Raw genomic sequence first — 56,867 nt, 5'->3', positions numbered from 1 at the left:
AAATAACTCTTACGCCAGCAGTTTCTCGAACTTCTCCGGCGCCAGCAACTCGATGGCGCATGGCCGCTACTATTATGGCGACCACAGCAACGGGGTAGCCTTACGCCTGATTTCGCAGGGGGAAACGTACCTCGCCGATCGAATTATTATGGCGAATGCGCTGGTCTGGTCGCACGGTAACGATATCTATAGCTACGAAAGCGGCGCGCACAGCGACTTTGACAGCCTCCGGGCGGTCATCCGTCCGGCCTGGATTTGGGATACCTGGAACCAGAGCGGGGTGGAGCTGGGCTGGTTTGCGCAGAAAAACAAAACTCAGCAGGGCAAGGACTTGAAAGAGTCGGCGTATAAAACAACGCTCTACCATGCGCTAAAAGTGGGGCCAAGCCTGTTGGGATCGCGTCCGGAAATTCGCTTCTACGGCACCTATATTAACATTCTCGATAATGAGCTGTCGCAATACCGCTTTAACGACAACAGCAAGGATGAGTTTATGCTGGGCGTGCAGGCTGAGGTCTGGTGGTAATCGTCGTCTGACCAGAGTAACGCCCGCCTTGCGCGGGCGTTAGCGTAACGGCGACTTTAGCCGCCCGTCACGCTTTTCTGCCGTCCGGCGACGGCGTTTCTCTGGCGGCAGGCGCTACGCAACCATCAGCCATATCAGTACCAGCGCGGCCAGCGCCAGCAGGATAAGCCACGGCTTTTTGAGCCGCGCCCAGAGCGGGGTGGCCTCCGTTTGCAGCGAGGGGATCGCCAGGGTTTCCTGGGCGCGCGCCACCCGCAGCACGAAAACTTTGTTTAACAGCGTCAGTATCTGGCTGGAGCTCAGCGCCGACTGCGGCGTCACGTGCCAACTGTTGCGGGCAAAATCGGCGATCTTCTGCCACTCCTGCGCTTCAAGCGGCTGCTTCAGCGCGGCCTGCAGCGAGTTGAGCGTTGGGCTGGCCTGGCTGCTTAGCGTTTGCCGCGCCTGAAGCCAGTAGGAGAGCGGGGTAAAATGCGTTGCCGGGATCAGCTCGCCGGTTTTCACGCCGCACAGCTCCAGCATCGATTGCCAGATAAGTTTACCGGGCTCGCCGGTTGCGGCGGCAAGACGGGTCACCAGCTGATTCAGCGTGTTGTGCTCCGCCGGCAGCAGCGGGCGCAGCGTAGGCTGACGCTGCTGGGGCGACGGAATCGACAGCCGGCCGTTTTGCAGCAGCTGCAGCACGTTCTCAAGCTGCTGCTGGGTCAGCGCGTGTAGCGTAGTTTGGCCATAATTCTGGCGAATATAATCGCTCACCGCCTGACGATTGTTGCCCTGGCTCAGCAGCTCGCCGAGCTGCGCCAGAGTCTGACGGTGGTGATGGTTTTGCTGCGCAACGGTCAGGCGCTGGTTCAGGTGACTTTCGGCGGCGGCAAAATGGCATGCCAGCAGCGGCGCATCGCCTTTCAGTCCCAGATCGTGCTTGATTCCGGCCCACACTTCCGCGTTCTGCTGCGATGTTAGCGCCACCAGGCGGGTAATCAGTCGCTCGAGAACGGTGCGTTGTTGGGTGGTCAGCGAAAGCTCCCCGGCGACGGGCGCACCGGAGGGAGCCGTCCCCGGAGGGCGATCGGACATACCTGAAACGGGTTGTGTCATGATTAATCCTTTCCGTATTACTGTACTGAGGCCCGGTGATGATGTTCCTGGCGGCGAGATTATGGCACACTTCCCCGGTTTACTCTCGTTCTCAGACAGGTACTGAACCGTGAAAATCCTCGTTGATGAAAATATGCCCTATGCCCGTGAGCTTTTTAGCCGTTTGGGCGAGGTGAGGGCGGTCCCCGGCCGCCCAATTCCGGCTGAAGCGCTGACCGATGCCGACGCGCTGATGGTCCGCTCCGTCACTAAAGTCAATGAAGCACTGCTTGCCGGTAAGGCTATTCAGTTCGTCGGCACCGCGACCGCGGGCACCGATCATGTCGATCAGGCGTGGCTCCAGCAGGCGGGGATCGGATTTTCCGCCGCGCCGGGCTGCAACGCGATTGCGGTCGTTGAGTATGTTTTCTCGGCGCTGCTGATGCTGGCCGAGCGCGACGGCTTTGCGCTGACCGATCGTACCGTCGGGATCGTCGGGGTGGGCAACGTCGGCGGACGGCTGCAAAAACGTCTTGAAGCGCTGGGGATTAAAACGCTGCTTTGCGATCCGCCGCGCGCGGATCGCGGTGATGAGGGCGATTTCCGCAGCCTCGACGAGCTGGTTCAGCAGGCCGATGTGCTGACGTTCCACACGCCTTTATATAAAGAAGGGCAGTACAAGACGCTGCACCTCGCGGATGAGGCGCTGATTAGCCGCCTGAAGCCGGGAACGGTGTTAATTAACGCCTGCCGTGGTCCGGTGGTGGATAACGGCGCGCTGCTGAAGTGCCTGCAGGCCGGGCAGCCGCTGAGCGTAGTGCTGGACGTCTGGGAGCCGGAGCCGGATCTTAACCTTGAGCTGCTGGATCGCGTGGATATCGGGACCGCGCATATCGCTGGCTATACCCTTGAAGGGAAAGCGCGCGGGACGACCCAGGTGTTTGAAGCCTACAGCGCGTTTATTGGCCATCCGCAGCAGGTTGCGCTGGATACCCTGCTGCCGGCGCCGGAGTTTGGCCGTATCACCCTCCACGGCGCGCTCGATCAGGCAACCCTGAAAAGGCTGGTCCATTTGGTGTATGATGTGCGCCGCGACGATGCGCCGCTGCGAAAAGTGGCCGGTGCTGCGGGTGAATTTGACAAGCTGCGCAAAAATTACCAGGAACGCCGTGAATGGTCTTCGCTGTACGTACAGTGCAGCGATGAGCAGGCGGCGACGCTGTTGCGACAGCTCGGCTTTAATGCCATACATCACCCTGTTCGTTAATATCTTCTTAATGACCCTGTTGGATACTCCTGCAGGGTCGCTTTTTTCTGGAGTAAACCACCATGTCTGAAGGCTGGAATATTGCCATACTGGGCGCAACGGGCGCCGTCGGCGAAGCCCTGCTCGAAACCCTTGCTGAACGTCAGTTCCCGGTGGGTGATATTTACGCCCTGGCGCGTAACGAAAGCGCGGGCGAACATCTGCGCTTCAACGGTAAGTCGGTCATCGTACAGGACGCCGCGGAGTTTGACTGGACCCAGGCCCAACTGGCCTTTTTCGCCGCCGGCGTCGAAGCTACGGCGGCCTACGTTGATGAGGCGACTAACTCAGGCTGTCTGGTTATCGACCTCAGCGGCCTGTTCGCGCTGGAGCCGGATGTCCCGCTGGTCGTGCCGGACGTCAACCCATTCGTGCTGGCTGATTACCGCAATCGTAACGTTATTGCCGTGGCCAACAGCCTGACCAGCCAACTGCTGGCCGCGCTGAAACCGCTGATTGACGAAGGCGGCCTGTCGCGTATTCAGGTCACCAGCCTGCTCTCCGTTTCCGCCCACGGTAAAAAAGCCGTCAGCGCGCTGGCAGGTCAGAGCGCTAAGCTGCTCAACGGCATGCCGATTGATGAAGATGATTACTTTGGCCGTCAGTTGGCGTTCAATATGCTGCCGCTTCTGCCCGATCGTGAAGGCAGCGTGCTGGAAGAGCGCCGTATCGTCGATGAAGTGCGGAAGATCCTGCAGGACGAAGGGCTGATGATCTCCGCAAGCGTGGTCCAGTCGCCGGTATTCTACGGCCATGCGCAGATGGTTAATTTCGAAGCCATGCGTCCGCTGGCCGCAGAAGAGGCGCGCGATGCCTTTGCGCGCGGGGAAGATATCGAGCTGTCCGAAGCGCGTGAGTTCCCGACCCAGGTTGGCGACGCCTCCGGCACCACCCATCTCTCCGTCGGCTGCGTGCGCAACGATTACGGGATGCCGGAGCAGGTTCAGTTCTGGTCCGTTGCCGACAACGTCCGTTTCGGCGGCGCGCTGATGGCGGTCAAAACCGCCGAGAGGCTGGTGCAGGAGTATTTTTACTGATGTCTGAGATGGAGCAGCTGCCGGTCTATAAAATCGCGCTGGGCATCGAGTACGACGGCAGTAAATATTACGGCTGGCAGCGGCAGAACGAAGTACGCAGCGTGCAGGAGAAGCTGGAAAAGGCGCTCTCGCAGGTGGCGAATGAACCGATTAACGTCTTCTGCGCGGGCCGCACCGACGCCGGCGTTCACGGCACCGGCCAGGTGGTGCATTTTGAAACGCGCGCGCTGCGTAAAGACGCGGCCTGGACGCTGGGCGTGAATGCGAATCTGCCTGGTGACATTGCCGTGCGTTGGGTGAAACATGTGCCGGACGCGTTCCACGCGCGCTTCAGCGCAACGGCGCGCCGCTACCGCTACGTTATCTATAACCACCGGCTGCGCCCGGGGGTATTAAGCCAGGGGGTGACCCATTATCACCAGCCCCTGGACGCCGAGCGGATGCAGCGCGCGGCGCAGTGCCTGCTGGGCGAGAATGATTTTACCTCGTTCCGCGCGCTGCAGTGCCAGTCGCGTACGCCCTGGCGCAACATGAAGCACATTAGCGTCACGCGTTACGGCGCATATGTGGTGGTCGATATCAAAGCAAACGCCTTTGTACATCATATGGTAAGGAATATTGTCGGCAGCCTGATGGAAGTAGGGGCCGGTAACCAGCCAGAGAGCTGGATTGCAGAACTTCTGGCGGCAAAAGACAGGAAGCTAGCCGCCGCGACGGCCAAAGCCGAGGGATTGTATCTGGTGTCGGTTGATTATCCGGCCCATTTCGATCTGCCGGTGATGCCGATGGGCCCGCTATTTCTGGCGGACTGACGTATACGCCTCATCCTTCAGGCCGCCGCTTTGCCGGCCGCGCTTGTTTTCCCGGACCCGCTTTTTTGCGCGGTCCGGGAGCCGTCGCTCGGCCGCCTGCTGCGCCGCGAAGGATTTTACGTATTGCTATTAAGGACTAAAACGGTATGGACCTGATCCGCTTTTTAATTGATTTCATCCTGCATATAGATGTACACCTGGCCGAACTGGTTGCCGAGTACGGTATCTGGGTTTATGCCATTCTGTTTTTGATTTTGTTTTGCGAAACGGGTCTGGTGGTGACACCGTTCCTGCCGGGAGATTCGCTGCTGTTTGTTGCCGGGGCGCTGTCAGCGCTGCCGACTAACGATCTGAACGTGCATCTGATGGTGGTGCTGATGGTTATCGCGGCGATTATCGGTGATGCCCTGAACTACACGATCGGCCGGCTGTTCGGTGAAAAGCTCTTCAGTAATCCTGATTCTAAAATCTTCCGCCGCAGCTATCTGGACAAGACCCACGCGTTCTACGAGCGTCACGGCGGCAAAACCATTATCCTCGCTCGCTTCGTGCCGATTGTCAGAACCTTTGCGCCATTTGTGGCGGGAATGGGCCACATGTCCTATCGTCATTTTGCGGCCTATAACGTTGTTGGCGCGCTACTGTGGGTGCTGCTGTTCACCTATGCAGGCTACCTGTTTGGCGATTTACCGATCGTCCAGGAAAACCTGAAGCTGCTGATTGTGGCTATTATTCTCCTGTCCGTGCTGCCGGGGGTGATTGAAATCATTCGCCACAAGCGCGCGGCGGCGAAGCAGTCAAAATAATCACCGTAGCCTAATCATCTTCGGGCGGAGCGCCGTCGCCCGAAGAGTGAAGTGTGAGCGGTACGACCACTTTTTTATCCCATGTGACGGGATGTTATGATTTAATGTGCAACATTCATGGTCTGTAAGGGTCAAAAATGGCATTATGCGCCCCTTACGACAAAACTGGCATCGACCAGGTTCAGGCAGAAAGGTTATCAATGAGCTGGATTGAACGAATTAAAAGCAATATAACTCCCACCCGCAAGGCAAGCATTCCTGAGGGTGTATGGACCAAGTGCGACAGTTGCGGTCAGGTATTGTACCGCGCAGAGCTGGAGCGCAACCTGGAGGTTTGCCCTAAGTGCGATCACCATATGCGTATGTCGGCGCGTAATCGCCTGCATAGCCTGTTGGACGAAGGTTCCCTCGTGGAGCTGGGAAGCGAGCTCGAGCCGAAAGATGTGCTGAAGTTCCGCGATTCGAAAAAATACAAAGACCGCCTGGCGTCGGCTCAAAAAGAGACCGGCGAGAAAGATGCGCTGGTGGTCATGAAGGGCACTCTGTACGACATGCCGGTTGTCGCCGTTGCTTTTGAATTCGCCTTTATGGGCGGTTCGATGGGCTCGGTGGTGGGCGCGCGCTTCGTACGTGCCGTTGAACAGGCGTTGGAAGACAACTGCCCGCTGGTTTGCTTCTCAGCGTCCGGCGGCGCGCGTATGCAGGAAGCGCTGATGTCGCTGATGCAGATGGCGAAAACGTCAGCCGCGCTGGCGAAAATGCAGGAGCGCGGTTTACCGTATATCTCCGTGCTGACCGACCCGACGATGGGCGGCGTATCGGCGAGCTTTGCGATGCTCGGCGATCTCAACATCGCGGAACCGAAAGCGCTGATCGGCTTTGCCGGTCCTCGCGTTATCGAGCAAACCGTGCGCGAAAAGCTGCCGCCAGGATTCCAGCGCAGCGAGTTCCTGATTGAAAAAGGGGCGATCGACATGATCGTACGTCGCCCTGAAATGCGCCTGAAGCTGGCCAGTATTCTGGCGAAGCTGATGAATCTCCCGGCACCGTGCCCGGAGGTTCCTCATGAAGGCGACGCGGTACCACCGGTACCGGATCAGGAACCAGAGGCCTGATGATGCAGAGGGCAGGCCTGACGGTGCTGCCCTTTTTTTATATTCAAATAGCTACGCGACATCATCCTGACCTGACCGCTTCGCGGCACGCTGAAGGATGAGCGTATTTACCGTTAACTCTTGCGGACATCATGGAAAAAGAACCTATTCCTCAGGCCACGTCGCCCCTGGCTACGTGGCTTTCTTATCTGGAGCATCTGCACAGCAAAACTATCGATCTCGGGCTGACGCGGGTGAACGAAGTTGCCGGGCGGATGGCGGTAGTGAAACCCGCACCTTTCGTCTTTACGGTGGCGGGAACCAACGGTAAGGGGACCACCTGCCGTACGCTGGAGTCGGTGCTGATGGCGGCGGGCTATAGGGTCGGCGTCTACAGTTCCCCGCATCTGGTGCGCTATACCGAACGCGTTCGCGTGCAGGGAGAGGAGCTGCCGGAAGCGGCGCATACCGCCTCTTTCGCCGAAATCGAAGACGCGCGCGGTGAAATCTCCCTGAGCTATTTTGAGTTCGGTACGCTCTCCGCGCTGTGGCTGTTTAAGCAGGCGCAGCTGGATGTCGTTATCCTTGAGGTCGGTCTCGGCGGTCGCCTTGATGCGACAAATATCGTTGATGCCGACGTGGCGGTGGTGACCAGCATTGCGCTCGATCATACCGACTGGCTGGGGCCGGATCGCGAAAGCATCGGCCGCGAAAAGGCCGGTATTTTCCGCTCAGGCCGGCCGGCTATCGTCGGTGAACCGGATATGCCCCATACCATCGCCGACGTTGCGGCCGAGAAAGGCGCGGTGCTGCGGCGTCGCGGCGTTGACTGGCGCTATGCGAGCGGCGAGCAGGGGTGGGATTTCAGCGATGAGCAGGGGATGCTGGCGGGACTGCCGCTGCCTCAGGTGCCCATGCCGAATGCGGCGACGGCGCTTGCCGCGCTGCGCGCCAGCGGGCTGACGGTGAGCGAGCAGGCGATTCGCGACGGCATTAGGCAGGCGATGCTGCCCGGGCGTTTCCAGATAATTGGCGAGGCGCCGCGCGTGATCCTCGATGTTGCCCATAATCCGCACGCGGCGGCCTATCTGGCCGGGCGTCTCAAAAGCCTGCCGAAAACGGGGCGCGTGCTGGCGGTTATTGGTATGCTGCATGATAAGGATATTGCCGGTACGCTGGCAAACCTGATGGCTGAAGTTGATTGCTGGTACTGCGCGCCGCTGGAAGGGCCGCGTGGGGCAACGGCGGAGCAGCTACTGGAGCATTTGCGTACAGGGAGAGCCTGCGCAGACGTCACTCAAGCATGGCATGCGGCCATGGCCGATGCCGGACCTGAAGATACGGTGCTGGTGTGTGGCTCATTCCACACGGTAGCGCACGTAATGGAAGAAATAGACGCGGGGAGAATCGGTGGCGAGTAAGTTTCAGAACCGTTTAGTCGGGACGATTGTGCTGGTGGCGCTGGGGGTCATTATCCTTCCAGGGCTGCTTGACGGTCAGAAAAAACACTATCAGGATGAGTTTGCGGCGATCCCGCTGGTGCCAAAGCCGGGCGATCGCGATGAGCCTGATATGCTACCGGCGGCAACGCAGGCCTTGCCTGCCCAGCCTCCGGAAGGGGCGGCAGAAGAGGTGAGGGCCGGAAATGCGGCGGCGCCGTCGCTGGATCCGTCGCGTATCCCGGTAAACAATAACAGCTTCGATGATGTCCAGGAGCCGGTTGTCGCGCCGAAGCCGCAGCCGAAACCTCAGGCCCAGCCGAAGCCGCAACCTCAGCCTCAGCCGCAGCCTAAGCCGGTCGAGAAGCCTCAGCAGCCGCAGCAGCAGCAAACTGCCGCCCAGACGCCGGCGCCGAAGCCAGCTGAAATTCCTGCGCCGACCGGCAGAGCCTACGTGGTGCAGCTGGGCGCGCTGAAGAACGCGGACAAGGTCAACGAAATCGTCGGTAAGCTGCGCTCCTCCGGGTTCAAGGTTTACACGTCGCCTTCAACGCCGGTGCAGGGGAAAATCACCCGCATTCTGGTTGGCCCTGATGCCTCGAAAGATAAGCTGAAAGGCCAGCTTGGCGATCTGAAGCAGCTGTCGGGTCTGAGCGGCGTGGTGATGGGATACACGCCAAACTAGCCTTGCTATTCAGTCTGATAGCGTTGAAGAACGCCGAGGCTTGTGCCGGGAAAGGAGGTATTCTTCCTTGCGCGGTCAGGGTCGGGCAGAACGGTGGGCCGTCGGGCCCGCCACCCCGCTTGCTGTCGGCGAGCGAAGGGGCTGAATCCCTTACCTGACGCGCCCTGCAGAGGCGAAAGGCAGCATGGCGTTGAATGTTTTTTCAGCGCCATTTTTATTTCTGTAGGGCACGGAAATCCCTACGCAAACGTTTTCTTTTTCTGTTAGAATGCGCCCCGAACCGGACGACAGGGCGTAAAATCGTAGGATGTATATGGTCTGGATTGATTACGCCATTATTGCGGTGATTGGTTTTTCCTGTCTGGTAAGCCTGATCCGCGGCTTTGTTCGTGAAGCGTTATCGCTGGTAACCTGGGGATGTGCTTTCTTTGTTGCCAGTCATTACTACACTTACCTGGCTGTCTGGTTCACGGGCTTTGAAGACGAAATGGTCCGCAATGGGATTGCTATCGCGATACTGTTTATCGCAACGCTTATCGTCGGCGCTATCGTTAACTACGTGATTAGCGCACTGGTAGAGAAAACCGGCCTGTCGGGTACCGACAGGGTGTTAGGGATCTGTTTTGGCGCCCTCCGTGGCGTGCTGATTGTCTCGGCGATCCTGTTCTTTCTCGATAGTTTTACCGGTATGGCGAAAAGCGAAGACTGGCAAAAGTCGGAGCTTATCCCGCAGTTCAGTTTCGTTATCAGATGGTTTTTTGACTATCTGCAGAGCTCGTCAAGTTTCTTGCCCAAAGCATAAGCGTTGGGATGTAGCTGAACGAGGAAAAGACGTATGTGCGGTATTGTCGGTATCGCCGGTGTTATGCCGGTCAACCAGTCGATTTATGACGCGTTAACGGTGCTTCAGCATCGTGGCCAGGATGCCGCAGGCATCATCACCATTGATGCAAATAATTGCTTCCGCTTGCGTAAGGCAAACGGGCTGGTGAGCGATATTTTTGAGGCTCGCCACATGCAGCGTATGCAGGGCAACATGGGGATCGGCCACGTCCGTTACCCTACGGCTGGTAGCTCCAGCGCCTCCGAGGCTCAGCCTTTCTACGTTAACTCGCCGTATGGCATTACGTTAGCGCATAACGGTAACCTGACCAACGCGCACGAGCTGCGTAAAAAGCTGTTTGAAGAAAAACGCCGCCACATCAATACCACCTCCGATTCTGAGATTCTGCTCAATATTTTCGCCAGCGAGCTGGATAACTTCCGCCATTATCCGTTGGAAGCCGACAATATCTTTGCGGCAATTGCTGCGACCAATCGGCAGATTCGCGGCGCCTATGCCTGCGTGGCGATGATTATCGGCCACGGTATGGTGGCGTTTCGCGATCCGAACGGTATTCGCCCGCTGGTGCTGGGCAAGCGTGATATTGGCGACGGCCGTACCGAGTACATGGTGGCCTCCGAAAGCGTGGCGCTGGATACGCTGGGCTTTGAGTTCCTGCGCGACGTTGCGCCGGGTGAAGCGGTGTACATCACCGAAAAAGGCCAGCTGTTTACCCGCCAGTGTGCGGAGAACCCGGTCAGCAATCCGTGCCTCTTTGAGTACGTCTATTTTGCCCGTCCGGACTCCTTCATCGATAAAATCTCCGTCTACAGCGCGCGCGTGAATATGGGGACCAAGCTGGGCGAGAAGATTGCCCGCGAGTGGGAAGATCTGGACATTGACGTGGTCATTCCGATTCCGGAAACCTCCTGCGACATCGCGCTGGAAATTGCCCGTATTCTCGACAAGCCTTATCGTCAGGGCTTCGTTAAAAACCGCTACGTCGGCCGTACTTTTATCATGCCGGGCCAGCAGCTGCGCCGTAAATCAGTACGTCGTAAGCTCAACGCTAACCGCGCCGAGTTCCGTGATAAAAACGTCCTGCTGGTCGATGACTCCATCGTTCGCGGCACCACCTCGGAACAGATTATCGAGATGGCGCGCGAAGCGGGTGCGAAGAAGGTCTATCTGGCTTCCGCTGCGCCGGAAATTCGCTTCCCGAACGTCTACGGCATCGATATGCCGACGGCCACCGAGCTGATCGCTCACGGTCGTGAAGTTGACGAAATTCGGCAGATCATCGGCGCTGACGGCCTAATCTTCCAGGATCTGGACGATCTGATCGACGCCGTGCGGGCCGAGAATCCGGATATTCAGCAGTTTGAGTGTTCGGTATTTAATGGCGTGTACGTCACTAAGGACGTCGATCAGCAGTATCTGGATTATCTCGACTCCCTGCGTAACGACGATGCCAAAGCGGTGCAGCGTCAGAACGAAGTGGAAAACTTAGAGATGCATAACGAAGGCTAAACCGCGCCTTTGTTGTCAAAGCCCGCCGTCGTCAGACTGCGGGCTTTTTGTTTTTCGGGCCGCGGTTAGCGGGCCACCGGACTTGCGTCCGGTGCTATAATCCGGCAAAGTCTGCGACTCTAAGCAGAAGGGGCAACCATCGTGAAACGACTTATCATTGGAATTTCTGGCGCCAGCGGTGCCGTTTACGGCGTGCGGCTGCTCCAGATATTGCGTGATGTCGCGGATGTTGAAACCCATCTGATCATGAGCCAGGCGGCGCGGCAGACTTTGGCGCTGGAGACCGACTACTCGCTGCGTGAAGTTCAGGGGCTGGCTGACGTCGTTCACGATGCCCGCGACATCGCCGCCAGCATCTCTTCCGGCTCGTTTAAAACGGCCGGGATGGTGATACTCCCCTGCTCGATGAAAACGCTTTCAGGCATTGTTCATAGCTACACCGATGGTCTGCTGACCCGGGCGGCGGACGTAGTGCTGAAAGAGCGTCGTCCGCTGGTGCTCTGCGTGCGCGAAACGCCGTTCCACCTCGGACACCTGCGTCTGCTGGTCCAGGCGGCGGAAATGGGCGCGGTAATCATGCCCCCGGTGCCGGCCTTCTATCACCGCCCGCAAACCCTGGACGACGTGATCAATCAGACGGTCAATCGCGTTATCGATCAGTTCGATATCACGCTGCCGCAGGACCTGTTTGCCCGCTGGCAGGGGGCCTGAGCGCGCGCTAAAATAGTGCGCTTTATGATTCTTTGCGCCCAGATGGTGCAATTTTGTCGCCCCGATCAAATCCTCAACATTTAATTTGTTTTTTTGCGTTTCGACGCTGCGGTTTCTCCGTTAATACTGGTATCTTCCCTTTCAAGACAATCCTGCAACTTTATATTAACAAATTTAACGCTGTTTCCAGCACGCACTGAGAAAATGGCACAAAAACTGCAGGATACGTCGGCACTACACATAACTAACAACGCACCGCATAACAACATCACGACACTTAAGGGTATTGTATGAAGAAGACGATCCTGGCCCTCTCTTTAATTATGGGAATTAGCAGTGCTTCCAGCGTCTTTGCAGCTCTGCCGCAAAGCATCCGCATCGGTACCGATGCCACCTACGCGCCATTCTCCTCTAAGGATGCCAAAGGTGATTTCGTCGGCTTTGACATCGATTTGGGTAACGAACTCTGTTCGCGTATCAAGGTAAAATGTACCTGGGTAGGGAGTGATTTTGATTCACTGATCCCGTCGCTGAAGGCGAAGAAAATTGACGCCATCATCTCTTCATTATCGATTACCGAAAAACGTCAGCAGGAGATTGCCTTCTCTGACAAGCTGTATGCCGCAGACTCCCGTCTGATTGCGCCGAAAGGCTCCTCTATCCAGCCGACTCTGGAGTCGCTGAAGGGCAAACACGTTGGCGTGCTGCAGGGCTCTACTCAGGAGTCTTACGGTAACGAACGCTGGCGCAGTAAAGGCGTTGACGTGGTGGCCTATCAGAACCAGGACCTGATCTACTCTGACCTCGCCGCCGGCCGCCTTGACGCCGCGCTGCAGGATGAAGTGGCCGCCAGCGAAGGGTTCCTCAAACAGCCTGCCGGCAAAGATTTCGCCTTCGCCGGTCCCTCAGTCAAAGACAAACAGTTCTTCGGTGATGGCACCGGTATTGGGCTGCGCAAGGCGGATGGCGAGCTGAAAGCTGCCTTCGACAAAGCGTTGGGTGAAATGCGTAAAGACGGCACCTACGACAAGATGGCGAAGAAGTACTTCGACTTTAACGTTTACGGTGACTAAGCATGCCGCGGGCCCGGTATACCGGGCCCTTTAGCGTGGCGATAGCTATCGATGCCCCTTATTGGTGCATTCGTCGTATCGGCGTCTCATTTTGGTGCAAAAAATGCATAGTTAAGCGTTTATGATGCGAAAAAATTTGCTCCCCGGCGCAGAATGTTTTGCCATATCGGGGAGAAAAGTGGCACGATAACTGGCTTAAGTACTTCTAATAAACCCATTAGAATGACAGTTTGTTGAGGATAGTTATGAAAAAACTGGCGTTGTCTCTTTCTTTAGCGCTGGCCCTTTCCAGCGTCTCCACGGTATTCGCAGCAATTCCGCAAAAGGTTCGTATCGGTACAGATCCCACTTATGCCCCGTTTGAATCGAAAAATGCGCAGGGTGAGTTGATTGGTTTTGACATCGATCTGGCCAAAGAGCTGTGTAAGCGCATCAATACGCAATGTACCTTCGTTGAAAACCCGCTGGACGCGCTGATCCCCTCTTTAAAAGCGAAGAAAATCGATGCGATTATGTCTTCGCTTTCTATTACTGAAAAACGCCAGCAGGAAATTGCCTTCACCGACAAACTTTATGCCGCCGATTCCCGCCTGGTGGTGAAAAAGGGCAGTGATATCACGCCGGATCTGACTCGTCTGAAGGGCAAGCGTATCGGCGTGCTGCAGGGCACAACTCAGGAAACTTACGGCAACGAGCACTGGGCGCCAAAAGGGATTGAGATTGTCTCCTATCAGGGCCAGGACAATATCTATTCCGACCTGACCGCTGGCCGCATTGACGCTGCGTTCCAGGATGAAGTGGCCGCCAGCGAAGGCTTCCTCAAGCAGCCGGTAGGTAAAGACTATCAGTTCGGCGGCCCGTCCATTAAGGACGAGAAGCTGTTTGGCGTCGGTACCGGCATGGGCCTGCGTAAAGACGACAACGAGCTGCGTGAAGCGCTGAACAAAGCCTTCGCTGAAATGCGCAAAGATGGCACCTACGACAAGCTGGCGAAAAAATATTTCGATTTTAACGTGTACGGCGACTAACCATCACGCGTACGCCACCGCGCGTCTCTTTGCGCGCGGTGGTCGATGATAGACAGGGCAGACAGCATGCTGTACGGGTTTTCACAGGTAATATTGCAGGGCGCTCTTGTCACGCTGGAGCTGGCCCTTAGTTCGGTTGTGCTGGCGGTCCTGATTGGTCTGGCCGGCGCCGGCGCGAAGCTATCGAGCAATCGACCGCTGGCGCTGGTATTTGAAGGCTACACCACCTTAATTCGCGGCGTGCCGGATCTGGTGCTGATGCTGCTGATTTTCTACGGGCTGCAGATCGCGCTGAACACGCTCACCGATGCGCTGGGAATGTCGCAGTTTGATATCGACCCGATGATTGCGGGCATCATCACGCTGGGCTTTATCTACGGCGCGTACTTTACGGAAACCTTCCGCGGCGCTTTCCTCGCGGTACCGAAAGGACATATCGAAGCGGCGACCGCCTTTGGTTTCAGCGGCGGGCAGACGTTTCGGCGTATTCTGTTCCCGGCGATGATGCGCTATGCGCTGCCGGGGATCGGCAACAACTGGCAGGTTATCCTGAAAGCCACGGCGCTGGTTTCGCTGCTGGGGCTGGAGGATGTGGTGAAAGCGACGCAGCTGGCGGGGAAAAGCACCTGGCAGCCGTTCTATTTTGCCATCGTCTGTGGCCTGATTTATCTCGTATTTACAACGATTTCCAATGGTGTGCTGCTGCTGCTTGAACGCCGTTATACCGTGGGCGTGAAGAGGGCTGACCTGTGATTGAGATTATTCAGGAGTACTGGAAATCCCTGCTGTGGACCGACGGCTACCGCTTTACCGGCGTCGCCATCACGCTGTGGCTGTTAATCTCCTCGGTGGTGATGGGCGGCGTACTGGCGATTTTTCTCGCCATCGGGCGCGTCTCCAGCAATAAGTACATTCAGTTTCCGATCTGGCTTTTTACCTATATTTTCCGCGGCACGCCGCTCTACGTGCAGCTGCTGGTGTTTTACTCCGGTATGTATACGCTGGAAATTGTCAAAGGTACCGAGCTGCTGAACGCCTTCTTCCGCAGCGGCCTGAACTGCACGGTGCTGGCGCTGACGCTGAATACCTGTGCCTATACGACGGAGATTTTTGCCGGGGCGATTCGTTCGGTTCCCGCCGGTGAAATTGAGGCGGCGCGGGCGTATGGTTTTTCATCGGCCAAACTGTATCGCTGCATTATTCTCCCCTCCGCGCTGCGCATCGCGCTGCCGGCGTACAGTAATGAAGTGATTCTGATGCTGCACTCCACCGCGCTGGCCTTTACCGCCACGGTGCCGGATCTGCTGAAAATTGCCCGTGATATTAACTCGGCGACCTATCAGCCGTTTACCGCCTTCGGCATTGCCGCGGTGCTGTACTTAATTATCTCGTATGTGCTGATTAGCCTGTTCCGCAAGGCGGAAAAGCGCTGGTTGCAGCATATAAAACCTTCTTCGACGCACTGAGAACGCCATGTCCGACAATAAATTAAACGTTATCGATCTTCATAAACGTTACGGCGAGCATGAGGTACTGAAAGGTGTCTCGATGCGGGCAGAAGCCGGGGACGTTATCAGCATCATCGGCTCATCGGGTTCCGGTAAAAGTACCTTTTTGCGCTGTATTAACTTTCTTGAGAAACCGAGCGAAGGCACGATTGTGGTGAGCGGGCAGAATATTGGCCTGGTGCGCGACAAGGATGGTCAGCTTAAGGTTGCGGATAAAAACCAGCTGCGCCTGCTGCGCACTCGTCTGACGATGGTATTCCAGCATTTCAACCTGTGGAGCCATATGACGGTGCTGGAAAACGTCATGGAAGCGCCCATTCAGGTGCTGGGGCTAAGCAAGCAGGAAGCGCGAGTGCGGGCAGAGAAATACCTGGCGAAAGTCGGCATTGACGAGCGTCAGCAGATCAAATATCCGGTGCATCTCTCCGGCGGTCAGCAGCAGCGCGTTTCCATTGCGCGCGCGCTGGCGATGGAGCCTGAAGTCCTTCTGTTCGACGAACCGACCTCCGCGCTCGACCCCGAGCTGGTGGGAGAAGTGCTGCGCATTATGCAGCAGCTGGCGGAAGAGGGGAAAACGATGGTGGTGGTGACGCACGAAATGGGCTTTGCCCGCCACGTTTCCTCGCACGTTATTTTCCTCCATCAGGGCAAAATTGAAGAGGAAGGCCATCCTGATGAGCTTTTCGGTAATCCGAAAAGCCCGCGTCTGCAGCAGTTTCTCAAGGGGTCGTTAAAGTAAATTTCACGCTCTCCCCGGCGGGGTTAACCCTGCCGGGACAGGATCGGCGCTCCAGGCGATAGATCCAGTCATCGTAGTCAACGCCGTCCAGATGCCAGGCCTTCTCGAGGATCTGGATCCGCCGGAAACCGTGCTTTTCCAGCAGCCGCGAAGAACCTGAATTATCCCCGATGACCCACGCATTAATCGCGTTAACGCCGAGCCGGGCAAATCCATAGCGGCAAACCGCCTCCAGCGCTTCGCTGGCATAGCCATTCCCCTGAGCCTCAGGCAGCAGAGCGTAGCCGACGTCGGCTTCGTGCGGATTTTTACTGCTGATGCGCAGGCCGATGTCGCCAAGAGCCTCGCCGTGGCTATCGCGTAGCACGAATACGCCGGATGCTTCACGCCGCGCATCGAAGACGTTTCGCAGCGCTTTCTCGTCAAGGATCGGCCCCATAAAGCGCATCACCTGAGGGTTACTGCGCAGGCGCAGGAAAAAGGGCCAGTCGGATTCGGTGAACGGGGAGAGCAGCAGGCGCGAGGTGGTTAGCGTAATCATAAGCGGGCCATGACGGAGGATCGTCCGTTAACCTTAACACCAGAAAGTCCCGGATAACACGATCCTGTCCCGATCGTTGCGGCGGTTACCCGGCGGCCGGTGAGGCTGGCTGCAGCTTGTCGAGCCCGCGAAAATAGTGCATCACGGTTTCGCTCTGCTGAGAGGCCCGCAGCTGCAGGGCCAGATTCAGGCTGTCGAGGACTTCCGCGTGTACCACCAGCGGTGAGTCTGCCGCAATTCTTGCTTCCGCGACCAGCCAGCTGACAATGGTTTTCCAGCGCCACAGCGGCGAGTTGCCTTTTACGCGCTGTACGGGGCCGGGGAATTTGCCGGAGCCGCGCGCCCCGTCTTTCAGCAGGGCAACGGCCTGTCGTGAAAGACCGGTGAGTTCGGCGATATCGCTTAGGCCCACCAGCGTGGCATCAACGGACTCGACCCGGGCATTCAGCTTCGATGCGGATTCGATGTTATCGATAGCAGACAGAATCGCCCGTTCGAGCGATTCGCTTTCGCGATCGAACTCCAGATACACCGCCGTTCCGTAAAAACAAACCAGCGCGTCGGCACAGCCGGCGCGATACAGCGCGTCCTCGAGATCTGGCGTGTGGGCGCTAACGCCTGAAAGCGTCAGGGTAAAGTTATAGAGGGTCATAGTTTGCGCTCCTTATGATTAAACCAGGCCGTCGACGTTGAACGACAGCGGTCGACCATCCTGATAATTTGCCTCGCGTGGTTCTCGGGAACGGCAGGAGTAGACCAGACGCTCATCATGTGTTCGCGATGATTGGCCGTACCGCACCTGAGCCGTCCGAAGCAGTGCGCGCTTTTCCCGCCAGCAATAAAAATCCACCCCCGGGCGCGAGCATAGTCGATGGCTGCCCTAATGTGCTTATCCGGATGTTCCTTCATCAATGTGTCCTCTGATACTGAGCGTTATGTTGACGGTTGTCAACAGTGTTGTGTCGAAAAAACAAACACCGGGACGTTATGACAGAGAGCGGGAAAGAACGCTGGAACGAGCTTCACGGCAATAAGTGAGCGGTGGTGGGAGATTGGATTACTGCGAGATAGCTTCCACGGGCGGCAGGCGAGCCCGGGAGAGCATTAAATCTCCCGGGATTAAATTGGGTTAGCCAAGGACGTCTTTTAGCGCTTCTTCTAAATCGTACCAGCGAAAGCCAAAGCCCGCGGCTTCCAGGCGTTTTGGCAACGCGCGCTGGCCGCCGAGCACCAGTACCGATGATTCACCCATAAGCAGGCGTATCGCCGCCGCCGGGACGCGAAAAATGGCCGGGCGATTTAGCGCCTGGCCAAGCGCGTGGGCGAACTGTTCGTTGCGTACCGGATAAGGCGAAACCATGTTAAAGGGGCCGCGCAGGTCGTTATCCAACAGCCACAGAATAGCGTTAACCATATCGTCGATATGGATCCACGCCAGATACTGCCTGCCGCTGCCGATAGGGCCACCAAGGCCGAGCTTAAAGGCAGGGGTCATTTTGGCAAGGATGCCGCCTCTCGATGCCAGCACAACGCCGGTTCGCAGCAGGCAGACGCGGGTGCGGTCGCTTTGCGCTTCACAGGCCAGCTGTTCCCAGCGGGCGCAGAGTTTGTGGGTGAACTCATTGTGCGGCGGCTCTTCTTCGGTGACAACAACCTCCCCCAGGTCGCCATAATAACCTGCCGCAGAGCCGCTAATCAGCACCGCAGGCGGGGTGTCGCTGGCGTTGATGAGCGCCACCAGCTTTTGCGTGATGTCCCAGCGGCTGTGGCACAGGCGCTGCTTTTGCTCCGCCGTCCAGCGCTTGTCGGCGATAGGCTCGCCCGCCAGATTGATAACGGCATCAATGTCGTTGAGGTGCTGGTGATTGTCAAAGCCGCGCCACAGCGTGACGCGGGGATCGAGCCGGGCACGGGCTTTTTCCGGGCTGCGCGTGGATACCGTTACGTTATGCCCCAGCTCAAGCAGCCGGGGGATGAGATGCCGACCAATCAGGCCGGTACCGCCGGTAAGCAGAATCTTCATAGCACCTCCCTAAGAAGCCTACCGCCGCCAGCTCATGGTCATGGATACCGAGTCGGCGTAGCGTAGTGCATAAAGTTTATCGATCTCAACTTCAGCATAAGTGACCCAGTGATGTTCGCATGCGATATCGAGCACATCCTGAGTTAATTTTTCCAGTAAGGAGAAGCGGTTATTCTCTATATGGCTGATGATACGCTTGGTGATGGTGCGGTAATTCAGCGCATCGTTGATATCTTCGCTGTTGCGCGATTGATCCGCCGGGTAGTGAATGGCGACGTTGACCACCACATCCTGGCGGTTAGCAATCTCTTCCTCTTTAATACCAATAAAAGTACGCAAGCGTAGGTTTTTTATACGAATAATGGCGTCTGGCTGAGACATTGCAGGCTTCCTCCGTGTTGTAATTTCCGCAATCATACATGAAAGCAGGTCGTGCGAGCAGGGGGTTAAGATTGCTGAATTTTCAGCAACGCCTCGGCGGTTGCAGGGCGCTGGCGAATACGCTCAAACCAGTTATGTACCGCCGGGAAGTTTGCCAGATCGATACGCTGTCGCTGATGCGCGTTAATCCACGGCCAGCAGGCGATATCGGCAATGCTGTAGCGCTCGCCGCCGAGCCACGGGCTGACCTCCAGACGCCGGTTGAGCACGCTATATAGCCGCTGCGTTTCCACCTGATAGCGCTCAATGGCATAGGGAACCGTCTGCGGCGCTGAATGGTTAAAGTGCTGATTTTGCCCAAGCATCGGCCCCAATCCGCCCACCTGCCAGAACAGCCACTGCAGTGTAACGTGGCGCTCGCGCAGCTCGCCGCTCAGCAGCTTTGCCGATTTCTCGGCGAGATAGAGCAGAATGGCCCCGGATTCGAACAGGCTTAGCGGCGCTCCGCCGTCAACGGGAACGTGGTCGACTATCGCCGGGATTTTATTGTTGGGTGAGAGGCTGAGAAACTGCGGGCGGAACTGTTCGCCCTTGTTGATATCGACCCGAATCAGCCGATAGGCCAGCTCAGCCTCTTCGAGGAACAGAACGATTTTTTGGCCGTTTGGAGTGGGTGCGTAGTAAAGATCGATCATGATGTCTCCCGCCGTCGTGGGTCGCCAGTTTTCGAGTATAGGTGACCTGACGTATTACGGGAGCGCAGGGGGGAAATTCAGCGCGCCGCGGTGGAAGGTGCCCTCATTTCGCGCACCAGGGCGATAAACGCCTGCAGCCCCGGCGGGATATGGCGGCGGCCCGGGTAGTAGAGAGAGAGGCCGCCAAAAGATGGGCACCAGTCGTCCATCACGCTGATAAGCCTGCCGCCGGCAAGATCGTCCTGGATAAACCAGTCAGAAATAAACGCCAGCCCGATCCCCGCCAGCGCCGCGCGGTGAATGGCCTGCATCTCGCTAAGAATAATGCGCGGCGGGACGTTAAGCGCCATTTTTTGCCCATCCCGCTCGAGCTCCCAGCGATAAATTCCGCCGTGAGACATACGCATGCCGATCCCCTGATGATGCATAAGATCGTCCGGACCGAATGGAACGCCATGCCGGGAAAAATAGTCCGGGGTGCCGACGATCAGCATCCGCGCGTTGGGCGTCAGGGCGACGGCAATCATGTCCTGCGGCAGCGACTCCGCCAGGCGGATCCCCGCGTCGTAGCCTTCGGCAACGATATCCACCAGCCGGGATTCGGTGGTGATATCCAGGCGCATGGATGGATAGCGCTTGAGGAAGGTCTCGAAAATATCAAACAGCAGGGCAACGCTTTCGCGCGGCGCGTTGATCCGCAGCATCCCGCTCGGCATTTCAGGCCGGGTGGCGACCTCCTCCGAGGCGCGCTGGATTTCGGCTACGGCGGGCGCTATCCGCTCAACGTAACGCTGTCCGGCTTCGGTCAACGCGACGCTGCGGGTCGTACGATTGAACAGGCGCACGTTCAGGCGGGCCTCCAGTCCGGCAACGGCGTTGCTGACGGCGGTCGCCGACATACCGAGCTCCCGGGCCGCTGCCCGAAAGCTTTGCCGGTGCGCGACGGCGAGGAGGACTTCGAGTTCGGTAATACCGCTACGCTGCATAATTATCCCGATTTTCGTAACAGACTGTGTTGATTATACCCGCTTATCGCGGCAATACGACGACCCTATACTGCCGGGTATCCAACAAGATGGGGAGAGCGTTATGCAGAACATCGAGCAAATTTATATCAACGGCCAGTTTGTCACGCCGCACGGTAGCGAAGAGTTTGCGCTGTTTAATCCGACGACCGAAGCGATGATTGGCCGGGTCCGGCTGGCTGACGAACGGGACGCAGAGCGGGCGATTGCTGCGGCAAAAGCGGCATTTCCGGCGTGGTCGCGGACGACGAAAGAGGAGCGTTTGGCGGTGCTGGAACGCATGTATCTTGCCGTTCAGGCGCGGGAGGCCGACCTGCTGGAAGCGATTGTTACGGAATACGGCGCACCGGCTTCCCGCTCGCAGTGGATGGCGACGTGGCCGGCGCAAACCATCAGGCAGGCGATGGTCACGCTGGAGCGCTTTGAGTTCGTTGAGCAGGCCGGGCGTGCCCGGGTGGTGATGACGCCGGTCGGCGTCGCGGGATTGATTACGCCGTGGAACAGCGATGCCGGTTTTATTTGCAGCAAGCTGGCGACGGCGATGGCTGCGGGCTGTACGGCGGTGATTAAGCCGAGCGAGATGAGCGCCTGGCAGACGCAAATTATTAGCGAAGCGCTGCACGCGGCCGGGATCCCGGCGGGGGTATTTAATATCGTCACCGGGCGCGGTGAGATCGTGGGGGATGTGATTAACCATCACCCCGATATCGCAAAAATTTCGTTTACCGGCTCAACCGCCGTCGGCAAACATATTATCGAAAGCGGGGCGCAAACGCTCAAGCGCGTGACGCTGGAGCTTGGGGGCAAGTCGCCCACCGTGATTCTTGATGATGCGGATATCGAACAGGCGGTTCCGCTGGCGCTGGCGGCCGGGTTTATGAACAGCGGGCAGGCGTGCGTTGCCGGCACGCGTATTTTGGTGCCCGCCCGGCGCCAGGCCGAGTTTGAGCAGGCCATCGTGCAGGCCGTGGAAGCCGACTATACGTCTGGCGACCCGCGCGATCCGCGGATCGTGATTGGCCCGATGGTCAGCCATAAGCAGTGGCAGCGGGTGCAGGATTATATCCGTCTTGGCCAGCGGGAGGGCGCCCGGGTGCTGACGGGAGGCGTTGGCCGGCCGCAGGGCATGGAAAAAGGCTGGTGCGTTAAACCGACCGTGTTCAGCGATGCGCATAATCAGATGCGTATCGCGCGGGAAGAGATTTTTGGCCCGGTACTGGTCATTATCCCTTATCAGGACGAGGCTGAAGCGATTGCGATCGCTAACGACACCGCGTACGGACTGAGCGCGCTGGTACTATGCGGCGATCGCCAGCGCGGGACGGAGGTGGCGCTGGCGATTGAGTCCGGGCGCGTGCTGGTTAATACCCTCGAACATGAGCCGCAGGCGCCGTTTGGCGGGTTCAAGCAATCCGGGGTGGGGCGTGAAATGGGGAGATGGGGAATGCAGGCCTATCTGGAGCCGAAAACGCTGCTCGTTGGCTAGTGCAAAATCCTCATGGTGCGGTAAGTGACATCCCTCAGAAGACAGGATATGTTGCTTTATCGCCCCATTATTAATTGAGGATGCCATGAGCCAGCCGGTCATTACCCTGTGGTCCGATTCCGATTTTTTCTCTCCGTACGTGATGTCAGTCTACGTTTCCCTGCAGGAGAAGAGCCTGCCTTTTACGCTTAAAACCGTCAATCTGGACAGCGGCGAACACCTGCAGGCGGGCTGGAAGGGATACTCCTGCACCCGGCGCGTGCCGCTGCTGGAAGTTGACGATTTTGCCCTCAGCGAATCGTCCGCGATTAGCGAATATCTCGACGAGCGCTTTGCGCCGCCGGAGTGGGAGCGGCTCTATCCCCACGATCTGCAAAAGAGGGCCCGCGCCCGCCAGGTTCAGGCCTGGCTGCGCAGCGATCTGCTGCCCATTCGCGAAGAGCGCTCTACCGACGTTATCTTCGCCGGGCAAAAGAAACCGGCCCTTAGCGCGGCGGGGCGCAGGAGCGCGGAAAAACTATTCGAGACCGCTTCCGAACTGCTGGCCCACGGCGGCACCAATCTGTTCGGCGAATGGTCAATTGCCGATACTGACCTCGCACTGATGCTCAACCGGCTGGTGCTTAACGGCGATGAGGTGCCGGAGCGGCTGGCAGATTACGCCGCCTTCCAGTGGCAGCGGGCGTCCGTTCAGCGCTATGCCGCACTGTCGGCCAAACGAGCCGGCTGATTCGCGTTCGCGGTTCCGCTATCATGGGGCATCGTAATGCGTGGAGATGAAAAAATGCGGCTGATGTTTGCATCGGATATTCATGGCTCTTTGCCCGCCGCCGAGCGCGTGCTGGAACGGTTCGCGCAGAGCGGGGCGCAGTGGTTGATTATTCTGGGTGACGTGCTCAACCACGGGCCGCGTAACGCTCTCCCTGAGGGCTACGCGCCGGCTGAAGTTGCCGGCAAGCTCAATGGCGCTGCGGCGCGCATTATTGCCGTACGCGGCAACTGCGACAGCGAGGTCGATCAGATGCTGCTGGACTTTCCCATCACCGCGCCCTGGCAGCAGGTTCTGACTGAACGGTGTCGGCTGTTTCTGACTCACGGACATCTGTACAGCCCCGAAAAATTGCCGTCGCTCTGCGCTGGCGATGTCCTGGTTTATGGTCATACTCATATTCCGGTAGCCGAGAAGCGCGGCGATATTTTTCTCTTTAACCCCGGTTCCGTGAGCATCCCCAAAGGGGGATTTCCCGCCAGCTATGGCCTCCTTGACGGGGATCGGTTGCAGGTTTTAGCACTCGATGATCATCAGGTTATTGCAGAGGTGGCAATTAACCCGTAATTTACCCCCAACCGTAAAGACGCGCCGCAAGAGCGCTTTAAAAAGTAAGGTTTCCTGATGGCGGAACAGAACGATTTGGCAAGCACAGAATGGGTAGATATCGTTAATGAAAACAATGAGGTAATAGCGCAATCGAGCCGCGAGCAAATGCGCGCGCAGTGTCTGCGCCATCGTGCAACCTACATTGTCGTTCATGATGGGATGGGCAAAATTCTGGTGCAGCGTCGTACCGAGATAAAAGATTTTCAGCCGGGCATGCTGGATGCCACCGCCGGTGGCGTGGTGCAGGCCGACGAGCAGCTGCTGGATTCAGCGCGTCGCGAGGCCGAAGAGGAGCTGGGCATTGCTGGCGTCCCCTTCGCCGACCACGGCCAGTTCTACTACGAAGATAAACACTGCCGCGTCTGGGGAAGCCTGTTTAGCTGCGTGTCGCACGGTCCCTTTGCTTTGCAGGAAGAAGAGGTCAGCGAAGTGTGCTGGCTGACGCCGGAAGAGATCACCGCCCGCTGCGATGAGTTCACCCCGGATTCGTTAAAAGCGCTGGCGCTGTGGATGACCCGCAATGCCAACAACGAGTCGGCAAAACCAGAAAAGCAGGAAAAGCAGGAAGAGGCCGAGTAGCCGCCTAGCAGCTATCCCGCAGGCATAAACTGGAGACGATGGGTTTTCTGCCGCTCCAGTTTCCTTCATTAAGGCGCTCCAGAAGGGCGCGTCCAGCTTCAATACCAATCTTGTGATGCGGTACCGCCATCGTGGTTAGCGGCGGCTGGCAGACCCGGCTGACATCGCTATCGCCGAAGCCGACGACTGCCAAATCGTCGGGGACTTTAATACGTCGACGCTGGCACTCATACAGCGCGCCGCACGCCAGCTCATCAGAAACGCAGACCAGCGCATCCAGCTCCGGCCACGCCAGCAAAAATTCCGGTAGCTGCGAAGCGCCGGTGGAAAAACTGGGAGGAAGCGCGGCGTTAATTACCCGATTCGGCGACATGTGGTGGCGCAACATCGCTTTGTACCACCCCTGCAGATGCTGCTGAAAAATCCACTGCTCCTGGTTGGCGCACAGCAGGCCGATATTCTGATAGCCGCGATGGATGAGCATTTCGGTGAGTTCGAACATGGCGGCAACGTTATCAATGCCGATATTCATGTCAATCGGGTCGGCGCGCATGGCGCCCATCTCCATCACCGGAATCGACGCGTTATTCAGCCAGTGGCGTACGGTGTCGCTATGTTCAACGCTGAGCAGAATGGCGGCCGCAATGTTCGACGCCAGCAGCGTTTCCAGCAGCTTCTCTTCCTGTTCAAGGCGATGCTGCGACTCCGCCAGCATAATCTGATAACCCGCCGGCTGCAGCACCTGCTGAAGCCCGGCAAACATCGCGGAGCAGCCCGCTTCGGCAAGATTTGGCACCACCATGGCTATCGTTCTTGAGGAGGCGGAAGCCAGCGCGCTGGCGGCCAGATTGGGCATATATCCCAGCTCCTGCACCGCGGCTTCGATTTTTTCACGAAGCTTGTCGGAAACCTGCTCCGGCGTGCGCAGCGCACGGGAGACGGTCATCGTGCCCACGCCGGCAAGCTGGGCAACATCGGCGATCGTCACCTTACCGGTACTACGCCGTTTTCGGGTTAGAGACATACACATTCCTGCTGAACAGACGCTTTTCATTAGCATCCATCACTTTACGTTTCAGGGAGTATACGCCTTAAATCCACATTTTTGCTGCGTTTTCATATGATGATTGCGAATTGATAGCGCTATCACAATTTTGAATGTTATCTGTTGGTAGCGCTATCTTTGTGATCGCCGTCGCAGCTAACTGCTGTGCGCTTGAATAAAGTTTGCCCATCTTTTGCTAAAAGACGGGGGAGATAAAATGCTCAGTAAATGGATCTTTGATGCCACTATCACGCTCCGGCAGAGCGTAGAAGAGTGGCCTCAGGCTCTTGAGGTTTGTGCCAGGCCGCTGCTCGAGGCTGGCGTTATTGCGCCCGAGTACGTGACCGCGATTGTGGAACAACATGCGAAGCTGGGACCCTACTATGTGTTGGCGCCAGGGCTGGCAATGCCGCATGCGCGGCCGGAAGAGGGGGCCAGAGGCCTCGGCCTTTCGCTGCTGAAGCTGGAGCAGGGCGTGTCGTTTGGTTCAGAAGAGTTCGACCCGGTCGATATTATTATTATGCTGGCGGCGCCCGACAAGCATAGTCATATCGAGATGATTTCCGCGCTGGCTGAATTATTTTCCAGTGACGAAGATATGGAGCAATTACATCAGGCGAAAACCCTGGAGGAAATTAAAACGATAATCGCGCGATTCTGATCTTATTCATAACCTGATTTATAACCCATTACGCCCGGCGTGATGCGGACCAACTGTACCCAAAAAAGGTGATAACAATGAAAATTATGGCGATTTGCGGTTCTGGCCTGGGCAGTAGTTTTATGGTTGAAATGAATATTAAAAAAGTGCTTAAAAAGCTCGAAATTGAAGCGGAAGTTGAACACTCCGATCTCTCATCGGCAACGCCGGGAGCGGCAGATTTATTCGTGATGGCTAAAGATATCGCCGCCAGCGCCAGCGTGCCGGAAAGCCAGCTGGTGGTGATTACCAACATCATCGACATCAATGAACTCGAAGCGCAGCTGCGCGCGTGGTTCGCCAAACAATAACTATTTGTAGCGAGGCGGATATGTTTATCCTTGAAACGCTGAATTTTGTTGTTGATATTCTGAAAGTGCCCTCGGTGCTGGTGGGGTTAATTGCGCTGATCGGCCTGGTGGCACAAAAAAAATCATTTTCTGACGTCGTCAAAGGAACGATTAAAACCATTCTGGGCTTTATTGTTTTGGGCGGTGGGGCGACGGTATTAGTTGGCTCGCTGAATCCGCTGGGAGGCATGTTTGAACACGCCTTCAATATTCAGGGGATTATTCCAAATAACGAGGCGATTGTTTCTATTGCCCTCGAAAAATACGGCGCGTCAACCGCGCTGATTATGGCCTTTGGGATGGTTGCGAATATCATCGTCGCCCGCTTTACGCGGCTGAAGTATATCTTCCTGACCGGGCATCATACCTTCTATATGGCCTGTATGATCGGCGTGATCCTTACCGTGGCGGGCTTCGAAGGCGTCGGGCTGGTGTTTACCGGCTCGCTGATCTTAGGCCTGGTGATGGCGTTCTTCCCGGCGCTGGCGCAGCGCTATATGAAGCGAATTACCGGAACCGATGATATCGCCTTCGGCCACTTCGGTACCCTCGGCTACGTGCTTTCGGGCTGGATTGGCAGCGTCTGCGGAAAAGGCTCCCGCTCCACCGAAGAGATGAATCTGCCGAAGAACCTCAGCTTCCTGCGCGACAGCTCCATCTCTATCTCCCTGACGATGATGATTATCTACCTGATCATGGCCGTAAGCGCCGGGCGTGAGTATGTAGAAAGCACCTTCAGCGGCGGCCAGAACTATCTGGTCTACGCCATCATCATGGCGATTACCTTCGCCGCCGGGGTGTTCATCATCCTGCAAGGGGTGCGTCTGATCCTCGCGGAAATCGTGCCGGCGTTTACCGGCTTCTCAGAAAAGCTGGTGCCGAACGCGCGTCCTGCGCTGGACTGCCCGGTGGTTTACCCGTATGCGCCCAACGCGGTGCTGATCGGCTTCCTGTTCAGCTTCCTCGGCGGTCTGGTGGGGCTGTTCCTGCTCGGACAAATGAATCTGGTGCTGATTCTACCGGGCGTCGTGCCGCACTTTTTCACCGGCGCGACGGCGGGAGTCTTCGGCAACGCCACCGGCGGTCGTCGGGGCGCAATGATTGGCGCGTTTGCCAACGGCCTGCTGATCACCTTCCTGCCGGTGCTGCTGCTGCCGGTTCTGGGGGCGATCGGTTTTGCCAATACCACCTTCTCTGACGCCGACTTCGGCGCAATCGGCATCGTGCTCGGCAACCTGGCGCGCTACCTGTCGCCGTTTGCGATTACGGGTCTTGTTGTGGCGCTGTTCGCTCTGCTGGTTGCGTACAACGTCTTTGCGAAGAAGAAATCTGCGGGCAATGGCGCGCAGGAGAATACCGGAGCGAAATCATGAATGTGCAAGAAGTGACCCAACTGGCGCGCGACATTCGCGTCGCCACGCTTAAATCGCTGACCAATTTGGGTTTTGGCCACTATGGCGGCAGCATGTCGGTGGTCGAAACGCTGGCGGTGCTGTACGGCGCGGTGATGAAAATCGACCCCGCCGACCCGGACTGGCCGGAGCGCGACTACTTTGTGCTGTCAAAAGGCCATGCCGGTCCGGCGCTCTACAGCACCTTAGCCATCAAGGGCTATTTCCCGATGGAAGAGCTCAGCACGCTGAACCATAACGGCACCCGTCTGCCGAGCCACCCGGACCGCCTGAAAACGCGGGGAGTCGATGCGACCACCGGTTCGCTGGGGCAGGGGATTTCCATCGCCGGCGGCATGGCGCTCTCGCATAAGCTGGCCGGGCGCCCGAATCGGGTATTCTGCATTGTCGGCGACGGCGAGCTCAACGAGGGGCAGTGCTGGGAGGCGTTTCAGTTTATCGCCCACCATCGCCTGAATAACCTGACGGTGTTTGTTGACTGGAACAAGCTGCAGCTTGACGGCACGCTCGACGAAATTATCCGCGCCTTTAACCTGGAGGAGAAGTTCCGCGCCTTTGGTTTTGACGCCATCACCGTGAAGGGGGACGACATTGTCGGGCTGCTGGAGGCGGTACAGCCCGTTCCGGCCGCCGATGCCCGCCCGCGGGTGGTGATCCTCGACAGCATCAAAGGGCAGGGCGTGCCGTATCTCGAGCAGCTCAGCAACTCCCATCACCTGCGCCTGACGGATGAGATGACTGCGGCGCTGAATGAGACGATTCGTCAACTGGAGGCCGCACATGATTAACGTCGCACCCGCAGGACAAAAAGACGCCGTAGAAATGCGCAAAGTATACGCCGGCTTTGTCGCCCGGCAGATTGAGGCCGGGAGCGACATTATCGCCCTCGAGGCCGATCTGATGAGTTCGATGGCAATGGACGGCGTGGCGCGGGATTATCCGCAGCACGTGATCAACTGCGGCATCATGGAGGCCAACGTTATCGGGACCGCCGCCGGCCTGTCGCTGACCGGACGCCAACCGTTTGTTCATACCTTTACCGCGTTTGCCAGCCGCCGCTGCTTCGACCAGCTGTTTATGGCGCTGGATTATCAGCGTAACAACGTCAAGGTGATTGCCTCCGACGCCGGCGTTACCGCCTGCCATAACGGCGGCACCCATATGTCGTTTGAAGATATGGGGATTGTTCGCGGCCTTGCGCACTCGGTGGTGCTGGAGGTCACCGATGCGGTGATGTTCGACGATATCCTGCGCCAGCTGATGAAGCTTCACGGTTTCTACTGGGTGCGTACCATCCGCAAGCAGGCGCCGAGCGTCTACGCCCCGGGCTCAACGTTTACCATCGGCAAGGGCAACGTGCTGCGGGAAGGCGAAGATATTACCCTGATTGCCAACGGCATTATGGTGGCCGAGGCGCTGGAGGCGGCGCGACAGCTCGAACAGGAAGGCGTCAGCGCGGCAGTAATCGATATGTTTACCCTCAAGCCTATCGACCGCATGCTGGTGAAAAATTATGCCGAGAAAACCGGGCGCATCGTGACCTGCGAAAACCACAGTATTCACAACGGGCTGGGCTCAGCCGTCGCCGAGGTGCTGGTGGAAACCTGTCCGGTGCCGATGCGTCGCGTGGGAGTGAAGGAGCGCTATGGTCAGGTCGGTACCCAGGATTTCCTGCAGAAGGAGTATGGCCTAACGGCCCATGATATTGTGTCGGCGGCGAGAGAGCTGCTGTAAATAAAAAAGGCGACCACGTGGTCGCCTTTGTTGTTACCGACCGGCGCAGGCGCCGGCGGTGAGTATTACTGCTGCTGCTGAGACGACTGAATCGCGGTCAGCGCGATGGTGTAGACGATATCGTCTACCAGCGCGCCGCGGGACAGGTCGTTCACCGGCTTACGCATACCCTGCAGCATCGGCCCGATGGAGATCAGGTCGGCAGAACGCTGTACGGCTTTGTAAGTGGTGTTACCGGTGTTCAGATCCGGGAAGATGAACACGGTCGCGCGGCCGGCAACCGGAGAGTTCGGCGCCTTGGATTTTGCCACGTCAGCCATAACGGCGGCATCGTACTGCAGCGGGCCGTCGATCATCAGGTCAGGACGTTTTTCCTGCGCCAGACGCGTTGCTTCACGCACTTTTTCGACGTCGCTACCGGCGCCGGAGGTGCCGGTGGAGTAGGAGAGCATCGCCACGCGCGGTTCAATGCCAAAGGCAATTGCGGAGTCCGCGGACTGAATCGCGATCTCTGCCAGCTGTTCTGCGGTTGGGTCCGGGTTAATCGCGCAGTCGCCGTACACGTAAACCTGTTCCGGCAGCAGCATGAAGAACACGGAGGAGACCAGAGAGCTGCCCGGCGCCGTTTTGATCAGCTGCAGCGGCGGACGGATGGTGTTGGCGGTGGTGTGTACCGCGCCGGACACCAGGCCGTCGACTTCGTCCTGTTCCAGCATCAGGGTGCCGAGAACCACGTTGTCTTCCAGCTGCTCGCGAGCAACCGCTTCGGTCATGCCCTTGCTCTTACGCAGTTCGACCAGGCGAGCCACGTAGCTTTCGCGAACCACTTCCGGATCGACGATTTCGATACCAGAACCCAGCTCTACGCCCTGAGCGGCGGCAACGCGGTTGATCTCATCCGGGTTACCCAGCAGCACGCAGGTTGCGATACCGCGTTCAGCACAGATTGCCGCGGCTTTAACGGTACGCGGCTCGTCGCCTTCCGGCAGAACGACGCGTTTGCCCGCTTTGCGCGCCAGCTCGGTGAGCTGGTAGCGGAAGGCCGGCGGAGAGAGGCGACGGCTGCGTTCGGAGGTCGCAGTCAGGGACTCGATCCAGTCGGCGTTGATGTAGCTTGCCACGTATTCCTGAACTTTCTCGATGCGCTCGTGATCGTCAACCGGAACTTCCAGGTTGAAGCTCTGCAGGCTCAGAGAGGTCTGCCAGGTGTTGGTGTTCACCATGAATACCGGCAGGCCGGTGGCAAACGCGCGTTCGCACAGCTTGCTCACGCGGGCGTCCATTTCGTAGGCGCCGGTCAGCAGCAGCGCGCCGATTTCTACGCCGTTCATCGCCGCCAGGCAGGCTGCAACCAGGACGTCAGGACGATCGGCGGAGGTCACCAGCAGGGAACCTGCGCGGAAGTGTTCCAGCATGTGCGGAATGCTGCGCGCACAGAAGGTAACGGATTTCACGCGGCGGGTGTTAATGTCGCCTTCATTGATGATGGTGGCATTCAGGTGGTGCGCCATATCGATTGCGCGGGTGGCAATCAGATCGAAGCTCCACGGCACCGCGCCGAGGATCGGCAGCGCGCTGCCGTTCTGCAGCTGAGCCGGATCGATCTTGACCACTTTCGCTTTCGATGAGTCATCGAAAATTTCAGACAGGTCAGGACGGGTACGCCCCTGCTCGTCAACCGGCGCGTTCAGCTTGTTGACGATAACACCGGTAATGTTGGTGTTCTTCGTGCCGCCGAAGCTGTTGCGGGTCAGTTCGATACGCTCGTTCAGCTGTTCCTGGGTATCGGTGCCCTGAGACATCACGAAGACGATTTCAGCGTTCAGGGTTTTGGCGATTTCGAAGTTCAGCGACTGGGCAAACTGGTGTTTACGCGTCGGAACCAGGCCTTCTACCAGCACGACTTCAGCATCCTGAGTGCTTGCGTGGTAGTTAGCGATGATCTCTTCCATCAGCACGTCTTTCTGGTTGCTGGACAGCAGCGACTCGACGTGGCTCATCTTCAGCGGCTCTGCGGCCGGAAGGTTGGAATTCGCGCGCACGATAGCGGTCGTCTGGTCAGGCGCATCGCCGCCAGCACGCGGTTGTGCGATAGGTTTAAAGACGCTCAGACGAACGCCTTTACGTTCCATAGCACGGATAACACCGAGGCTGACGCTGGTCAGGCCTACGCTGGTTCCGGTAGGGATTAGCATGATTATACGGGACACGATATATCCTCTTTCGTTACCGCCAGTATCAGGCGGGATACAAAAACAGCACCCCAGCTTCCCGTCATACCTCAAGCTGCATACTTGTTGGCTTTTGCCCTTGCGGGCCGCCGCGACGACGGATTTGTCGCTCACCCCGGTCACGTACTTTTCTTACGCTCCCGGGGATTTGCTGCGTCGCCGCTTTCCTGCAACTCGAATTATTGAGGGTTATCGCTGGTGGTGTGCAATCAGGCGGTCAGACGGTTGGCGTCTTGCGCGATAACCAGCTCTTCGTTGGTCGGGATGACCAGTGCAGGGCGGGTACCTTCTTTGTTGATGAAGCCGGACTTGCCGAAACGGGCTGCCAGGTTGCGTTCATGGTCAACATCGAAGCCCAGTACGCCCAGTTTGCCCAGAGACAGTTCACGCACCATCGCCGCGTTTTCACCGATGCCGCCGGTGAAGATAACCGCGTCCAGACGACCGTCCATCAGCGCGGTGTAGGAGCCGATGTATTTTGCCAGGCGGTGGCAGTAAACGTCCATCGCGCGCTTAGCGTCTGCTTTATCCGCGTAGTTGTCTTCAACATAACGACAGTCGCTGGTGACTTCAGTCAGGCCGAGCAGGCCGGACTCTTTGGTCAGCATTTTGTTGATAGCATCAACGCTCATGCCCAGGGAGTCGTGAAGATGGAAGATGATTGCCGGGTCGATATCGCCTGAGCGGGTACCCATGACCAGGCCTTCCAGCGGAGTCAGACCCATAGAGGTATCAACGCACTGGCCGTTACGGATAGCGGAAACAGAACCACCGTTGCCCAGATGGCAGGTGATGATGTTCAGCTCTTCAACCGGTTTGTTCAGGACTTTTGCTGCTTCCTGAGTCACGTAGAAGTGGCTGGTGCCGTGGGCGCCATAGCGACGGACGCCGTGCTCTTTGTAGAGGCTGTACGGCAGGGCGTAGAGGTAAGACTCTTCCGGCATGGTCTGATGGAACGCGGTGTCGAACACGGCAACGTTCTTGTTTTTCAGGTGCGGGAAGGATTTCAGCGCTTCAGCAATACCGATCAGATGCGCCGGGTTGTGCAGCGGAGCGAAAGAGGCGGAATCTTTGATGCCCTGAATGACGGAATCGTCAATCACCACGGAACTGGTGTATTTCTCACCACCGTGAACGATACGATGGCCAATTGCGGTCAGCTGAGCAGACAGTTCTGGTTTTTGTGCCAGAATAGTGTTAACGATAAAGTTAAGCGCTTCACTGTGAGCGGCGCCAGCGCCTAAATCTGCTTCTTGTTTGCTGCCATCCATTTTCCATTTGATACGAGCTTCAGGAAGATGGAAACATTCGGCTAAACCGGACAGATATTCGTCACCGTTGAGAGCATCAATGATAGCAAATTTCAGTGAGGAACTACCGCAGTTCAGAACCAGTACTAGCTTACTCGACATGGAAGTACCTTTTATGATACGTGGCTAAAAAAACGTCATTGTGTCACAAAGCGTAGCGCAGGATGACATCGACATTTATGATTAACATCATGCCTTGTTCTGTTTCCGGGCACGATGAGATAAGTACATTTGATTTTATGCCATTTTGGATAATTTTCAGACAATGGCAGAATATGCGATAATTTGACTAACCTGGTAAAAGGGTCTATCGCCCTTTCAGGTGGGCACAGGATACCTGATTGCCGCACCCATTGCCAAAATGTTTTGAACGTTGTCATGCACAGTTGGTGTTTTGCACGAATATTTTAAGATTTATATGTAAAGTTGAGGTACAGCCATGTCGACACCCGAGAATCGTCCCGTTAGCTTTTTCAGCTTGTTTCGCCGCGGGCAGCATTACACAAAGACCTGGCCTTTAGATAAACGCCTCGCCCCGGTGTTTATTGAAAACCGCATTATTCGCGCCACCCGCTACGCGATTCGTATCATGCCGCCGGTCGCCGTCTTTACGCTGTGCTGGCAAATTGCCCTCGGCGGCCAGCTGGGTCCCGCGGTCGCCACGGCGCTGTTTGCGTTGAGTCTGCCCATGCAGGGACTGTGGTGGCTGGGTAAACGGTCGGTGACGCCGCTGCCGCCGTCAGTATTGAACTGGTTTTATGAAGTTCGCGGCAAGCTGCAGGAGGCGGGACAGGCGCTGGCGCCGGTTGACGGTAAGCCGGATTACCAGGCTTTAGCTGACACGCTTAAGCGCGCCTTCAAACAACTGGATAAAACTTTCCTTGATGATTTGTAATTCCCTAAGGAAAACGCATATAAAAGAAGGCGCATAATTAATGCGCCTTCTTTTTTCACGCCGTAAAGTGCCACAGGAGTCAAAAAATGGAAATGACCAATGCGCAGCGCCTGATTTTGTCAAATCAGTACAAGATGATGACGATGCTCGACCCGGACAACGCTGAGCGCTATCGCCGTCTGCAGACCATCATCGAGCGTGGCTACGGGCTGCAGATGCGCGAACTGGACCGCGAATTCGGCGAGCTGACCGAGGAAACCTGCCGTACCGTCATCGATATCATGGAAATGTATCATGCGATGCACGTCTCCTGGACTAACCTCAAGGACGGCAGCGAAATCGACGAGCGTCGGGTGACCTTCCTGGGGTTCGACGTGGCCACCGAAGCGCGGCTTCTCGGCTATGTGCGCTTTATCGTCAACGTCGAGGGGCGCTACAGCCACTTTGACGCCGGCACTCACGGCTTCAATTCGCAAACGCCGATGTGGGAAAAATATCAGCGTATGCTGGCCGCCTGGCACTCATGCCCGCGCCAGTACCATTTGAGCAGCAACGAAATTAATCAAATTATCAACGCCTGATGGAGGTTTCCGTGCAGTGTAAAGGTTTTCTGTTCGATCTTGACGGGACGTTAGTCGATTCTTTGCCGGTGGTGGAACGCTCGTGGTGTACGTGGGCGGATCGTTTCGGCATCCCGCATGATGAAGTGCTGAACTTTATCCACGGCAAGCAGGCGATAACCTCTCTACGCCATTTTTTACCCGGGCGTAGCGAAGAGGAGATTCAGGCGGAATTCCGCTACCTCGAAGCGGTAGAGGCGCAGGATACCGACGGCATTACGGCGCTGCCGGGGGCGGTTGCGCTGCTGACTCAGCTGGATAGCGCAGGCATCCCGTGGGCTATCGTCACCTCCGGTTCGGTGCCCGTCGCCCACGCGCGCCATCGCGCGGGGGGCCTGCCCGACGCTAAAATTTTTGTCACGGCGGAGCGGGTTAAGCACGGCAAGCCGGCGCCCGATGCCTATCTGCTTGGGGCCGAGCTGCTGGGGCTGGCGCCGCAGGCGTGTGCGGTGGTTGAGGACGCGCCAGCGGGATTACTTTCCGGGTTAAGCGCCGGATGCCGTACGATTGCCGTTAACGTGCCTGCCGACGCGCCGCGTCTCGATGAAGCAGATTTTGTGCTGACCAGCCTCGAAGAGCTGGAGATTGTCCGCCAGCCAGACGGCAACGTTAGCGTTACGCTTAAAGCATAATCTCATGATTTAGCCCCGCGCTGGCGGGGCTTTTTTGTGCCACAATTTCGACTCCATCTTCAGACAAGGATAAGTTGTGAACGGTGAACTGATTTGGGTGCTGTCTCTTCTTGCCGTTGCGGTCGTGCTGTTTGCCACCGGAAAAGTGCGCATGGATGCTATCGCGCTGCTGGTGATCGTCGCCTTCGTTCTCAGCGATACGCTGACTCTCAGCGAAGCGTTTTCCGGTTTTAGCGATCCGAACGTTATTCTTATCGCCGCGCTGTTTATCATCGGTGACGGCCTCGTGCGCACCGGCGTCGCAAGCAAAGTCGGCAGCTGGCTGGTGAAGGTAGCGGGCAGCAGCGAAACAAAAATGCTGATCTACCTGATGCTGACCGTCGCCGGGCTGGGCGCGTTTATGAGCTCCACCGGAGTGGTGGCTATCTTTATTCCGGTGGTGCTGAGCGTTTCTGCACGCATGAATACCTCCCCGTCGCGCCTGATGATGCCGCTGAGCTTTGCCGGGCTTATCAGCGGGATGATGACCCTGGTGGCAACGCCGCCTAACCTCGTCGTCAACAGCGAGCTGATACGCGAAGGGCTGCAGGGCTTTAGCTTTTTTAGCGTGACGCCCATTGGCCTGGTGGTTTTGCTGCTGGGCGTTTTCTACATGCTGGCGGTTCGCTTTATGCTGAAAGGCGACGAGAGCGAGCTGTCGCGCGACGGGCGTAAGAGAAGCACCTTTCGCGATTTAATCAAAGAGTACCATCTAACCGGCAGGGCGCGTCGCCTGGCGATCCGCCCCGGTTCGCCGATGATTGGCCAGCGCCTCGACGATCTTAAGCTGCGCGAACGCTACTGCGCTAACGTTATCGGCGTGGAGCGCTGGCGTCGTTTTCGCCGGGTGATTGTGAACGTTAACGGGGTATCCGAGTTCCGCGCCCGCGACGTTCTGCTGATTGACATGTCGGCTTCGGACGTCGATTTGCGCCAGTTCTGCGGGGAGCAAATGCTTGAGCCGATGGTGCTGCGCGGGGAGTATTTCTCCGACCAGGCGCTGGATGTCGGCATGGCGGAGGTGACGCTGATCCCCGACTCGGAGCTTATCGGCAAAACGGTACGTGAAATCGCCTTCCGCACCCGCTTTGGTCTCAATATCGTCGGCCTGAAGCGGGACGGTAAAGCCCTCGATGGCGCGGTGGTCGATGAGTCCCTGCAGCTTGGGGATATCATGCTGGTGGTCGGCAACTGGCGCCAGATTGCCCTGCTGGCGAAACGCGGGCGCGATTTTGTGGTGCTAAATATGCCTATCGAGGTGAACGATGCCTCACCGGCCCACAGCCAGGCGCCGCACGCTATTTTCTGCCTGGTACTGATGGTGGCCCTGATGCTCACCGATGAAATTCCCAACCCCATTGCCGCTATTATCTCCTGTCTGTTGATGGGGAAATTTCGCTGCATCAACGCCGAGAGCGCCTATAAGGCGATTCACTGGCCGAGCATTATTCTGATCGTCGGGATGATGCCTTTTGCGCTGGCGCTGCAAAAAACCGGCGGCGTGGATTTAGTAGTTCAGGGACTGATGGACGTTGCCGGCAGCAAAGGACCCTATTTAATGCTGGGCTGCCTGTTTGTGATGTGCGCGGCCATTGGCCTGTTTATTTCAAATACCGCAACGGCGGTGCTGATGGCGCCGATTGCGCTGGCGGCGGCGAACTCAATGGGCGTGTCGCCTTACCCCTTTGCGATGGTGGTGGCGATGGCGGCTTCGGCGGCGTTTATGACCCCGGTATCTTCACCGGTTAACACCCTGGTACTGGGTCCCGGTAAATACTCGTTCAGCGATTTTGTGAAGATCGGCGTGCCTTTTACCGTGCTGGTGATGGTGGTTTGCGTGCTGCTGATCCCGGTCCTGTTCCCGTTCTGAGCCCCGTTTCCTCATGGCCCGGCCGCAGGCCGGGCTAGCGTCGATTTTACAGCGGGGAGTCCTGGCTGATTTCATCCAGAGAGAGATGAAAGCTCGGGACAAACACCTGCATAAAATAATCCATTTCATCGCTGCGGCGGGATTCCAGCGTTTTCTCGAGCCGGCCTTTGGCCAGTAAAAATTCGTTATTTCCGGCCGACAGCTCTTCGAGGCATTTCAGATAGGCGCAGAGCGCATCGGCCTGCTTGACGATTGATTTTTCCTCTTCGCTGTAGCTGTGTTCATCAATCAGCGGCGCAAAAATATCGCGCAGCTCGTCGGGGACCATATCGATCAGCTTCTGCTGGGCAATTTTCTCAATGGCCTTATATTCCTGGGCGATCTGCGAGTTGAAATATTTTACCGGTGTCGGCAGATCGCCGGTTAAAACTTCCGACGCATCATGGTACATCGCCAGCAGCGCGATCCGCTCGGCGTTAACGTTGCCCGCAAACTTACGATTCTTAATTGCCGCCAGCGCATGGGCGACCATGGCGACCTGCAGACTATGCTCGGACACGTTTTCGGTGCGCACGTTGCGCATCAGGGGCCAGCGGTTAATCAGCTTCAGGCGGGAGAGGTGGGCAAAGAAATGACTCTGACTCATAAGGACCCTTAATCAGTGACGACATCGGGTTCCATTGTGCGCAGGGATTGCCGCCGGATGCAAATACCGGCGGCGGGTTCGACTTATCAGAGCTGGTGATAGCCGGAGAGGAAGCGGCCGAAACGTGAAATGGCCATTTCCAGATCGTCTTCGCGAGGCAGGGTCACGATACGCACGTGATCCGGCCACGGCCAGTTAAAGGCGGTACCCTGTACCAGCAGCACTTTCTCCTGCAGCAGGAAGTCGAGCACCATCTTCTGATCGTCGTGAATGTTAAAGCGCTTAGCGTCAATTTTCGGGAACATATAGAGCGCGCCTTTCGGCTTCACGCAGGAGACGCCCGGGATCTCGTTAATCAGCTCCCAGGCGCGGTTACGCTGTTCGTACAGGCGCCCGCCGGGAACAATAAACTCGCTGATACTTTGATAACCGCCAAGTGCCGTTTGGATGGCATGCTGCGCCGGAACGTTGGCACACAGGCGCATGGAGGCCAGCATTTCCAGGCCTTCGATATAGCCCTTAGCGTGTTTTTTCGGTCCGTTCAACACCATCCAGCCCTGGCGGAAGCCGGCGACGCGATAGGTTTTTGACAGGCCGTTAAAGGTAATCGTCAGCAGATCGGGAGCCAGCGCGGCGATCGAGTGGTGCTGGGCTTCGTCGTACAGGATCTTGTCGTAGATTTCATCAGCAAAGATGATCAGATTATGCTGGCGAGCAATTTCGACGATCTCCAGCAGCAGCTCTTTTGAATAGACCGCGCCGGTCGGGTTGTTCGGGTTAATAATCACGATCCCGCGGGTGCGTGGGGTGATTTTTGCGCGAATATCGTCGAGATCCGGGAACCAGTCGGCGGACTCATCGCAAAGATAGTGCACTGCTTTACCGCTGGAGAGCGATACCGCTGCCGTCCACAGGGGATAATCCGGCGCCGGGACCAGCATTTCATCACCGCTGTTCAGCAGCGCCTGCATGGCCTGGACAATCAGTTCCGATACGCCGTTGCCGATATAAATATCTTCAACCGTCACGTCGCGCATGCCTCGGGCCTGATAGTGCTGCATGATAGCTTTGCGCGCCGAGTAGAGGCCTTTAGAGTCGCAGTAGCCCTGGGCGGTCGGTAAATTACGAATGACGTCAACGAGGATTTCATCCGGGGCATCGAAGCCAAACGGCGCCGGGTTGCCGATGTTCAGCTTGAGGACTTTATTGCCTTCTTCTTCAAGGCGCTTCGCTTCTTTGAGAACCGGGCCGCGGATGTCGTAACAGACGTTGTCTAACTTGCTGGATTTTTCGATAGGGGACATGAATCTTTGCCTTTTTAGCTGTTATCGCCACTCCCTGCCGTGGAAGTCAGCTCGGAACAATGTACTCTTCATCCCCGCTGTTTTGAAGGGTTAGCAGGAGAAGATTTTGCTAATGTTCTTTTTTTAGGGTAATCGATTTATCTGTTGATTGGCTTTAGTGTTTATAGAATATGCCTTTAAGTCGTATTTTATTGGTCAGATCTTGTGGTTTTATCGCCATATGATGAGCGTTTATCTGGTTTGAGGCGACGGGGAGGTCCTGCGCTGATACTTTTTTGCTCACAAAAAATCACTATGCTTTTAACTGACGGGGAACGACTGTAGCGGTAATGTTAAATATACTTAATAAAAACATCTAAGAGATTAATGAGTCTTATTTTTTGGCAATGAATAATCCTGGTTTTGTTAATTTAATTAAAGTCCTGAAAAAATGTTTAAAATTATCCTTAATAATACTGATTTGCCCTTATAAATAAGGTGGTTTTCGGTTAGGATGTTGTTGTTAATATCAAGTAAACCTCGTAAATAATGCGGCTTTTCTTATTAATATATTGTTATTGCAGGCTTTTTGTTTGTCGTTCAGCAAGCTTTTGCGCAGGCAGACAGCGTATTGACGTGCAGGGCTGCGCTGTAGATGGCTTTTTTGAATCAGGTCACATAAAGCGGCTCGCCGTAATTAGAAAAGGCTTAGGCGTACGAACAAAATATGACTCAGAGGTTCCGCACAATTGACGCGGACGAGCACTTTCAAATGCAATAACGTTCTTCCAGCTGTCGCCCGTTTCCTTTTTGCGGATGACACGAGGCTCAAGGAATAGCCGGAAACCTGGAGCACAGCATCAACAAGGCAGGTCAGCGATAGCTACCTGTGAGTGAAGCAACATGATAAATGCAAATCGTCCAATACTAAATCTCGACCTCGATCTGCTGAGAACGTTTGTTGCCGTTGCCGACCTGAGTACGTTTGCTGCCGCCGCTACGGCGGTGCGTCGTACTCAGTCTGCGGTGAGCCAGCAGATGCAGCGGCTGGAGCAGCTGGTCGGAAAGGAGCTCTTTGCCCGCCACGGGCGCAATAAGCTATTAACTGAGCAGGGCATTCAGCTGCTCGGATATGCGCGTAAAATTCTGCGCTTTAACGACGAAGCCTGCATGTCGTTGATGTTTAGCAGCCTGCAGGGGACGTTGACTATCGGCGCCACCGACGAAACGGCGGATACCATTTTACCGTTTTTGCTTAATCGGATCGGCAGCTTCTACCCGAGGCTGACCCTCGAAATTAAGGTTCTCAATCATGCCGAGGCGGTGGAGAGGCTGGCAAACGGCGCGATAGATCTCGCGTTGACCACCCATCAGTCTGACAGCTTTGAAATGCTGACGCTGCGCACGTCGCCAACCCTGTGGTACTGCGCGGCGGACTACGTGCTGCCGCACGAGGCGTCGGTACCGCTGATCCTGCTTGAGGGGCCCGGGCCCTTCCGGGATGATATTACCTCGGCGCTCAATAGCGCGCAGACGCCGTGGCATTTGGCCCATTCGGCATCCTCACTGGCGGGCGTTAAAGCGGCGGTGAAAGCCGGGCTTGGCGTAACGGCGCGGCCGGTTGAGATGATGAGTCCCGAGCTGCGGGTGGTTGGTAAGAGCGACGGCCTGCCGGGGTTACCGGATACTCGCTACGTTTTGAGCTGCGATCCGCAGAGCGTGAGCGAACTGGCGCAGGCCATCTTTCAGTCGCTGAGCCAGGACCATAATCCCTGGTCGTCGGACCCGCTCTTTACCCCCGAAGGGGGAGGCCATACCCTCATCACCTGAGGGGGATTTAAGCTACATTGGTCACAAAAAGCTGGTAACAAAATGTAAATGCAAAAAGGAGCCGCTGAGGTGAGAATTAGACCCTGCGGCTCTTTTTTTTCTTATTTTACAGTGATTTTTAATATATTGTTGTTTTATTGTTATGTATATCAGTCGGTTAGCGACAGTCCGACCGACACTTCGCTACTTTTCCCTGCACTTTCAATAGTTCATGCTAATGTTAAAAAACCGGCCAGTTTGTTGCTGTTTTTTTGGTTCAATTAACAAAAGCGTGTCACAGATCAAGAAAATACCCCTCCTTAGGGGGAGGAATCGAGGCTAAATCCTGTCAAAATAGACGGGTAATTATGATTTACAATGGAAACGGACACGATTCAACAACACTAAATCCAATTGGTATGCAAGGTTATTTCGCATAAAAGGGCATTTAATGTTAATGAAAAAAACCTAATGTAAATTAATGTTGTTAAAACTTTTGTTGAAGTTGACAAAAGGTTAAAGAAAGGGGTAAAAAGCCAGCGCATATGGCCTTCTACGATAAGTAGGGACGCTTTTTTGCAAGGTTATTTTTTTATTCCTCCCCGTGAAACGCTGTGGCGTTCATCTGCCAGTAAGAGCAGAGGGTTTAGCGCTACACTTTTTTGGTTAAGCAATGCGTATGTCAACATCCACTGAAGTCATCGCTCATCATTGGGCATTCGCTATATTTCTCATCATTGCCATCGGCCTGTGCTGCCTGATGCTTGTCGGGGGCTGGTACCTCGGCGGTCGCGCGCGCGCGCGAAGCAAAAACACGCCGTTTGAATCGGGGATCGACTCCGTTGGTTCGGCTCGCTTACGTCTTTCTGCGAAGTTTTATCTGGTTGCCATGTTCTTCGTTATCTTCGACGTGGAAGCCCTGTATCTCTACGCATGGTCGACCTCTATCCGTGAAAGCGGTTGGGTTGGCTTTGTGGAAGCCGCAATTTTCATTTTAGTGCTACTGGCTGGTCTGGTTTATCTCGTACGTATCGGCGCACTGGACTGGACGCCTGCGCGTTCCCGTCGCACGCTGGTTAACTCAGAAACAGACAGTCCCACTAACCGTCATATGCAGTAAAAGCGAGGCAATAAGATGGATTATACGCTCACCCGCATAGATCCTAACGGTGAGAACGACCGTTACCCCCTGCAAAAACAGGAGATCGTAACTGACCCCCTGGAGCAAGAAGTCAACAAAAGCGTGTATATGGGGAAACTCGAACACGCGCTGCATGACATGGTGAACTGGGGCCGTAAGAACTCAATCTGGCCCTATAACTTCGGCCTTTCTTGCTGCTACGTAGAAATGGTGACGTCATTCACCGCGGTGCATGACGTCGCGCGTTTTGGCGCCGAAGTTCTGCGTGCCTCTCCTCGTCAGGCTGACCTGATGGTGGTCGCGGGCACCTGCTTCACCAAGATGGCACCTGTTATTCAGCGTCTTTACGATCAGATGCTGGAGCCGAAATGGGTTATTTCCATGGGGGCGTGTGCCAACTCCGGCGGTATGTACGATATTTATTCTGTCGTGCAGGGCGTAGATAAATTTATTCCGGTTGATGTTTACATCCCGGGCTGTCCGCCGCGTCCGGAAGCTTATATGCAGGCGCTGATGCTGCTGCAGGAATCTATTGGTAAAGAGCGCCGTCCTCTCTCGTGGGTGGTTGGCGATCAGGGCGTTTATCGCGCCAACATGCAGTCGGAACGTGAGCGTAAACGCGGCGAACGCATTGCAGTGACCAATCTGCGGACTCCGGACGAGATTTAATTTGCGCCTGCGGGCGGCGGCAAAATACTTCGCAAATCAATCTACAACAGCGCGAAGCGTCGCCCGGCAGTCACCACGGACCTTTTGCAATGGTGAACAATATGACCGATTTAAACGCGCATGACGCCGCACCAGCCTGGCAAACCCGCGATCACCTTGATGACCCGGTGATCGGCGAACTGCGCAATCGTTTTGGCCCGGATGCCTTTACCGTTCAGCCAACCCGTACCGGCGTACCGGTAGTTTGGGTGAAGCGCGAGCAGCTGCTCGAGGTGGCCGATTTCCTGAAGAGATTGCCAAAACCTTACATCATGCTGTTCGATCTGCACGGCATGGACGAACGTCTGCGCACCCACCGTGACGGGCTACCCGCCGCGGATTTTTCCGTTTTCTATCACCTGATTTCTATTGATCGCAATCGCGATATCATGCTCAAGGTAGCATTATCCGAAAACGATCTGCGCGTTCCGACATTGACCAAACTGTTCCCTAACGCCAACTGGTATGAGCGTGAAACGTGGGAAATGTTTGGCATTGATATCGAAGGCCACCCGCACCTGACGCGCATCATGATGCCGCCGACCTGGGAAGGCCACCCGCTGCGTAAAGACTATCCGGCACGCGCCACCGAATTCGACCCGTTTGAGCTGACGAAAGCGAAACAGGATCTGGAAATGGAAGCGCTGACCTTCAAGCCGGAAGAGTGGGGCATGAAGCGCGGGACCGAAAATGAGGACTTTATGTTCCTTAACCTCGGCCCGAACCATCCCTCCGCGCACGGTGCTTTCCGTATCGTTCTGCAGCTGGATGGCGAAGAGATCGTCGACTGCGTTCCGGATATTGGCTACCACCACCGCGGTGCTGAAAAAATGGGCGAGCGCCAGTCGTGGCACAGCTACATTCCTTACACCGACCGTATCGAATATCTCGGCGGCTGCGTCAATGAGATGCCGTACGTGCTGGCGGTAGAAAAGCTGGCGGGTATTACCGTGCCGGATCGCGTCAACGTGATTCGCGTGATGCTCTCCGAGCTGTTCCGCATCAACAGCCACCTGCTGTACATCTCCACCTTTATTCAGGACGTTGGCGCCATGACGCCGGTGTTCTTTGCCTTTACCGATCGCCAGAAAATCTACGATCTGGTAGAAGCCATCACCGGTTTCCGTATGCACCCTGCGTGGTTCCGCATCGGCGGCGTCGCGCATGACCTGCCGCGCGGCTGGGATCGCCTGCTGCGTGAATTCCTTGAGTGGATGCCAAAGCGTCTGGATTCCTACGAAAAGGCCGCGCTGCGTAACAGCATTCTGATTGGCCGTTCGAAAGGGGTGGCCGCTTACAATGCGAAAGAAGCGCTGGAGTGGGGCACCACCGGTGCTGGCCTGCGCGCGACCGGCATTGGCTTCGACGTGCGTAAATGGCGTCCATATTCAGGCTATGAAAACTTCGACTTTGAAATCCCGACCGGCGGCGGCATCTCCGACTGCTACACCCGCGTGATGTTAAAAGTCGAAGAGCTGCGCCAGAGCCTGCGCATCCTTCAGCAGTGTCTCGATAATATGCCGGAAGGGCCGTTCAAGGCGGATCATCCGCTGACCACGCCGCCGCCGAAAGAGCGCACGCTGCAGCATATCGAAACCCTGATCACCCACTTCCTGCAGGTTTCCTGGGGCCCGGTTATGCCGGCCAACGAATCCTTCCAGATGGTTGAAGCGACGAAGGGTATTAACAGTTACTACCTGACCAGCGACGGCAGCACCATGAGCTATCGCACCCGTATCCGCACGCCGAGCTATGCGCACCTGCAGCAGATTCCGGCGGCGATTCGCGGCAGCCTGGTATCCGATCTTATCGTATATCTGGGTAGTATCGATTTTGTTATGTCAGACGTGGACCGCTAATTATGCACGAGAATCAACAACCACAAACCGAGGCTTTTGAGCTGAGTGCGGCAGAGCGTGAGGCAATTGAGCACGAGAAGCACCACTACGAAGACCCGCGTGCGGCGTCCATCGAAGCGCTGAAGATCGTTCAGAAACAGCGTGGCTGGGTGCCGGATGGCGCGATCTATGCGATCGCCGACGTACTGGAGATCCCGGCAAGCGATGTCGAAGGCGTTGCGACCTTCTACAGCCAGATCTTCCGTCAGCCGGTTGGCCGTCACGTCATTCGCTATTGCGACAGCGTGGTGTGTCACATCACCGGCTATCAGGGGATTCAGGCAGCACTTGAGCAAAAGCTGAATATCAAGCCGGGTCAGACAACGTTTGATGGCCGTTTTACCCTGTTACCGACCTGCTGTCTGGGTAACTGTGATAAAGGCCCAAGCATGATGATTGATGAAGACACCCACAGTCATCTGACGCCGGAAGGAATTCCTGATTTGCTGGAGCGGTATAAATGAAAAACGTTATCCGAACTCCCGAAACGCATCCGCTAACCTGGCGCCTGCGCGATGACAAACAGCCGGTATGGCTGGATGAGTATCAGAGCAAAAACGGCTACGAGGGCGCCCGTAAGGCGCTGCTGGGCCTGGCGCCGGATGAGATCGTCAACCAGGTAAAAGACGCCGGCCTGAAAGGGCGCGGCGGCGCGGGCTTCTCCACCGGTCTGAAGTGGAGCCTGATGCCGAAAGACGAATCCATGAACATCCGTTACCTGCTGTGTAACGCCGATGAGATGGAGCCGGGCACCTATAAAGACCGCCTGCTGATGGAGCAGCTGCCGCACCTGCTGGTGGAAGGCATGCTGATCTCCGCGTTTGCGCTGAAAGCGTACCGCGGCTACATCTTCCTGCGCGGCGAATATATTGAAGCGGCGGTTCATTTACGCCGCGCCATTGCCGAAGCGACCGAAGCCGGCCTGCTGGGCAAAAACATTCTCGGCACCGGTTTCGATTTCGAACTGTTCGTGCACACCGGGGCAGGGCGCTACATCTGCGGCGAAGAGACCGCGCTGATTAACTCCCTCGAAGGTCGTCGCGCCAACCCGCGTTCCAAGCCGCCGTTCCCGGCGAGCTCCGGCGTGTGGGGTAAGCCGACCTGCGTCAACAACGTCGAAACCCTGTGTAACGTCCCGGCCATTCTGGCCAACGGCGTCGAATGGTACCAGAACATCTCTAAGAGCAAAGATGCGGGTACCAAGCTGATGGGCTTCTCCGGTCGGGTGAAGAACCCGGGCCTGTGGGAGCTGCCGTTCGGCACCACCGCGCGTGAAATCCTCGAAGACTATGCAGGCGGTATGCGTGATGGCCTGAAGTTTAAAGCCTGGCAGCCGGGTGGCGCAGGGACTGACTTCCTGACCGAAGCGCATCTCGACCTGCCGATGGAGTTCGAAAGTATTGGCAAGGCGGGCAGCCGTCTGGGTACCGCGCTGGCGATGGCCGTCGACCACGAGATCGGCATGGTTTCGCTGGTGCGTAACCTTGAAGAGTTCTTCGCCCGCGAGTCCTGCGGCTGGTGTACGCCCTGTCGCGATGGCCTGCCGTGGAGCGTGAAGATCCTGCGCGCCATTGAGCGCGGCGAAGGTCAGCCGGGTGATATCGAGACACTTGAGCAACTGTGTCGATTCCTTGGGCCGGGTAAAACCTTCTGCGCGCATGCGCCAGGCGCGGTCGAACCGCTGCAAAGCGCCATTAAATATTTCCGCGACGAATTCGAAGCAGGCATTAAGCAGCAGTTCAGTAATACCCATGCAATCAACGGGATTCAGCCGAACCTGCTTAAGACGCGCTGGTGATTCCCACCGACTCATTCAGCCGGTGCCAGGGCGGCAGCTGAGTGAGGAAGTGGTAACGATTTTTTTAATTTGGAAGCATGCTAATGGCTACGATTCATGTAGACGGCAAAGAATACGAGGTCAACGGAGCGGACAACCTGCTAGAGGCTTGTCTCTCTCTCGGTCTTGATATTCCATACTTTTGCTGGCACCCGGCGCTCGGCAGCGTCGGCGCTTGCCGCCAGTGTGCGGTGAAGCAATATCAAAACGCGGAAGACACGCGTGGTCGCCTGGTGATGTCCTGTATGACACCGGCATCCGATGGTTCCTTTATTTCTATCGACGACGCAGAAGCGAAACAGTTCCGCGAAAGCGTGGTTGAGTGGCTGATGACCAACCACCCGCACGACTGTCCGGTCTGCGAAGAGGGCGGTAACTGCCACCTGCAGGATATGACCGTGATGACCGGTCATAGCTTCCGTCGCTACCGCTTTACCAAGCGCACCCACCGCAATCAGGATCTGGGGCCGTTCATCTCGCACGAAATGAACCGCTGCATCGCCTGCTACCGCTGCGTACGCTACTACAAAGACTATGCTGACGGCACCGATCTGGGCGTTTATGGCGCTCACGACAACGTCTACTTCGGTCGCCCGGAAGACGGCGTGCTGGAGAGCGAATTCTCCGGCAACCTGGTTGAGGTCTGCCCGACCGGCGTATTCACCGATAAAACGCACTCCGAGCGCTACAACCGTAAATGGGATATGCAGTTTGCGCCAAGCATCTGTCAGCAGTGTTCCATCGGTTGCAACATCAGCCCGGGTGAGCGTTACGGCGAGCTACGTCGTATCGAAAACCGCTATAACGGCACCGTCAACCGCTACTTCCTCTGCGACCGCGGTCGTTTCGGCTATGGCTACGTGAACCTGAAAGACCGTCCGCGTCAGCCGGTTCAGCGCCGCGGCGACGATCTGATCGCCCTCAACGCCGAGCAGGCCATGCAGGGTGCGGCGGATATTCTGCGCCAGTCGAAAAAAGCGATCGGCATCGGCTCTCCGCGCGCCAGCCTCGAAAGCAACTTTGCGCTGCGCGAGCTGGTTGGCGCCGAGAACTTCTATACCGGCATCGCTAAAGCCGAGCAGGAACGTCTGCAGATGATGCTGACGGTGCTGCGCGACGGCGGTATTCATACCCCGGCGCTGCGCGACATTGAATCCTACGATGCGGTACTGGTGCTGGGTGAAGATCTTACACAAACCGGCGCCCGCATTGCGCTGGCCGTACGCCAGGCGGTGAAAGGTAAAGCGCGTGAAATGGCCGCGGCGCAGAAAGTCGCCGACTGGCAGATTGCCGCGATCCTTAATATCGGCCAGCGTGCGAAGCATCCGCTGTTTGTCACCAATATCGACGACACCCGTCTGGACGACGTCGCCGCGTGGACCTACCGCGCGCCGGTTGAAGATCAGGCGCGGCTGGGCTTTGCCATTGCGCACGCGCTGGATGAAACCTCGCCGGCGGTGGAAGGCCTGAGCAAAGATCTGCAGGGCAAAATTGACGTGATCGTCCAGGCGCTGGCCGGGGCGAAGAAACCGCTGATCGTCTCCGGAACCAACGCCGGCAGCATCGAGATTATTCAGGCCGCGGCGAACGTCGCTAAGGCGCTGAAAGGTCGCGGCGCAGACGTCGGCGTGACCATGGTTGCCCGCGCGGTGAACAGCGTCGGTCTGGGTATGATCGGCGGCGGTTCACTGGAAGAGGCGTTGAGCGAGCTGGAAACCGGCGCTGCCGATGCGGTTATCGTGCTGGAAAACGATCTGCATCGTCACGCTTCCGCCGCGCGCGTAGACGCTGCGCTGGCCAAAGCGCCGCTGGTGATGGTCGTTGACCATCAGCGTACCGCGATCATGGAAAAAGCGCATCTGGTGCTCTCTGCGGCAAGCTTTGCAGAAAGCGACGGCACGGTGGTCAACAACGAAGGCCGCGCCCAGCGTTTCTTCCAGGTTTATGACCCGGCCTACTACGATGCGAATACCGTGATGCTGGAGAGCTGGCGCTGGCTGCATTCGCTGCACAGCACCGTCGACAACCGTCAGGTTGACTGGACGCAGCTGGACCACGTCATTGACGCGGTAGTGGCTAAGCTGCCGCAGCTGGCAGGCATTAAAGATGCCGCGCCGGACGCGAGCTTCCGCATTCGCGGTCAGAAGCTGGCCCGTGAACCGCATCGTTACAGCGGCCGCACGGCGATGCGCGCCAATATCAGCGTGCATGAACCGCGCCAGCCGCAGGACAAAGACACCATGTTTGCCTTCTCGATGGAAGGGAACAACCAGCCGTCCGCTCCGCGTTCGCAAATTCCGTTTGCGTGGGCGCCGGGCTGGAACTCCCCGCAGGCGTGGAACAAATTCCAGGATGAAGTGGGCGGTAAGCTGCGCCACGGCGATCCGGGCGTGCGCCTGATTGAGGCTTCCGCCGAGGGGCTGGATTACTTCACCGCGGTGCCGGAAAGCTTCCAGGCCGAAGAAGGGAAATGGCGGATTGCGCCGTACTACCATCTGTTCGGCAGCGACGAGCTGTCGCAGCGCTCGCCGGTGTTCCAGAGCCGCATGCCGCAGCCGTATCTCAAGCTTAACCCGGAAGATGCGGCGAAGCTTGGCGTCAACGCGGGGGCGATGGTCTCCTTCAGCGTTGAGGGTCATCTGCTTAGCCTGCCGCTGATTATCTCTGCGGGCCTGACGGCAGGGCAGGTTGGCCTACCGATGGGCATGCCTGGCATTGCGCCGGTTCTGACCGGAGCGCGTATTGATACTCTGCAGGAGGCAAAAGCATGAGTTGGTTAACACCGGATCTCATCGACATTCTGTTAAGCATCCTGAAGGCGGTGGTCATTCTGCTGGTGGTTGTCACCTGCGGCGCGTTCATGAGCTTCGGCGAACGTCGTCTGCTCGGGTTGTTCCAGAACCGCTATGGGCCTAACCGCGTCGGCTGGGGCGGTTCGCTGCAGCTGGTTGCCGACATGATCAAAATGTTCTTTAAAGAGGACTGGGTTCCGCGCTTTACCGATCGCGTGATCTTTACTCTGGCACCGGTTATTGCCTTTACCTCGCTGCTGCTGGCCTTTGCTATCGTGCCGGTCAGCCCGTCGTGGGTGGTGGCCGACCTGAACATCGGCATCCTGTTCTTCCTGATGATGGCAGGCCTGGCGGTCTACGCGGTGCTGTTTGCCGGCTGGTCGAGTAATAACAAATACTCGCTGCTGGGCGCGATGCGCGCCTCCGCGCAGACGCTGAGCTACGAAGTGTTCCTCGGCCTCTCCCTGATGGGCGTGGTGGCGCAGGCGGGATCGTTCAATATGGGCGATATCGTCAACAACCAGGCGCATCTGTGGAACGTTATCCCGCAGTTCTTTGGCTTCGTTACCTTTGCGATTGCGGGCGTGGCCGTGTGTCACCGTCACCCGTTTGACCAACCGGAAGCTGAGCAGGAGCTGGCCGATGGCTACCACATTGAATATTCCGGCATGAAGTTCGGCCTGTTCTTCGTCGGTGAATATATCGGGATTGTCACCGTATCGGCGCTGATCGTGACGCTGTTCTTCGGCGGCTGGAATGGCCCATGGTTACCTCCGTTCATCTGGTTCGCGCTGAAAACCGCGTTCTTCATGATGATGTTCATTTTGATCCGCGCATCATTACCGCGTCCACGTTATGACCAGGTAATGTCCTTTGGCTGGAAGGTATGCCTGCCATTAACGCTGATCAACTTGTTGGTAACGGCGGCTGTCATTCTCTGGCAGGCGCAATAAGGGGTGAATTGACCATGACCTTAAAAGAATTATTGGTGGGGTTCGGCACCCAGGTCCGCAGTATCTGCATGATCGGGATGCACGCCTTCGCCAAACGTGAAACCCAGATGTATCCGGAAGAGCCGGTATATCTGCCGCCGCGCTATCGTGGCCGCATCGTGCTGACGCGCGATCCGGACGGCGAAGAGCGTTGCGTTGCCTGTAACCTGTGTGCGGTAGCGTGTCCGGTAGGCTGTATCTCTTTGCAAAAAGCAGAGACCAAAGACGGCCGCTGGTACCCGGAGTTTTTCCGCATCAACTTCTCACGCTGCATTTTCTGCGGTCTGTGTGAAGAAGCGTGCCCAACCACGGCGATTCAGTTGACCCCGGACTTCGAACTGGGTGAATACAAGCGTCAGGATCTGGTGTACGAAAAAGAGGATCTGCTGATTTCCGGTCCGGGTAAATACCCGGAATATAACTTCTACCGGATGGCGGGTATGGCAATCGACGGCAAAGATAAGGGCGAAGCAGAGAACGAAGCTAAGCCTATCGACGTCAAGAGCCTGTTACCGTAAGGAGAGGGCAATGGAATTCGCTTTTTATATCTGTGGCCTTGTCGCCATCCTCGCAACCCTGCGAGTGATCACCCACACCAATCCGGTGCACGCGCTGCTGTACCTGATTATTTCGCTGTTAGCGATTGCTGGCGTGTTCTTCTCGCTGGGCGCGTACTTCGCCGGGGCGCTGGAGATCATCGTCTACGCCGGGGCCATCATGGTGCTGTTCGTCTTCGTGGTGATGATGCTTAACCTTGGCGGCAGCGAAATTGAGCAGGAACGTAAGTGGCTGCAGCCGGGGATCTGGATCGGCCCGGCCATCCTCTCCGCGGTGCTGCTGGTGGTTATCGTTTATGCCATCCTCGGTCTTAACGATCAGGGCATTGAAGGCACCGCGATAAGCGCGAAAGAAGTTGGTATTGCGCTGTTTGGCCCGTACGTACTGGCGGTGGAGCTGGCCTCCATGCTGCTGCTGGCCGGTCTGGTTGTTGCCTTCCACATCGGCCGCGAAGAGCGTGTCGGTGAAGTGCTGAGCAACCGCCAGAACGATAGCGACAAAAGAAAAACGGAGGAGCACGCATGATCCCCTTAACACATGGACTGATCCTCGCCGCGATCCTGTTTGTTCTCGGTCTGACGGGTCTGGTGATTCGCCGCAATCTGCTGTTTATGCTGATTAGCCTGGAGATCATGATCAACGCCGCGGCGTTGGCCTTCGTGGTTGCCGGAAGCTACTGGGGTCAGGCCGATGGTCAGATAATGTATATTCTCGCCATCAGCCTTGCGGCTGCGGAAGCGAGTATCGGTCTGGCGCTGCTGCTGCAGCTCCATCGTCGCCGCCAGAACCTGAACATCGATTCAGTAAGTGAGTTGCGTGGATGAACATGCTTTCCTTAACCATTCTTTTGCCATTGATTGGCTTTGTGCTGCTGGCCTTTTCCCGCGGGCGCTGGTCGGAAAACCTCTCCGCCACCGTGGGGATGGGGTCGGTAGGCCTGGCCGCGCTGGTTACGGCCTTCGTTGGGATGGACTTCTTTGCTAACGGCAGGCAGGCGATCAGCGTTCCGCTGTGGACGTGGATGTCGGTGGGCGATTTCAACATCGGCTTTAACCTGGTGCTGGACGGTCTTTCCCTGACCATGCTCTCTGTGGTTACCGGCGTCGGTTTCCTGATCCACATGTTCGCCTCCTGGTACATGCGCGGGGAAGAGGGCTACTCCCGCTTCTTCGCCTATACCAACCTGTTTATCGCCAGCATGGTGGTTCTGGTGCTCGCCGATAACCTGCTGCTGATGTACCTCGGCTGGGAAGGCGTGGGCCTGTGCTCCTATCTGCTGATCGGTTTCTACTATACCGATCCGAAGAACGGCGCTGCGGCGATGAAAGCGTTTGTGGTGACCCGCGTCGGCGACGTGTTCCTCGCCTTTGCGCTGTTCATTCTCTACAACGAGCTGGGAACCCTGAACTTCCGCGAAATGGTCGAGCTGGCGCCTCAGCACTTCGAAGCCGGCAACAACATGCTGACGTGGGCGACCCTGATGCTGCTTGGCGGCGCGGTGGGTAAATCCGCGCAGCTGCCGCTGCAGACCTGGCTTGCGGACGCGATGGCGGGCCCGACCCCGGTCTCCGCGCTGATCCACGCCGCCACCATGGTGACCGCGGGCGTGTATCTGATTGCGCGTACGCACGGCCTGTTCCTGATGACGCCGGAAATTCTGCATCTGGTGGGTATCGTCGGTGCGGTGACGCTGGTGCTGGCAGGGTTTGCCGCGCTGGTACAAACCGACATCAAGCGCGTGCTGGCCTACTCGACGATGAGTCAGATTGGCTACATGTTCCTGGCGCTGGGCGTTCAGGCATGGGACGCGGCGATTTTCCATCTGATGACCCACGCGTTCTTCAAAGCGCTGCTGTTCCTCTCCTCTGGTTCGGTGATCCTCGCCTGCCATCACGAGCAGAACATCTTCAAAATGGGCGGTCTGCGTAAATCGATTCCTCTGGTGTACGTCTGCTTCCTGGTGGGGGGCGCGGCGCTGTCCGCACTGCCGCTCATCACCGCAGGCTTCTTCAGTAAGGATGAGATCCTCGCCGGCGCGATGGCTAACGGTCATCTCAATCTGATGGTTGCCGGCCTGGTCGGCGCGTTTATGACCTCGCTGTATACCTTCCGCATGATCTTCATCGTGTTCCACGGCAAAGAGCAGATTCACGCTCACGCAGGCAAAGGGATTACCCATCACCTGCCGCTGATTATTCTGCTGGTTCTCTCCACCTTCGTTGGCGCCATGATTGTGCCACCGCTGCAGGGCGTACTGCCGCAGACCACCGAGCTTGAGCACGGCCGCGTAATGACGCTGGAAATCGTCTCCGGGATTGTGGCTATTGCCGGTATCCTCATCGCTGCATGGCTGTGGCTAGGTAAACGCACGCTGGTGACCTCCATCGCCAACAGCGCGCCTGGCCGCCTGCTCGGCACCTGGTGGTACAACGCCTGGGGCTTCGACTGGCTGTACGACAAGGTGTTCGTGAAGCCGTTCCTCGGCGTGGCGTGGCTGCTGAAAAGCGATCCGCTGAACTCGATGATGAACATTCCGGCTATCCTCTCCCGCTTTGCAGGTAAAGGCCTGCTGTTAAGCGAGAACGGCTATTTACGCTGGTATGTCGCGTCAATGAGCATCGGTGCGGTTGTCGTGCTGGCGCTGCTGATGGTACTGCGTTGAGTTTGTTGGCTGGGTGAGCGATTGCCGGATGGCGCTGCGCTTATCCGGCCGACAAACCCTAAAAGAATTTTAGAATTCGTTGAAAATCTGTTCCTGAGGTACAGGCGTCATCGGCGAAGTCAGACCGGAGACCGCCAGCGCAGAGCAACCGCAGCGTACGAAAGTGCGCGAGGAGTGCGAGCACTGCCGGAATTCGGGCTGGCGAGCGAGATAGCCTGAGCAGGAGTAAATATAAGGGACATACTCAGCTATGTTATTACCCTGGTTAATACTAATCCCCTTTATCGGCGGGTTCCTGTGCTGGCAGACCGAACGCTTTGGCGTGAAGATGCCGCGCTGGATTGCGCTGATTACCATGGGACTGACGCTGGTTCTCTCACTGCAGCTGTGGCTGCAGGGCGGCTATTCTCTGACACAGGCCGCGGGTATCCCCCAATGGCAGTCTGAATTTGTCATGCCGTGGATCCCTCGCTTCGGTATTAGCATTCATCTGGCTATCGACGGTCTGTCGCTGCTGATGGTGGTGCTGACCGGCCTGCTCGGCGTACTGGCCGTACTCTGTTCATGGCGCGAGATCGAAAAGTATCAGGGCTTCTTCCACCTCAACCTGATGTGGATCCTGGGCGGCGTTATCGGCGTGTTCCTTGCCATCGACATGTTCCTGTTCTTCTTCTTCTGGGAGATGATGCTGGTGCCGATGTACTTCCTGATCGCGCTGTGGGGCCACAAGGCTTCCGACGGTAAAACGCGTATCACGGCGGCCACCAAGTTCTTCATCTATACCCAGGCGAGCGGGCTGGTGATGCTGATTGCCATCCTGGCGCTGGCGTTCGTGCACTTCAACGCCACCGGCGTGTGGACCTTCAACTATGAAGATCTGCTGAAGACGCCGATGTCCCACGGCGTGGAATACGTGCTGATGCTGGGCTTCTTCATCGCCTTCGCGGTGAAAATGCCGGTGGTACCGCTGCACGGCTGGCTGCCGGACGCGCACTCCCAGGCGCCGACCGCCGGTTCCGTTGACCTCGCGGGGATCCTGCTGAAAACCGCGGCCTACGGTCTGCTGCGTTTTGCACTGCCGCTGTTCCCGAACGCCTCTGCCGAATTTGCGCCCATCGCTATGTGGCTGGGTATCATCGGTATTTTCTACGGCGCGTGGATGGCCTTCTGCCAGTACGATATCAAACGCTTGATTGCCTACACCTCGGTTTCTCATATGGGCTTCGTGCTGATTGCCATCTATACCGGCAGCCAGCTGGCCTATCAGGGTGCGGTGATTCAGATGATTGCGCACGGCCTCTCCGCTGCCGGTCTGTTTATCCTTTGCGGCCAGCTCTACGAGCGCCTGCACACGCGTGATATGCGTCAGATGGGCGGCCTGTGGAGCAAAATTAAGTGGCTGCCGGCGCTGTCGATGTTCTTCGCCGTGGCGACCCTCGGGATGCCGGGTACCGGTAACTTTGTCGGTGAGTTCATGATCCTGTTCGGCAGCTATAAAGTGGTGCCGGTGATTACCGTGATCTCCACCTTTGGTCTGGTGTTCGCTTCCGTCTACTCGCTGGCGATGCTGCATCGTGCCTACTTCGGTAAAGCGAAGAGCGAGATTGCGGCGAAAGAGCTGCCGGGAATGTCGCTGCGCGAGCTGTCGATTGTTCTGCTGCTGGTGGTTCTGCTGGTGCTGCTGGGCTTCTTCCCGCAGCCGATTCTGGACACCTCACATGCTGCGATGAGCAACATTCAGCAGTGGTTTGTTAATTCTGTTTCTACTACAAGGCCGTAATTCGCCATGACAATAACTCCACAACAACTGATCGCACTGCTACCGCTGCTGATCGTCGGCTTGACGGTGGTGGTTGTGATGCTCTCCATTGCGTGGCGACGCAATCATTTCCTTAATGCCACGCTGTCGGTTCTCGGGCTTAACGCCGCGCTGATATCGCTTTGGTTTGTCGGTCAGAACGGCGCGATGGACGTTACGCCGCTGATCCGCGTTGACGGCTACGCCATGCTCTACACCGGGCTGGTGCTGCTGGCGAGCCTGGCGACCTGTACTTTTGCCTATCCGTGGCTTGAGGGTTACAAGGACAATAAAGAAGAGTTCTACCTGCTGGTGCTCATCGCCGCGCTGGGTGGCATTCTGCTGGCGGGGGCAAACCATCTGGCGGCGCTGTTCCTCGGTATCGAATTGATTTCGCTGCCGCTGTTCGGCCTCATTGGCTATGCTTTCCGTCAGAAACGGTCTCTGGAAGCCAGTATCAAATACACCATCCTCTCCGCCGCAGCCTCTTCTTTCCTGCTGTTCGGTATGGCGCTGGTGTACGCGAACTCCGGCAATCTCTCCTTCCTGGCCCTCGGTAAGAGCCTGGCGGATAACACCCTGCACGAGCCGCTGCTGCTGGCGGGTCTGGGTCTGATGATTGTGGGTCTGGGCTTTAAGCTGTCGCTGGTGCCGTTCCACCTGTGGACGCCGGACGTTTATCAGGGCGCGCCGGCGCCGGTATCAACCTTCCTGGCCACCGCCAGCAAGATTGCTATCTTCGGCGTGGTGATGCGTCTGTTCCTGTATATGCCGGTAGGCAACAGCGAAGCGGTGCGCATCGTGCTGGGTCTGATAGCCTTTGCGTCCATCATCTTCGGTAACCTGATGGCGCTGAGCCAGACCAACATCAAGCGCCTGCTCGGCTACTCTTCGATCTCGCATCTCGGCTATCTGCTGGTGGCGCTGATCGCCCTGCAGAGCGGCGAAATGTCGATGGAAGCCGTCGGCGTCTATCTGGCCGGCTACCTGTTCAGCAGCCTCGGCGCCTTCGGCGTGGTGAGCCTGATGTCCAGCCCGTACCGCGGCCCGGATGCCGACTCGCTGTACTCCTATCGCGGCCTGTTCTGGCACCGTCCGATTCTGTCTGCGGTGATGACGGTGATGATGCTGTCGCTGGCCGGTATTCCGATGACGCTGGGCTTCATCGGTAAGTTCTACGTGCTGGCGGTCGGGGTGCACGCGCACCTGTGGTGGCTGGTTGGCGCCGTGGTGGTGGGTTCGGCGATTGGTCTTTACTACTACCTGCGCGTCGCGGTGAGCCTCTATCTGAGCGCGCCGGAGAAACTGAACCGCGATGCACCGTCTAACTGGCAGTACAGCGCCGGCGGTATCGTGGTACTGATCTCGGCTCTGCTGGTGCTGGTACTCGGCGTCTGGCCGCAGCCGCTGATTAGCATCGTACAGCTGGCAACGCCGCTGATGTAAAGCGGCTACGGCTTGACTAGTCCTGGAATAGGTTGACACTTTTTCAGCCCTGTAACGCCCGGTGAACTTCATCGGGCGTTTTGTATTGTAGCGACAGATGGGGCCGCTGTGTGTTGTAAATTCCTACTGACTCCCTGACCATCCTTCTTGCCTGCTC

At 57.1% G+C, this 56,867-nt stretch carries 57 protein-coding genes (1 of these 57 running past the window's edge); 43 read left to right on the top strand and 14 right to left on the bottom strand.

What is annotated here, in order from left to right:
• On the top strand, positions 1-526 hold the end of the coding sequence (locus M2416_RS24755) for a carbohydrate porin (protein WP_259227399.1). The gene continues 1,148 nt to the left of window position 1, outside the view; 526 of the gene's 1,674 nt are visible here — the last part of the coding sequence; its start codon lies beyond the left edge, outside the window; its stop codon occupies positions 524-526.
• Positions 527-640: 114 nt separating this feature from the next.
• On the opposite strand, the gene flk is transcribed toward M2416_RS24755, so the two are convergent.
• Positions 641-1,624, bottom strand: a complete 984-nt coding sequence (gene flk, locus M2416_RS24750) for a flagella biosynthesis regulator Flk (protein WP_259227398.1) — start codon at positions 1,622-1,624, stop codon at positions 641-643.
• 109 nt (positions 1,625-1,733) lie between these two features.
• Between flk and pdxB the strand changes: the two genes are divergently transcribed.
• The 10 genes from pdxB to M2416_RS24700 all read left to right on the top strand — a co-directional run bounded on the left by pdxB (position 1,734) and on the right by M2416_RS24700 (position 11,846).
• Entirely contained in the window at positions 1,734-2,870 is a 1,137-nt protein-coding gene (gene pdxB, locus M2416_RS24745) for a 4-phosphoerythronate dehydrogenase PdxB (RefSeq protein ID WP_076945809.1), read from the top strand.
• A 62-nt stretch (positions 2,871-2,932) separates the two neighbouring features.
• Positions 2,933-3,946 (top strand): aspartate-semialdehyde dehydrogenase, encoded by a 1,014-nt coding sequence (locus M2416_RS24740; protein WP_041146600.1) that lies wholly within the window; start codon positions 2,933-2,935, stop codon positions 3,944-3,946.
• On the top strand, positions 3,946-4,758 hold the full coding sequence (gene truA, locus M2416_RS24735) for a tRNA pseudouridine(38-40) synthase TruA (protein ID WP_041146599.1): 813 nt from the start codon (positions 3,946-3,948) through the stop codon (positions 4,756-4,758). The genes M2416_RS24740 and truA overlap by 1 nt, the downstream gene beginning before the upstream one ends.
• Before the next feature lie 146 nt (positions 4,759-4,904).
• On the top strand, positions 4,905-5,564 hold the full coding sequence (locus M2416_RS24730; RefSeq protein WP_041146598.1) for a DedA family protein: 660 nt from the start codon (positions 4,905-4,907) through the stop codon (positions 5,562-5,564).
• Positions 5,565-5,764: 200 nt separating this feature from the next.
• Positions 5,765-6,679, top strand: a complete 915-nt coding sequence (accD, locus tag M2416_RS24725) for an acetyl-CoA carboxylase, carboxyltransferase subunit beta (RefSeq protein WP_041146597.1) — start codon at positions 5,765-5,767, stop codon at positions 6,677-6,679.
• 131 nt (positions 6,680-6,810) lie between these two features.
• A complete protein-coding gene (gene folC, locus M2416_RS24720; protein ID WP_259227396.1) occupies positions 6,811-8,079 on the top strand; it encodes a bifunctional tetrahydrofolate synthase/dihydrofolate synthase in 1,269 nt (422 codons plus the stop codon).
• On the top strand, positions 8,069-8,782 hold the full coding sequence (dedD, locus tag M2416_RS24715) for a cell division protein DedD (RefSeq protein WP_076945807.1): 714 nt from the start codon (positions 8,069-8,071) through the stop codon (positions 8,780-8,782). The genes folC and dedD overlap by 11 nt, the downstream gene beginning before the upstream one ends.
• Before the next feature lie 313 nt (positions 8,783-9,095).
• On the top strand, positions 9,096-9,584 hold the full coding sequence (gene cvpA, locus M2416_RS24710) for a colicin V production protein (RefSeq protein WP_041147709.1): 489 nt from the start codon (positions 9,096-9,098) through the stop codon (positions 9,582-9,584).
• Between the two features lie 33 nt (positions 9,585-9,617).
• Entirely contained in the window at positions 9,618-11,135 is a 1,518-nt protein-coding gene (gene purF / locus M2416_RS24705; protein ID WP_041146594.1) for an amidophosphoribosyltransferase, read from the top strand.
• Positions 11,136-11,276: 141 nt separating this feature from the next.
• On the top strand, positions 11,277-11,846 hold the full coding sequence (locus tag M2416_RS24700) for a UbiX family flavin prenyltransferase (protein ID WP_041146593.1): 570 nt from the start codon (positions 11,277-11,279) through the stop codon (positions 11,844-11,846).
• An 80-nt stretch (positions 11,847-11,926) separates the two neighbouring features.
• Here the strand turns inward: M2416_RS24700 and M2416_RS24695 are convergent, their stop codons facing one another.
• On the bottom strand, positions 11,927-12,088 hold the full coding sequence (locus M2416_RS24695; RefSeq protein ID WP_161795682.1) for a hypothetical protein: 162 nt from the start codon (positions 12,086-12,088) through the stop codon (positions 11,927-11,929).
• A gap of 48 nt (positions 12,089-12,136) precedes the next feature.
• Here M2416_RS24695 and argT point away from each other — a divergent pair, with 48 nt between their 5' ends.
• The 5 genes from argT (at position 12,137) to hisP (ending at position 16,194) form a co-directional block, all read left to right on the top strand.
• Complete coding sequence (argT, locus tag M2416_RS24690) at positions 12,137-12,919, top strand: lysine/arginine/ornithine ABC transporter substrate-binding protein ArgT (RefSeq protein WP_041146592.1); 783 nt, start codon at positions 12,137-12,139, stop codon at positions 12,917-12,919.
• A 245-nt stretch (positions 12,920-13,164) separates the two neighbouring features.
• Positions 13,165-13,947: a histidine ABC transporter substrate-binding protein HisJ gene (gene hisJ, locus M2416_RS24685; RefSeq protein WP_041146591.1), complete on the top strand. Its 783-nt coding sequence runs from the start codon at positions 13,165-13,167 to the stop codon at positions 13,945-13,947.
• Positions 13,948-14,013: 66 nt separating this feature from the next.
• Complete coding sequence (locus M2416_RS24680; protein ID WP_041146590.1) at positions 14,014-14,700, top strand: histidine ABC transporter permease HisQ; 687 nt, start codon at positions 14,014-14,016, stop codon at positions 14,698-14,700.
• Complete coding sequence (locus tag M2416_RS24675; RefSeq protein WP_041146589.1) at positions 14,697-15,413, top strand: ABC transporter permease; 717 nt, start codon at positions 14,697-14,699, stop codon at positions 15,411-15,413. Before M2416_RS24680 ends, M2416_RS24675 begins: the two co-directional genes overlap by 4 nt.
• A 7-nt stretch (positions 15,414-15,420) precedes the next feature.
• The gene (hisP, locus tag M2416_RS24670; RefSeq protein ID WP_041146588.1) at positions 15,421-16,194 is read left to right on the top strand and encodes a histidine ABC transporter ATP-binding protein HisP; all 774 of its coding nucleotides are present in this window, start codon (positions 15,421-15,423) and stop codon (positions 16,192-16,194) included.
• Here the strand turns inward: hisP and M2416_RS24665 are convergent.
• The 6 genes from M2416_RS24665 to M2416_RS24635 form a co-directional block, all read right to left on the bottom strand.
• A complete protein-coding gene (locus M2416_RS24665) occupies positions 16,175-16,735 on the bottom strand; it encodes a GNAT family N-acetyltransferase (protein WP_259227391.1) in 561 nt (186 codons plus the stop codon). The two genes, hisP and M2416_RS24665, sit on opposite strands and share 20 nt — an antisense overlap.
• Positions 16,736-16,820: 85 nt before the next feature.
• Positions 16,821-17,387 (bottom strand): helix-turn-helix transcriptional regulator, encoded by a 567-nt coding sequence (locus tag M2416_RS24660; protein WP_195710689.1) that lies wholly within the window; start codon positions 17,385-17,387, stop codon positions 16,821-16,823.
• A 477-nt stretch (positions 17,388-17,864) separates the two neighbouring features.
• A complete protein-coding gene (locus M2416_RS24650) occupies positions 17,865-18,758 on the bottom strand; it encodes a TIGR01777 family oxidoreductase (RefSeq protein WP_076945802.1) in 894 nt (297 codons plus the stop codon).
• An 18-nt stretch (positions 18,759-18,776) separates the two neighbouring features.
• Positions 18,777-19,139, bottom strand: a complete 363-nt coding sequence (gene folX, locus M2416_RS24645) for a dihydroneopterin triphosphate 2'-epimerase (RefSeq protein ID WP_041146583.1) — start codon at positions 19,137-19,139, stop codon at positions 18,777-18,779.
• A 65-nt stretch (positions 19,140-19,204) separates the two neighbouring features.
• A complete protein-coding gene (yfcG, locus tag M2416_RS24640) occupies positions 19,205-19,834 on the bottom strand; it encodes a GSH-dependent disulfide bond oxidoreductase (protein WP_041146582.1) in 630 nt (209 codons plus the stop codon).
• 77 nt (positions 19,835-19,911) lie between these two features.
• Positions 19,912-20,820 carry a LysR family transcriptional regulator gene (locus M2416_RS24635; RefSeq protein WP_259227387.1) on the bottom strand — a complete coding sequence of 303 codons (909 nt, stop codon included), beginning with the start codon at positions 20,818-20,820 and terminating at the stop codon, positions 19,912-19,914.
• Between the two features lie 103 nt (positions 20,821-20,923).
• Here M2416_RS24635 and M2416_RS24630 point away from each other — a divergent pair, with 103 nt between their 5' ends.
• The 4 genes from M2416_RS24630 (at position 20,924) to yfcD (ending at position 24,302) form a co-directional block, all read left to right on the top strand.
• Positions 20,924-22,345 (top strand): aldehyde dehydrogenase family protein, encoded by a 1,422-nt coding sequence (locus M2416_RS24630; RefSeq protein WP_259227385.1) that lies wholly within the window; start codon positions 20,924-20,926, stop codon positions 22,343-22,345.
• Positions 22,346-22,430: 85 nt separating this feature from the next.
• The gene (yfcF, locus tag M2416_RS24625; protein ID WP_123551769.1) at positions 22,431-23,075 is read left to right on the top strand and encodes a glutathione transferase; all 645 of its coding nucleotides are present in this window, start codon (positions 22,431-22,433) and stop codon (positions 23,073-23,075) included.
• A 54-nt stretch (positions 23,076-23,129) separates the two neighbouring features.
• Entirely contained in the window at positions 23,130-23,681 is a 552-nt protein-coding gene (gene yfcE / locus M2416_RS24620) for a phosphodiesterase (protein ID WP_041147708.1), read from the top strand.
• Between the two features lie 57 nt (positions 23,682-23,738).
• Complete coding sequence (gene yfcD / locus M2416_RS24615; RefSeq protein WP_041146578.1) at positions 23,739-24,302, top strand: NUDIX hydrolase YfcD; 564 nt, start codon at positions 23,739-23,741, stop codon at positions 24,300-24,302.
• 4 nt (positions 24,303-24,306) lie between these two features.
• Here yfcD and M2416_RS24610 read toward each other — a convergent pair whose 3' ends face one another.
• The gene (locus tag M2416_RS24610; RefSeq protein ID WP_041146577.1) at positions 24,307-25,326 is read right to left on the bottom strand and encodes a LacI family DNA-binding transcriptional regulator; all 1,020 of its coding nucleotides are present in this window, start codon (positions 25,324-25,326) and stop codon (positions 24,307-24,309) included.
• 238 nt (positions 25,327-25,564) lie between these two features.
• Between M2416_RS24610 and M2416_RS24605 the strand changes: the two genes are divergently transcribed.
• The 5 genes from M2416_RS24605 to M2416_RS24585 all read left to right on the top strand — a co-directional run bounded on the left by M2416_RS24605 (position 25,565) and on the right by M2416_RS24585 (position 29,543).
• Positions 25,565-26,008 carry a PTS sugar transporter subunit IIA gene (locus M2416_RS24605; protein ID WP_076945798.1) on the top strand — a complete coding sequence of 148 codons (444 nt, stop codon included), beginning with the start codon at positions 25,565-25,567 and terminating at the stop codon, positions 26,006-26,008.
• 77 nt (positions 26,009-26,085) lie between these two features.
• Positions 26,086-26,358: a PTS sugar transporter subunit IIB gene (locus tag M2416_RS24600; protein WP_041146575.1), complete on the top strand. Its 273-nt coding sequence runs from the start codon at positions 26,086-26,088 to the stop codon at positions 26,356-26,358.
• A gap of 20 nt (positions 26,359-26,378) precedes the next feature.
• Positions 26,379-27,770 (top strand): PTS ascorbate transporter subunit IIC, encoded by a 1,392-nt coding sequence (locus M2416_RS24595; protein WP_045856066.1) that lies wholly within the window; start codon positions 26,379-26,381, stop codon positions 27,768-27,770.
• A complete protein-coding gene (locus tag M2416_RS24590) occupies positions 27,767-28,597 on the top strand; it encodes a transketolase (RefSeq protein WP_076945797.1) in 831 nt (276 codons plus the stop codon). The genes M2416_RS24595 and M2416_RS24590 overlap by 4 nt, the downstream gene beginning before the upstream one ends.
• Positions 28,590-29,543 carry a transketolase family protein gene (locus M2416_RS24585; RefSeq protein WP_123551766.1) on the top strand — a complete coding sequence of 318 codons (954 nt, stop codon included), beginning with the start codon at positions 28,590-28,592 and terminating at the stop codon, positions 29,541-29,543. Before M2416_RS24590 ends, M2416_RS24585 begins: the two co-directional genes overlap by 8 nt.
• 65 nt (positions 29,544-29,608) lie before the next feature.
• Here the strand turns inward: M2416_RS24585 and pta are convergent, their stop codons facing one another.
• Positions 29,609-31,753 carry a phosphate acetyltransferase gene (pta, locus tag M2416_RS24580; RefSeq protein WP_041146571.1) on the bottom strand — a complete coding sequence of 715 codons (2,145 nt, stop codon included), beginning with the start codon at positions 31,751-31,753 and terminating at the stop codon, positions 29,609-29,611.
• A 230-nt stretch (positions 31,754-31,983) separates the two neighbouring features.
• Positions 31,984-33,186 (bottom strand): acetate kinase, encoded by a 1,203-nt coding sequence (ackA, locus tag M2416_RS24575; protein ID WP_041146570.1) that lies wholly within the window; start codon positions 33,184-33,186, stop codon positions 31,984-31,986.
• A 337-nt stretch (positions 33,187-33,523) separates the two neighbouring features.
• Here ackA and yfbV point away from each other — a divergent pair, with 337 nt between their 5' ends.
• The 4 genes from yfbV to M2416_RS24555 all read left to right on the top strand — a co-directional run bounded on the left by yfbV (position 33,524) and on the right by M2416_RS24555 (position 37,140).
• Entirely contained in the window at positions 33,524-33,979 is a 456-nt protein-coding gene (yfbV, locus tag M2416_RS24570) for a terminus macrodomain insulation protein YfbV (RefSeq protein WP_041146569.1), read from the top strand.
• Between the two features lie 86 nt (positions 33,980-34,065).
• Positions 34,066-34,560: a YfbU family protein gene (locus tag M2416_RS24565; protein ID WP_041146568.1), complete on the top strand. Its 495-nt coding sequence runs from the start codon at positions 34,066-34,068 to the stop codon at positions 34,558-34,560.
• Positions 34,561-34,571: 11 nt separating this feature from the next.
• Positions 34,572-35,231, top strand: a complete 660-nt coding sequence (locus tag M2416_RS24560; RefSeq protein ID WP_076945850.1) for a sugar phosphatase — start codon at positions 34,572-34,574, stop codon at positions 35,229-35,231.
• Between the two features lie 76 nt (positions 35,232-35,307).
• Entirely contained in the window at positions 35,308-37,140 is a 1,833-nt protein-coding gene (locus tag M2416_RS24555; RefSeq protein ID WP_076945795.1) for an SLC13 family permease, read from the top strand.
• A gap of 46 nt (positions 37,141-37,186) precedes the next feature.
• Here M2416_RS24555 and yfbR read toward each other — a convergent pair whose 3' ends face one another.
• Together yfbR and alaA are read right to left on the bottom strand one after the other, a co-directional pair.
• On the bottom strand, positions 37,187-37,786 hold the full coding sequence (gene yfbR / locus M2416_RS24550) for a 5'-deoxynucleotidase (RefSeq protein ID WP_041146566.1): 600 nt from the start codon (positions 37,784-37,786) through the stop codon (positions 37,187-37,189).
• A gap of 86 nt (positions 37,787-37,872) precedes the next feature.
• Positions 37,873-39,090: an alanine transaminase AlaA gene (alaA, locus tag M2416_RS24545; RefSeq protein ID WP_041146565.1), complete on the bottom strand. Its 1,218-nt coding sequence runs from the start codon at positions 39,088-39,090 to the stop codon at positions 37,873-37,875.
• An 882-nt stretch (positions 39,091-39,972) separates the two neighbouring features.
• Between alaA and M2416_RS24540 the strand changes: the two genes are divergently transcribed.
• The 14 genes from M2416_RS24540 (at position 39,973) to nuoN (ending at position 56,710) form a co-directional block, all read left to right on the top strand.
• Complete coding sequence (locus tag M2416_RS24540) at positions 39,973-40,899, top strand: LysR family transcriptional regulator (RefSeq protein WP_259227379.1); 927 nt, start codon at positions 39,973-39,975, stop codon at positions 40,897-40,899.
• A gap of 652 nt (positions 40,900-41,551) precedes the next feature.
• Positions 41,552-41,998, top strand: coding sequence for an NADH-quinone oxidoreductase subunit NuoA (nuoA, locus tag M2416_RS24535; protein WP_004865103.1), 447 nt, complete (start codon positions 41,552-41,554; stop codon positions 41,996-41,998).
• A gap of 15 nt (positions 41,999-42,013) precedes the next feature.
• Positions 42,014-42,688 (top strand): NADH-quinone oxidoreductase subunit NuoB, encoded by a 675-nt coding sequence (gene nuoB / locus M2416_RS24530; RefSeq protein ID WP_002913178.1) that lies wholly within the window; start codon positions 42,014-42,016, stop codon positions 42,686-42,688.
• An 89-nt stretch (positions 42,689-42,777) separates the two neighbouring features.
• Positions 42,778-44,586, top strand: coding sequence for an NADH-quinone oxidoreductase subunit C/D (nuoC, locus tag M2416_RS24525; RefSeq protein ID WP_076945793.1), 1,809 nt, complete (start codon positions 42,778-42,780; stop codon positions 44,584-44,586).
• 2 nt (positions 44,587-44,588) lie between these two features.
• Positions 44,589-45,089: an NADH-quinone oxidoreductase subunit NuoE gene (nuoE, locus tag M2416_RS24520; protein WP_041146562.1), complete on the top strand. Its 501-nt coding sequence runs from the start codon at positions 44,589-44,591 to the stop codon at positions 45,087-45,089.
• Complete coding sequence (nuoF, locus tag M2416_RS24515) at positions 45,086-46,423, top strand: NADH-quinone oxidoreductase subunit NuoF (RefSeq protein ID WP_041146561.1); 1,338 nt, start codon at positions 45,086-45,088, stop codon at positions 46,421-46,423. Before nuoE ends, nuoF begins: the two co-directional genes overlap by 4 nt.
• 83 nt (positions 46,424-46,506) lie before the next feature.
• Positions 46,507-49,233, top strand: a complete 2,727-nt coding sequence (gene nuoG, locus M2416_RS24510) for an NADH-quinone oxidoreductase subunit NuoG (protein WP_076945792.1) — start codon at positions 46,507-46,509, stop codon at positions 49,231-49,233.
• Positions 49,230-50,207, top strand: a complete 978-nt coding sequence (gene nuoH / locus M2416_RS24505) for an NADH-quinone oxidoreductase subunit NuoH (RefSeq protein ID WP_076945791.1) — start codon at positions 49,230-49,232, stop codon at positions 50,205-50,207. Before nuoG ends, nuoH begins: the two co-directional genes overlap by 4 nt.
• Positions 50,208-50,221: 14 nt before the next feature.
• Positions 50,222-50,764, top strand: coding sequence for an NADH-quinone oxidoreductase subunit NuoI (nuoI, locus tag M2416_RS24500; protein WP_015365590.1), 543 nt, complete (start codon positions 50,222-50,224; stop codon positions 50,762-50,764).
• A gap of 10 nt (positions 50,765-50,774) precedes the next feature.
• The gene (gene nuoJ, locus M2416_RS24495) at positions 50,775-51,329 is read left to right on the top strand and encodes an NADH-quinone oxidoreductase subunit J (RefSeq protein ID WP_041146558.1); all 555 of its coding nucleotides are present in this window, start codon (positions 50,775-50,777) and stop codon (positions 51,327-51,329) included.
• On the top strand, positions 51,326-51,628 hold the full coding sequence (nuoK, locus tag M2416_RS24490) for an NADH-quinone oxidoreductase subunit NuoK (RefSeq protein ID WP_002913148.1): 303 nt from the start codon (positions 51,326-51,328) through the stop codon (positions 51,626-51,628). The genes nuoJ and nuoK overlap by 4 nt, the downstream gene beginning before the upstream one ends.
• Positions 51,625-53,466 carry an NADH-quinone oxidoreductase subunit L gene (nuoL, locus tag M2416_RS24485; protein ID WP_041146557.1) on the top strand — a complete coding sequence of 614 codons (1,842 nt, stop codon included), beginning with the start codon at positions 51,625-51,627 and terminating at the stop codon, positions 53,464-53,466. Before nuoK ends, nuoL begins: the two co-directional genes overlap by 4 nt.
• Positions 53,467-53,716: 250 nt before the next feature.
• Positions 53,717-55,246 carry an NADH-quinone oxidoreductase subunit M gene (gene nuoM, locus M2416_RS24480; protein WP_041146556.1) on the top strand — a complete coding sequence of 510 codons (1,530 nt, stop codon included), beginning with the start codon at positions 53,717-53,719 and terminating at the stop codon, positions 55,244-55,246.
• A 6-nt stretch (positions 55,247-55,252) separates the two neighbouring features.
• Complete coding sequence (nuoN, locus tag M2416_RS24475) at positions 55,253-56,710, top strand: NADH-quinone oxidoreductase subunit NuoN (protein WP_076945790.1); 1,458 nt, start codon at positions 55,253-55,255, stop codon at positions 56,708-56,710.
• Positions 56,711-56,753: 43 nt separating this feature from the next.
• Here nuoN and M2416_RS24470 read toward each other — a convergent pair.
• The coding region (locus tag M2416_RS24470; protein WP_259227101.1) for an integrase core domain-containing protein at positions 56,754-56,867 on the bottom strand (114 nt) is incomplete at its 5' end.

This window comes from Klebsiella sp. BIGb0132 (assembly GCF_024810075.1).
Classification (GTDB): domain Bacteria; phylum Pseudomonadota; class Gammaproteobacteria; order Enterobacterales; family Enterobacteriaceae; genus Klebsiella; species Klebsiella terrigena.
Note: the sequence above shows the minus strand (reverse complement) of the source record. Positions and strands in the feature narration are given on the sequence as shown.

Bases quoted from the DNA above. Each gene is read 5' to 3' on its own strand.
- accD (WP_041146597.1), top strand. From the start codon at position 5,765: ATGAGCTGGATTGAACGAATTAAAAGCAATATAACTCCCACCCGCAAG.
- argT (WP_041146592.1), top strand. From the start codon at position 12,137: ATGAAGAAGACGATCCTGGCCCTCTCTTTAATTATGGGAATTAGCAGT.
- M2416_RS24695 (WP_161795682.1), bottom strand. From the start codon at position 12,088: ATGTGTAGTGCCGACGTATCCTGCAGTTTTTGTGCCATTTTCTCAGTG.
- M2416_RS24600 (WP_041146575.1), top strand. From the start codon at position 26,086: ATGAAAATTATGGCGATTTGCGGTTCTGGCCTGGGCAGTAGTTTTATG.
- nuoE (WP_041146562.1), top strand. From the start codon at position 44,589: ATGCACGAGAATCAACAACCACAAACCGAGGCTTTTGAGCTGAGTGCG.
- M2416_RS24630 (WP_259227385.1), top strand. From the start codon at position 20,924: ATGCAGAACATCGAGCAAATTTATATCAACGGCCAGTTTGTCACGCCG.
- nuoG (WP_076945792.1), top strand. From the start codon at position 46,507: ATGGCTACGATTCATGTAGACGGCAAAGAATACGAGGTCAACGGAGCG.
- yfcE (WP_041147708.1), top strand. From the start codon at position 23,130: ATGCGGCTGATGTTTGCATCGGATATTCATGGCTCTTTGCCCGCCGCC.
- nuoJ (WP_041146558.1), top strand. From the start codon at position 50,775: ATGGAATTCGCTTTTTATATCTGTGGCCTTGTCGCCATCCTCGCAACC.
- M2416_RS24565 (WP_041146568.1), top strand. From the start codon at position 34,066: ATGGAAATGACCAATGCGCAGCGCCTGATTTTGTCAAATCAGTACAAG.
- nuoM (WP_041146556.1), top strand. From the start codon at position 53,717: ATGTTATTACCCTGGTTAATACTAATCCCCTTTATCGGCGGGTTCCTG.
- hisP (WP_041146588.1), top strand. From the start codon at position 15,421: ATGTCCGACAATAAATTAAACGTTATCGATCTTCATAAACGTTACGGC.
- yfbR (WP_041146566.1), bottom strand. From the start codon at position 37,786: ATGAGTCAGAGTCATTTCTTTGCCCACCTCTCCCGCCTGAAGCTGATT.
- yfcG (WP_041146582.1), bottom strand. From the start codon at position 19,834: ATGATCGATCTTTACTACGCACCCACTCCAAACGGCCAAAAAATCGTT.
- M2416_RS24665 (WP_259227391.1), bottom strand. From the start codon at position 16,735: ATGATTACGCTAACCACCTCGCGCCTGCTGCTCTCCCCGTTCACCGAA.
- nuoL (WP_041146557.1), top strand. From the start codon at position 51,625: ATGAACATGCTTTCCTTAACCATTCTTTTGCCATTGATTGGCTTTGTG.
- M2416_RS24730 (WP_041146598.1), top strand. From the start codon at position 4,905: ATGGACCTGATCCGCTTTTTAATTGATTTCATCCTGCATATAGATGTA.
- nuoK (WP_002913148.1), top strand. From the start codon at position 51,326: ATGATCCCCTTAACACATGGACTGATCCTCGCCGCGATCCTGTTTGTT.
- M2416_RS24610 (WP_041146577.1), bottom strand. From the start codon at position 25,326: ATGTCTCTAACCCGAAAACGGCGTAGTACCGGTAAGGTGACGATCGCC.
- M2416_RS24540 (WP_259227379.1), top strand. From the start codon at position 39,973: ATGATAAATGCAAATCGTCCAATACTAAATCTCGACCTCGATCTGCTG.
- ackA (WP_041146570.1), bottom strand. From the start codon at position 33,186: ATGTCGAGTAAGCTAGTACTGGTTCTGAACTGCGGTAGTTCCTCACTG.
- M2416_RS24590 (WP_076945797.1), top strand. From the start codon at position 27,767: ATGAATGTGCAAGAAGTGACCCAACTGGCGCGCGACATTCGCGTCGCC.
- cvpA (WP_041147709.1), top strand. From the start codon at position 9,096: ATGGTCTGGATTGATTACGCCATTATTGCGGTGATTGGTTTTTCCTGT.
- M2416_RS24740 (WP_041146600.1), top strand. From the start codon at position 2,933: ATGTCTGAAGGCTGGAATATTGCCATACTGGGCGCAACGGGCGCCGTC.
- yfcD (WP_041146578.1), top strand. From the start codon at position 23,739: ATGGCGGAACAGAACGATTTGGCAAGCACAGAATGGGTAGATATCGTT.
- M2416_RS24595 (WP_045856066.1), top strand. From the start codon at position 26,379: ATGTTTATCCTTGAAACGCTGAATTTTGTTGTTGATATTCTGAAAGTG.
- hisJ (WP_041146591.1), top strand. From the start codon at position 13,165: ATGAAAAAACTGGCGTTGTCTCTTTCTTTAGCGCTGGCCCTTTCCAGC.
- folC (WP_259227396.1), top strand. From the start codon at position 6,811: ATGGAAAAAGAACCTATTCCTCAGGCCACGTCGCCCCTGGCTACGTGG.
- nuoI (WP_015365590.1), top strand. From the start codon at position 50,222: ATGACCTTAAAAGAATTATTGGTGGGGTTCGGCACCCAGGTCCGCAGT.
- nuoH (WP_076945791.1), top strand. From the start codon at position 49,230: ATGAGTTGGTTAACACCGGATCTCATCGACATTCTGTTAAGCATCCTG.
- M2416_RS24585 (WP_123551766.1), top strand. From the start codon at position 28,590: ATGATTAACGTCGCACCCGCAGGACAAAAAGACGCCGTAGAAATGCGC.
- M2416_RS24605 (WP_076945798.1), top strand. From the start codon at position 25,565: ATGCTCAGTAAATGGATCTTTGATGCCACTATCACGCTCCGGCAGAGC.
- yfbV (WP_041146569.1), top strand. From the start codon at position 33,524: ATGTCGACACCCGAGAATCGTCCCGTTAGCTTTTTCAGCTTGTTTCGC.
- nuoC (WP_076945793.1), top strand. From the start codon at position 42,778: ATGGTGAACAATATGACCGATTTAAACGCGCATGACGCCGCACCAGCC.
- nuoB (WP_002913178.1), top strand. From the start codon at position 42,014: ATGGATTATACGCTCACCCGCATAGATCCTAACGGTGAGAACGACCGT.
- M2416_RS24650 (WP_076945802.1), bottom strand. From the start codon at position 18,758: ATGAAGATTCTGCTTACCGGCGGTACCGGCCTGATTGGTCGGCATCTC.
- nuoA (WP_004865103.1), top strand. From the start codon at position 41,552: ATGCGTATGTCAACATCCACTGAAGTCATCGCTCATCATTGGGCATTC.
- M2416_RS24635 (WP_259227387.1), bottom strand. From the start codon at position 20,820: ATGCAGCGTAGCGGTATTACCGAACTCGAAGTCCTCCTCGCCGTCGCG.
- M2416_RS24660 (WP_195710689.1), bottom strand. From the start codon at position 17,387: ATGACCCTCTATAACTTTACCCTGACGCTTTCAGGCGTTAGCGCCCAC.
- yfcF (WP_123551769.1), top strand. From the start codon at position 22,431: ATGAGCCAGCCGGTCATTACCCTGTGGTCCGATTCCGATTTTTTCTCT.
- nuoN (WP_076945790.1), top strand. From the start codon at position 55,253: ATGACAATAACTCCACAACAACTGATCGCACTGCTACCGCTGCTGATC.
- M2416_RS24680 (WP_041146590.1), top strand. From the start codon at position 14,014: ATGCTGTACGGGTTTTCACAGGTAATATTGCAGGGCGCTCTTGTCACG.
- nuoF (WP_041146561.1), top strand. From the start codon at position 45,086: ATGAAAAACGTTATCCGAACTCCCGAAACGCATCCGCTAACCTGGCGC.
- alaA (WP_041146565.1), bottom strand. From the start codon at position 39,090: ATGTCCCCTATCGAAAAATCCAGCAAGTTAGACAACGTCTGTTACGAC.
- folX (WP_041146583.1), bottom strand. From the start codon at position 19,139: ATGTCTCAGCCAGACGCCATTATTCGTATAAAAAACCTACGCTTGCGT.
- purF (WP_041146594.1), top strand. From the start codon at position 9,618: ATGTGCGGTATTGTCGGTATCGCCGGTGTTATGCCGGTCAACCAGTCG.
- truA (WP_041146599.1), top strand. From the start codon at position 3,946: ATGTCTGAGATGGAGCAGCTGCCGGTCTATAAAATCGCGCTGGGCATC.
- flk (WP_259227398.1), bottom strand. From the start codon at position 1,624: ATGACACAACCCGTTTCAGGTATGTCCGATCGCCCTCCGGGGACGGCT.